Annotated in this window: 59 protein-coding genes, 1 tRNA gene and 1 riboswitch (1 of these 61 running past the window's edge); of the genes, 18 read left to right on the top strand and 42 right to left on the bottom strand. The window is 72.6% G+C overall.

All coding sequences use genetic code 11. The features are described 5' to 3' along the window. From ACZ4UB_RS35405 to ACZ4UB_RS35365, 9 genes are all read right to left on the bottom strand, one after another. A protein-coding gene (locus tag ACZ4UB_RS35405) for a 2-aminoethylphosphonate ABC transporter substrate-binding protein (protein WP_468076738.1) crosses the window boundary here: on the bottom strand, nt 1–227 show its 5' portion. Its footprint begins 841 nt before the window's first position; only the first 227 of its 1,068 coding nucleotides appear in the window; its start codon is at nt 225–227; its stop codon lies off the left edge, out of view. A 52-nt stretch (nt 228–279) separates the two neighbouring features. After that, complete coding sequence (locus ACZ4UB_RS35400) at nt 280–1,077, bottom strand: ABC transporter permease (RefSeq protein WP_468076724.1); 798 nt, start codon at nt 1,075–1,077, stop codon at nt 280–282. After that, entirely contained in the window at nt 1,064–1,993 is a 930-nt protein-coding gene (locus ACZ4UB_RS35395) for a 2-aminoethylphosphonate ABC transporter permease subunit (RefSeq protein ID WP_468076722.1), read from the bottom strand. The genes ACZ4UB_RS35400 and ACZ4UB_RS35395 overlap by 14 nt, the downstream gene beginning before the upstream one ends. Before the next feature lie 2 nt (nt 1,994–1,995). After that, a complete protein-coding gene (locus tag ACZ4UB_RS35390) occupies nt 1,996–3,036 on the bottom strand; it encodes an ABC transporter ATP-binding protein (protein WP_468076721.1) in 1,041 nt (346 codons plus the stop codon). Then, nucleotides 3,033–3,782, bottom strand: coding sequence for a phosphonatase-like hydrolase (locus ACZ4UB_RS35385; protein WP_468076719.1), 750 nt, complete (start codon nt 3,780–3,782; stop codon nt 3,033–3,035). Before ACZ4UB_RS35385 ends, ACZ4UB_RS35390 begins: the two co-directional genes overlap by 4 nt. A 5-nt stretch (nt 3,783–3,787) precedes the next feature. Beyond that, nucleotides 3,788–4,909: a TIGR03364 family FAD-dependent oxidoreductase gene (locus ACZ4UB_RS35380; RefSeq protein ID WP_468076717.1), complete on the bottom strand. Its 1,122-nt coding sequence runs from the start codon at nt 4,907–4,909 to the stop codon at nt 3,788–3,790. Nucleotides 4,910–5,057: 148 nt separating this feature from the next. After that, nucleotides 5,058–5,816, bottom strand: coding sequence for a GntR family transcriptional regulator (locus tag ACZ4UB_RS35375; protein ID WP_468076715.1), 759 nt, complete (start codon nt 5,814–5,816; stop codon nt 5,058–5,060). Nucleotides 5,817–5,845: 29 nt separating this feature from the next. Then, nucleotides 5,846–6,664, bottom strand: coding sequence for a hypothetical protein (locus tag ACZ4UB_RS35370; RefSeq protein WP_468076713.1), 819 nt, complete (start codon nt 6,662–6,664; stop codon nt 5,846–5,848). 143 nt (nt 6,665–6,807) lie between these two features. After that, the gene (locus ACZ4UB_RS35365; protein ID WP_468076711.1) at nt 6,808–7,953 is read right to left on the bottom strand and encodes an ROK family transcriptional regulator; all 1,146 of its coding nucleotides are present in this window, start codon (nt 7,951–7,953) and stop codon (nt 6,808–6,810) included. Nucleotides 7,954–8,009: 56 nt separating this feature from the next. Between ACZ4UB_RS35365 and ACZ4UB_RS35360 the strand changes: the two genes are divergently transcribed. Further along, nucleotides 8,010–9,149 (top strand): Gfo/Idh/MocA family oxidoreductase, encoded by a 1,140-nt coding sequence (locus ACZ4UB_RS35360; RefSeq protein ID WP_468076709.1) that lies wholly within the window; start codon nt 8,010–8,012, stop codon nt 9,147–9,149. Nucleotides 9,150–9,231: 82 nt separating this feature from the next. After that, a complete protein-coding gene (locus ACZ4UB_RS35355; protein WP_468076707.1) occupies nt 9,232–10,287 on the top strand; it encodes an ALF repeat-containing protein in 1,056 nt (351 codons plus the stop codon). A 94-nt stretch (nt 10,288–10,381) separates the two neighbouring features. Here the strand turns inward: ACZ4UB_RS35355 and ACZ4UB_RS35350 are convergent, their stop codons facing one another. The 6 genes from ACZ4UB_RS35350 to ACZ4UB_RS35325 all read right to left on the bottom strand — a co-directional run bounded on the left by ACZ4UB_RS35350 (nt 10,382) and on the right by ACZ4UB_RS35325 (nt 15,186). Continuing rightward, nucleotides 10,382–11,239, bottom strand: a complete 858-nt coding sequence (locus tag ACZ4UB_RS35350) for a fumarylacetoacetate hydrolase family protein (protein WP_468076705.1) — start codon at nt 11,237–11,239, stop codon at nt 10,382–10,384. A 122-nt stretch (nt 11,240–11,361) separates the two neighbouring features. After that, nucleotides 11,362–12,042: a YidC/Oxa1 family membrane protein insertase gene (locus ACZ4UB_RS35345; protein ID WP_468076703.1), complete on the bottom strand. Its 681-nt coding sequence runs from the start codon at nt 12,040–12,042 to the stop codon at nt 11,362–11,364. Between the two features lie 111 nt (nt 12,043–12,153). Further along, nucleotides 12,154–12,465 (bottom strand): DUF6412 domain-containing protein, encoded by a 312-nt coding sequence (locus ACZ4UB_RS35340; RefSeq protein WP_468076701.1) that lies wholly within the window; start codon nt 12,463–12,465, stop codon nt 12,154–12,156. 84 nt (nt 12,466–12,549) lie between these two features. Further along, complete coding sequence (locus tag ACZ4UB_RS35335) at nt 12,550–14,025, bottom strand: sodium:solute symporter family protein (protein ID WP_468076736.1); 1,476 nt, start codon at nt 14,023–14,025, stop codon at nt 12,550–12,552. A gap of 38 nt (nt 14,026–14,063) precedes the next feature. Continuing rightward, on the bottom strand, nt 14,064–14,249 hold the full coding sequence (locus tag ACZ4UB_RS35330) for a DUF3311 domain-containing protein (RefSeq protein ID WP_468076699.1): 186 nt from the start codon (nt 14,247–14,249) through the stop codon (nt 14,064–14,066). Nucleotides 14,250–14,313: 64 nt separating this feature from the next. Next, nucleotides 14,314–15,186, bottom strand: coding sequence for a class E sortase (locus ACZ4UB_RS35325; RefSeq protein WP_468076697.1), 873 nt, complete (start codon nt 15,184–15,186; stop codon nt 14,314–14,316). Between the two features lie 47 nt (nt 15,187–15,233). Here ACZ4UB_RS35325 and ACZ4UB_RS35320 point away from each other — a divergent pair, with 47 nt between their 5' ends. Continuing rightward, nucleotides 15,234–16,238: a tetratricopeptide repeat protein gene (locus ACZ4UB_RS35320; protein ID WP_354382535.1), complete on the top strand. Its 1,005-nt coding sequence runs from the start codon at nt 15,234–15,236 to the stop codon at nt 16,236–16,238. 28 nt (nt 16,239–16,266) lie between these two features. Here ACZ4UB_RS35320 and ACZ4UB_RS35315 read toward each other — a convergent pair whose 3' ends face one another. Together ACZ4UB_RS35315 and ACZ4UB_RS35310 are read right to left on the bottom strand one after the other, a co-directional pair. Next, on the bottom strand, nt 16,267–17,292 hold the full coding sequence (locus tag ACZ4UB_RS35315) for a hypothetical protein (protein WP_468076695.1): 1,026 nt from the start codon (nt 17,290–17,292) through the stop codon (nt 16,267–16,269). A 40-nt stretch (nt 17,293–17,332) separates the two neighbouring features. Then, nucleotides 17,333–17,890, bottom strand: coding sequence for a GNAT family N-acetyltransferase (locus ACZ4UB_RS35310; protein WP_468076693.1), 558 nt, complete (start codon nt 17,888–17,890; stop codon nt 17,333–17,335). 208 nt (nt 17,891–18,098) lie between these two features. Here ACZ4UB_RS35310 and ACZ4UB_RS35305 point away from each other — a divergent pair, with 208 nt between their 5' ends. Together ACZ4UB_RS35305 and ACZ4UB_RS35300 are read left to right on the top strand one after the other, a co-directional pair. Continuing rightward, nucleotides 18,099–18,263 (top strand): hypothetical protein, encoded by a 165-nt coding sequence (locus ACZ4UB_RS35305; protein ID WP_354382538.1) that lies wholly within the window; start codon nt 18,099–18,101, stop codon nt 18,261–18,263. A gap of 56 nt (nt 18,264–18,319) precedes the next feature. Then, on the top strand, nt 18,320–18,619 hold the full coding sequence (locus ACZ4UB_RS35300) for a hypothetical protein (RefSeq protein ID WP_468076690.1): 300 nt from the start codon (nt 18,320–18,322) through the stop codon (nt 18,617–18,619). 46 nt (nt 18,620–18,665) lie between these two features. Here the strand turns inward: ACZ4UB_RS35300 and ACZ4UB_RS35295 are convergent, their stop codons facing one another. The 5 genes from ACZ4UB_RS35295 to ACZ4UB_RS35275 all read right to left on the bottom strand — a co-directional run bounded on the left by ACZ4UB_RS35295 (nt 18,666) and on the right by ACZ4UB_RS35275 (nt 23,607). Continuing rightward, nucleotides 18,666–20,054 (bottom strand): DUF445 domain-containing protein, encoded by a 1,389-nt coding sequence (locus tag ACZ4UB_RS35295; RefSeq protein WP_468076688.1) that lies wholly within the window; start codon nt 20,052–20,054, stop codon nt 18,666–18,668. A 98-nt stretch (nt 20,055–20,152) separates the two neighbouring features. Continuing rightward, nucleotides 20,153–20,836 carry a DUF1707 SHOCT-like domain-containing protein gene (locus tag ACZ4UB_RS35290; RefSeq protein ID WP_468076686.1) on the bottom strand — a complete coding sequence of 228 codons (684 nt, stop codon included), beginning with the start codon at nt 20,834–20,836 and terminating at the stop codon, nt 20,153–20,155. 62 nt (nt 20,837–20,898) lie between these two features. Continuing rightward, nucleotides 20,899–21,906, bottom strand: a complete 1,008-nt coding sequence (locus tag ACZ4UB_RS35285; protein ID WP_468076684.1) for an ABC transporter ATP-binding protein — start codon at nt 21,904–21,906, stop codon at nt 20,899–20,901. Between the two features lie 38 nt (nt 21,907–21,944). Beyond that, nucleotides 21,945–22,709, bottom strand: coding sequence for an ABC transporter permease (locus ACZ4UB_RS35280; protein WP_354382556.1), 765 nt, complete (start codon nt 22,707–22,709; stop codon nt 21,945–21,947). Nucleotides 22,710–22,791: 82 nt separating this feature from the next. Then, nucleotides 22,792–23,607, bottom strand: a complete 816-nt coding sequence (locus ACZ4UB_RS35275) for an ABC transporter permease (RefSeq protein ID WP_468076682.1) — start codon at nt 23,605–23,607, stop codon at nt 22,792–22,794. A gap of 567 nt (nt 23,608–24,174) precedes the next feature. On the opposite strand from ACZ4UB_RS35275, the gene ACZ4UB_RS35270 reads away from it, so the two are divergent. Further along, nucleotides 24,175–26,403, top strand: a complete 2,229-nt coding sequence (locus ACZ4UB_RS35270; RefSeq protein ID WP_468076734.1) for a transglycosylase domain-containing protein — start codon at nt 24,175–24,177, stop codon at nt 26,401–26,403. Between the two features lie 8 nt (nt 26,404–26,411). On the opposite strand, the gene ACZ4UB_RS35265 is transcribed toward ACZ4UB_RS35270, so the two are convergent. The 3 genes from ACZ4UB_RS35265 to ACZ4UB_RS35255 form a co-directional block, all read right to left on the bottom strand. Continuing rightward, entirely contained in the window at nt 26,412–26,732 is a 321-nt protein-coding gene (locus tag ACZ4UB_RS35265) for a DMT family transporter (RefSeq protein WP_328298869.1), read from the bottom strand. A 31-nt stretch (nt 26,733–26,763) separates the two neighbouring features. After that, nucleotides 26,764–26,834: riboswitch (guanidine-III (ykkC-III) riboswitch) on the bottom strand. Nucleotides 26,835–26,910: 76 nt separating this feature from the next. After that, on the bottom strand, nt 26,911–27,255 hold the full coding sequence (locus ACZ4UB_RS35260) for a GroES family chaperonin (protein WP_354382545.1): 345 nt from the start codon (nt 27,253–27,255) through the stop codon (nt 26,911–26,913). Between the two features lie 22 nt (nt 27,256–27,277). Then, nucleotides 27,278–27,598, bottom strand: a complete 321-nt coding sequence (locus ACZ4UB_RS35255) for a DUF3618 domain-containing protein (protein ID WP_468076680.1) — start codon at nt 27,596–27,598, stop codon at nt 27,278–27,280. 112 nt (nt 27,599–27,710) lie between these two features. Here ACZ4UB_RS35255 and bcp point away from each other — a divergent pair, with 112 nt between their 5' ends. Next, nucleotides 27,711–28,178 carry a thioredoxin-dependent thiol peroxidase gene (gene bcp, locus ACZ4UB_RS35250; RefSeq protein ID WP_354382547.1) on the top strand — a complete coding sequence of 156 codons (468 nt, stop codon included), beginning with the start codon at nt 27,711–27,713 and terminating at the stop codon, nt 28,176–28,178. Nucleotides 28,179–28,329: 151 nt separating this feature from the next. After that, a tRNA-Leu gene (locus tag ACZ4UB_RS35245) sits at nt 28,330–28,413 on the top strand. A gap of 56 nt (nt 28,414–28,469) precedes the next feature. Here the strand turns inward: ACZ4UB_RS35245 and rdgB are convergent. The 4 genes from rdgB to ACZ4UB_RS35225 all read right to left on the bottom strand — a co-directional run bounded on the left by rdgB (nt 28,470) and on the right by ACZ4UB_RS35225 (nt 30,742). Beyond that, nucleotides 28,470–29,084, bottom strand: coding sequence for an RdgB/HAM1 family non-canonical purine NTP pyrophosphatase (rdgB, locus tag ACZ4UB_RS35240; protein WP_468076678.1), 615 nt, complete (start codon nt 29,082–29,084; stop codon nt 28,470–28,472). A 40-nt stretch (nt 29,085–29,124) separates the two neighbouring features. Beyond that, nucleotides 29,125–29,511 carry a hypothetical protein gene (locus ACZ4UB_RS35235; RefSeq protein WP_468076676.1) on the bottom strand — a complete coding sequence of 129 codons (387 nt, stop codon included), beginning with the start codon at nt 29,509–29,511 and terminating at the stop codon, nt 29,125–29,127. Between the two features lie 96 nt (nt 29,512–29,607). Next, nucleotides 29,608–30,333 carry a ribonuclease PH gene (gene rph / locus ACZ4UB_RS35230; protein ID WP_354384431.1) on the bottom strand — a complete coding sequence of 242 codons (726 nt, stop codon included), beginning with the start codon at nt 30,331–30,333 and terminating at the stop codon, nt 29,608–29,610. A gap of 130 nt (nt 30,334–30,463) precedes the next feature. After that, nucleotides 30,464–30,742 (bottom strand): PTS sugar transporter subunit IIB, encoded by a 279-nt coding sequence (locus tag ACZ4UB_RS35225; RefSeq protein ID WP_354384430.1) that lies wholly within the window; start codon nt 30,740–30,742, stop codon nt 30,464–30,466. A 198-nt stretch (nt 30,743–30,940) separates the two neighbouring features. Here ACZ4UB_RS35225 and ACZ4UB_RS35220 point away from each other — a divergent pair, with 198 nt between their 5' ends. From ACZ4UB_RS35220 to ACZ4UB_RS35210, 3 genes are all read left to right on the top strand, one after another. Further along, a complete protein-coding gene (locus ACZ4UB_RS35220; protein ID WP_354384429.1) occupies nt 30,941–32,239 on the top strand; it encodes a PTS transporter subunit EIIC in 1,299 nt (432 codons plus the stop codon). A gap of 306 nt (nt 32,240–32,545) precedes the next feature. Then, nucleotides 32,546–33,802 (top strand): PTS transporter subunit EIIC, encoded by a 1,257-nt coding sequence (locus ACZ4UB_RS35215; RefSeq protein WP_468076673.1) that lies wholly within the window; start codon nt 32,546–32,548, stop codon nt 33,800–33,802. A gap of 92 nt (nt 33,803–33,894) precedes the next feature. Then, on the top strand, nt 33,895–34,794 hold the full coding sequence (locus tag ACZ4UB_RS35210) for a DUF7916 family protein (protein WP_468076671.1): 900 nt from the start codon (nt 33,895–33,897) through the stop codon (nt 34,792–34,794). A 12-nt stretch (nt 34,795–34,806) separates the two neighbouring features. Here ACZ4UB_RS35210 and ACZ4UB_RS35205 read toward each other — a convergent pair whose 3' ends face one another. After that, entirely contained in the window at nt 34,807–35,559 is a 753-nt protein-coding gene (locus ACZ4UB_RS35205) for an MBL fold metallo-hydrolase (protein ID WP_468076669.1), read from the bottom strand. Nucleotides 35,560–35,807: 248 nt separating this feature from the next. Between ACZ4UB_RS35205 and ACZ4UB_RS35200 the strand changes: the two genes are divergently transcribed. Both ACZ4UB_RS35200 and ACZ4UB_RS35195 read left to right on the top strand, forming a co-directional pair. Beyond that, nucleotides 35,808–36,239, top strand: a complete 432-nt coding sequence (locus tag ACZ4UB_RS35200; protein WP_468076667.1) for a hypothetical protein — start codon at nt 35,808–35,810, stop codon at nt 36,237–36,239. After that, nucleotides 36,236–36,598, top strand: a complete 363-nt coding sequence (locus ACZ4UB_RS35195; RefSeq protein ID WP_468076666.1) for a DUF488 domain-containing protein — start codon at nt 36,236–36,238, stop codon at nt 36,596–36,598. The genes ACZ4UB_RS35200 and ACZ4UB_RS35195 overlap by 4 nt, the downstream gene beginning before the upstream one ends. 316 nt (nt 36,599–36,914) lie before the next feature. On the opposite strand, the gene ACZ4UB_RS35190 is transcribed toward ACZ4UB_RS35195, so the two are convergent. The 7 genes from ACZ4UB_RS35190 to clpS form a co-directional block, all read right to left on the bottom strand. Further along, nucleotides 36,915–37,865, bottom strand: coding sequence for a PLP-dependent cysteine synthase family protein (locus ACZ4UB_RS35190; protein WP_354384421.1), 951 nt, complete (start codon nt 37,863–37,865; stop codon nt 36,915–36,917). Beyond that, nucleotides 37,865–38,152 carry a MoaD/ThiS family protein gene (locus ACZ4UB_RS35185; RefSeq protein WP_354384420.1) on the bottom strand — a complete coding sequence of 96 codons (288 nt, stop codon included), beginning with the start codon at nt 38,150–38,152 and terminating at the stop codon, nt 37,865–37,867. The genes ACZ4UB_RS35190 and ACZ4UB_RS35185 overlap by 1 nt, the downstream gene beginning before the upstream one ends. A gap of 104 nt (nt 38,153–38,256) precedes the next feature. Further along, the gene (locus tag ACZ4UB_RS35180) at nt 38,257–38,367 is read right to left on the bottom strand and encodes a putative leader peptide (RefSeq protein ID WP_330330664.1); all 111 of its coding nucleotides are present in this window, start codon (nt 38,365–38,367) and stop codon (nt 38,257–38,259) included. An 88-nt stretch (nt 38,368–38,455) separates the two neighbouring features. Further along, nucleotides 38,456–38,878 carry a M67 family metallopeptidase gene (locus tag ACZ4UB_RS35175; RefSeq protein WP_354384419.1) on the bottom strand — a complete coding sequence of 141 codons (423 nt, stop codon included), beginning with the start codon at nt 38,876–38,878 and terminating at the stop codon, nt 38,456–38,458. 75 nt (nt 38,879–38,953) lie between these two features. Continuing rightward, on the bottom strand, nt 38,954–40,390 hold the full coding sequence (locus tag ACZ4UB_RS35170; protein ID WP_354384418.1) for an amino acid permease: 1,437 nt from the start codon (nt 40,388–40,390) through the stop codon (nt 38,954–38,956). A 351-nt stretch (nt 40,391–40,741) separates the two neighbouring features. Next, the gene (locus tag ACZ4UB_RS35165; RefSeq protein ID WP_468076663.1) at nt 40,742–41,377 is read right to left on the bottom strand and encodes a DUF2017 domain-containing protein; all 636 of its coding nucleotides are present in this window, start codon (nt 41,375–41,377) and stop codon (nt 40,742–40,744) included. Continuing rightward, nucleotides 41,377–41,691 (bottom strand): ATP-dependent Clp protease adapter ClpS, encoded by a 315-nt coding sequence (gene clpS / locus ACZ4UB_RS35160; RefSeq protein ID WP_354384416.1) that lies wholly within the window; start codon nt 41,689–41,691, stop codon nt 41,377–41,379. Before clpS ends, ACZ4UB_RS35165 begins: the two co-directional genes overlap by 1 nt. 80 nt (nt 41,692–41,771) lie before the next feature. Here clpS and ACZ4UB_RS35155 point away from each other — a divergent pair, with 80 nt between their 5' ends. Together ACZ4UB_RS35155 and ACZ4UB_RS35150 are read left to right on the top strand one after the other, a co-directional pair. Next, nucleotides 41,772–43,100 (top strand): nicotinate phosphoribosyltransferase, encoded by a 1,329-nt coding sequence (locus ACZ4UB_RS35155; RefSeq protein ID WP_354384415.1) that lies wholly within the window; start codon nt 41,772–41,774, stop codon nt 43,098–43,100. A gap of 548 nt (nt 43,101–43,648) precedes the next feature. Then, nucleotides 43,649–44,251, top strand: a complete 603-nt coding sequence (locus ACZ4UB_RS35150; protein WP_468076660.1) for a nicotinamidase — start codon at nt 43,649–43,651, stop codon at nt 44,249–44,251. 92 nt (nt 44,252–44,343) lie between these two features. Here ACZ4UB_RS35150 and ACZ4UB_RS35145 read toward each other — a convergent pair whose 3' ends face one another. Beyond that, nucleotides 44,344–44,649 carry a hypothetical protein gene (locus ACZ4UB_RS35145; RefSeq protein ID WP_354384413.1) on the bottom strand — a complete coding sequence of 102 codons (306 nt, stop codon included), beginning with the start codon at nt 44,647–44,649 and terminating at the stop codon, nt 44,344–44,346. Nucleotides 44,650–44,759: 110 nt separating this feature from the next. Next, nucleotides 44,760–47,120, bottom strand: coding sequence for an immune inhibitor A domain-containing protein (locus tag ACZ4UB_RS35140; RefSeq protein WP_468076732.1), 2,361 nt, complete (start codon nt 47,118–47,120; stop codon nt 44,760–44,762). A 436-nt stretch (nt 47,121–47,556) separates the two neighbouring features. On the opposite strand from ACZ4UB_RS35140, the gene ACZ4UB_RS35135 reads away from it, so the two are divergent. Further along, a complete protein-coding gene (locus ACZ4UB_RS35135; protein ID WP_468076658.1) occupies nt 47,557–47,826 on the top strand; it encodes a hypothetical protein in 270 nt (89 codons plus the stop codon). A gap of 13 nt (nt 47,827–47,839) precedes the next feature. Here ACZ4UB_RS35135 and ACZ4UB_RS35130 read toward each other — a convergent pair whose 3' ends face one another. Together ACZ4UB_RS35130 and ACZ4UB_RS35125 are read right to left on the bottom strand one after the other, a co-directional pair. Beyond that, complete coding sequence (locus ACZ4UB_RS35130; RefSeq protein WP_354384411.1) at nt 47,840–48,580, bottom strand: RDD family protein; 741 nt, start codon at nt 48,578–48,580, stop codon at nt 47,840–47,842. Nucleotides 48,581–48,659: 79 nt separating this feature from the next. Next, entirely contained in the window at nt 48,660–49,991 is a 1,332-nt protein-coding gene (locus tag ACZ4UB_RS35125; RefSeq protein WP_468076656.1) for an RDD family protein, read from the bottom strand. Between the two features lie 266 nt (nt 49,992–50,257). Here ACZ4UB_RS35125 and ACZ4UB_RS35120 point away from each other — a divergent pair, with 266 nt between their 5' ends. After that, nucleotides 50,258–50,737, top strand: coding sequence for an SsgA family sporulation/cell division regulator (locus ACZ4UB_RS35120; protein ID WP_468076654.1), 480 nt, complete (start codon nt 50,258–50,260; stop codon nt 50,735–50,737). A gap of 38 nt (nt 50,738–50,775) precedes the next feature. On the opposite strand, the gene ACZ4UB_RS35115 is transcribed toward ACZ4UB_RS35120, so the two are convergent. Then, nucleotides 50,776–52,143 carry an FAD-binding oxidoreductase gene (locus ACZ4UB_RS35115; protein ID WP_468076651.1) on the bottom strand — a complete coding sequence of 456 codons (1,368 nt, stop codon included), beginning with the start codon at nt 52,141–52,143 and terminating at the stop codon, nt 50,776–50,778. Between the two features lie 96 nt (nt 52,144–52,239). On the opposite strand from ACZ4UB_RS35115, the gene ACZ4UB_RS35110 reads away from it, so the two are divergent. Then, nucleotides 52,240–53,718, top strand: a complete 1,479-nt coding sequence (locus ACZ4UB_RS35110; RefSeq protein ID WP_468076649.1) for a tetratricopeptide repeat protein — start codon at nt 52,240–52,242, stop codon at nt 53,716–53,718. Nucleotides 53,719–53,831: the final 113 nt, after the last annotated feature.

Raw genomic sequence — 53,831 nt, 5'->3', positions numbered from 1 at the left:
CCCTCGACGTACTTCACGGTGATGCCGGTCTTCTTGGTGAAGTCGGCGAAGACCTTGTCGTACCAGCCGTCGCCCTTCTCGCCCTTGAGTCCGTCGGCGCTGTAGACGGTGACGACCTTCTCGCCGCCGGAGTCGGCGGAGGAGGAGCCGCCGCAGGCGGTGAGGGTGGCGCCGACGGCGAGGCAGCCGGTCAGGGCGACGAGCGGGCGCAGCAGGCTGTGGGGCATGCGGGACACGCGGGACATGGGCTTTCCTTCGGGGTTCGGGGAGGGATACCGCTCAGCGGTAGGAGGCTCTGGTGCGGATGCGGCCGACGGCCAGCAGCACCAGAAGGGTGGCGGCCATCAGCACCACGGCGAGGGCGGAGCCGCTGAAGAGCGAGCCGCGGTCGGTGGCGGTGAAGATCTGGACGGGCAGGGGCAGCCAGTCCGGCGGGTAGAGCATCATCGTGGCGCTCAACTCGCCCATGGACAGGGCGAAGCAGAGCCCGGCGGCCGCGGTGAGCGAGGGCAGCAGCAGGGGCAGCTTGACCCGCCACAGCACGTACGAGGGGCGGGCGCCGAGGCTGGCCGCCGCCTGCTCGTAGGCCGGATCCAGACGTACTATCGCGGCCGAGACCGACTGGTAGGCGAACGCCGTGACAAGAATCGTGTGCGCCAGGATGACGATGCCGCTCGTGCCGTTGAGCAGCACCGGCGGGCGGCTGAAGGCCACGAGTACGGCGAGGCCCACGACCACGGACGGAACGGCGACCGGCAGCACGAACAGGGCGTCCAGGGACCGCTTCCCGCGCTTCTTCAGCCCCGCGGCGGCCAGCGCGGCCCAGGTGCCGACGCTGAGCGCGAGCAGGCTGGCGATCAGGGCGGTGACCAGGCTGGTGGTGAGGGCCTGGAGGGATTCCCCGCGGACCGCGGCCGCGTAGTTCTCGGTGGTCGGGCCGGAGGGGAAGGCCCCGGACCAGTGGGTGGCGAAGGAGGCCGCCACCACCACGAGCAGGGGCAGGGCGAAGAGCGGCAGGAAGAGGACGGCGAATCCGGCCCAGACGGCCCAGCGGCCGGACTTGCTATGCACCAGCACGCTTGCTCACCACCCGGTAGAGGCCGTAGAGGCCGACGGAGATCGCGATGTTGACGACGGCGACCACGCAGGCGGCCGGGTAGTCGGATTCGAGGATGGCCTTGCCGTAGATCAGCATCGGCAGCGTGGTGACGCCCTTGGCCCCGGTGAACAGCACGATCCCGAATTCGTTGAGGCACATGACCAGCACCAGGCTGCCGCCCGCCCCGAGCGCGGGCAGGGCCTCGGGGAGGATCACCTTCCGGACGATCCGGCCGGGCTTCGCGCCGAGCGAGGAGGCCACCTCCAGCTGTGCGGTGTCCAGTTGCGAGAAGACGGCGAGCAGCGGACGCATCACGAAGGGCGTGAAGTAGGTGATCTCCGCGAGGAGGACGCCCCAGGGGGTGGTGAGGAAGTGGAAGGGTCCCTCCGCCGCGCCGGTGACGTCCGTCCAGACCCCGTTGGCCACGCCGACGGTGCCGTAGAGGAAGAGCAGCGCGAGGGTGATGAGGAAGGAGGGGAAGGAGAGGAAGACGTCGACGAAGCGGGCGACGGCCTTCGCCCCGGGGAAGGGCACGAAGGCGATGACCAGGGCGAGCGCGAAGCCGAGGACCAGGCAGCCGACGGTGGCGCCGACGGCCAGCCAGACGGTGGTGCCGAGGGCCTCGCGGAAGGCGGTGGAGGCGAAGACCTTCCCGTAGGCGTCGAAGGCGCCGCCCGTGTCGGGGGTGAAGGACTGCTGGACGACCAGCGCGAGCGGGTAGAGGAAGACCAGGGCGAGCACGACCACGGGCGGCAGGGCCCACACCCAGCGGGGCGGGGTCCGGCGCGCGGCCGCCGCGGACCGCGCCCGGCCCGCCGCGGGCGCGGGCTCCGGCGGGGGCGCGGGGGCGGTCGGCGGTGCGGAGGGGGGCGCGGGGGCGGTGGCCTCAGCCATCGTCAGACCCCCGCCGAGAGCAGGACCGCGTCGCGGGGTTCGAAGTGCAGGGTGACGTGGTCGCCGAGGGCCGGGGTCTCGCGCAGCTCCGGCAGGTCCGCCTTGATCCGGTGCCCGTCGACGTCGACGTACAGCCGGTGCGTCGAGCCCCGCCACTGCACCTCGGTGATCTTGCCGCTCAGGGCGTTGGGCCCCTCCCCCAGGGCCAGCAGGTGCGGGCGCACGCACAGGGTGGCGCTCGCGCCGGGGGCCGCCCGGCCCGGGTCGAGCTCCAGGCTCCGACCGGCGAAGAGCGCACCGCCGTCGGCGACGGTCACCGGGAGGAGGTTGGCGTTGCCGACGAAGGAGGCGGTGAACTCGGTGCGCGGGGTGCGGTACAGCTCCTGCGGGGTGCCGCAGTCCTGGAGCCGCGCCCGGTCCATGACCGCGATCCGGTCGGCGAGGGTGAGCGCCTCGACCTGGTCGTGGGTGACGTACAGGATGGACACGTCGGGCAGTTCGCGGTGCAGCCGGGCCAGTTCGGCGAGCATCCCGGAGCGCAGCTGCGCGTCGAGCGCCGAGAGCGGCTCGTCGAGCAGCAGCACCCCGGGGCGGATCGCCAGCGCGCGGGCGATGGCCACGCGCTGCTGCTGGCCGCCGGACAGCTCGCGCGGGTAGCGCTTGGCGTAGGCCGCCATGCCCGTCATCTCCAGGGCCTCGGCCACCCGCCCCGGGATCTCCGCCTTGGGCGCCTTCTGCGCCTTGAGGCCGAAGGCGACGTTGTCCGCGACGCGCATGTGCGGGAAGAGCGCGTACTGCTGGACGACCATGCCGATGCCGCGCCGGTGCGGCGGGAGGGCCGTGACGTCCCGGTCGCCGATGAACACCCGGCCCGAGCGGGGACGTACGAATCCCGCGACCGTCCGCAGCGCCGTGGTCTTGCCCGAGCCGGAGGGGCCGAGCAGCGCCATGACCTCGCCGGGCTCGACGCTCAGGTCGAGCGAGTCCAGGACGGTGGTGCCCGCGTAGGCGACCGAGACCGCGTCGAAGCGGATGCCGCTCACGCGACGGGCTCCGGGTCGAAGGGGCCGAGCAGGGCGGGAAGTTCGGCGATGGATCCGAGGACGTGGGTGGCGCCGTGCGCGGTGAGGGCCGCGCGGTCGTGCGCCCCGGTCAGCACGCCGGCCACGATCCCGGCGCCCGCCCGGCACCCGCTGAGCATGTCGTAGGCCGTGTCGCCGACGACGACCGCCTCGCGCACGTCGGCCACCGCGCCCGTGCGCAGGAAGGCGGCCAGCACCATGTCCGGGTACGGGCGCCCGCGCCCGCCCGCGTCGGCCGGGCACAGGGTGAGGTCGGCGAGGTCCTGCCAGCCGAGGGCGGCGAGGATGGCGTCCTGGGTGACGCGGGCGAAACCGGTGGTCAGGACGACGGTGCGGCCCTGGCCGCGGAGGGTGTCGATGGTCTCGCGGGCACCGGGGAGCGGGGCGACGAGGCCGCCGTCGACCAGGGCGCCGTAGCCCTCCTCGAAGGCGACGTTGGCGCGCTGGGCGAGCTCCTCCGAGCCGAAGAGGTGGCGGAAGACGGAGATCTTCGACTCGCCCATGGTGTCGCGGACGTACTGGAGCTTCTCGGCGTGGTCGGCGGAGCCGGGCTCGACGCCGAGGCGCTCGGCGGCGCGCTCGAAGGCGCGCTCGACGAGGCCGCCGTCGGCGACGGTGGTGCCGGCCATGTCGAGGACGACGAGGCCGTGGCGGAGGGGGGTGGTGTTGGTGGGGGTGTTGTTGGTGGGGGTGTTGTTGTCAGCCATGTCGGTTACCAGCCCAGTTCGTTCGCGGTGGTCTCGGCTATGGCGGGCGAGCAGGTCATGCCCCGGCCGCCGGGTCCGGTCACCAGCCACACGCCGTCCCGCACCTGCTCGCGGTGGACGACCCGGGTGGTGTCGGTGCACTGCGCGTACACGCCCGCCCAGCGGTGCCGGATCTTCGGCAGCGGGCGGCCCAGGAAGGACTCGACGACCCCGGTGAGGTGGTCGTAGGGCTCTTCGAGGGTGTCGAACGCGAAGGGGTGCTCGTACTCGTGGGTGTCGCCGATGGTCAGGCCGCCGTCGCGCCGCTGGACCATCAACAGCTGCATCTTGTGCGCGGCGGCCACGGGCGCCTGCGCCTGCTCGGCGTTGAGCGCGTCGAGGGCCTCGCTCCGGTACGCCGGGTAGTAGCGGAAGCTGTCGGCGTCGGCGACCGAGGTGGTCAGCGGCTCGCCGAGCGGCTCGGTCTGCATCATCTGGAGCCGGACCCGGCGCACGGGCAGGTCCGGGGCCAACTCGCGGACCAGGCCGGAGAGCCAGGCTCCGGTGGCCAGGACGACGACGTCGCCGCGGTGGACGTCACCGTGGTCGTCGCGGACGGCGCCCGGGCCGGTGACCTCGCGGACCTCGCGTCCGGGGAGGAAGGTGTAGCGGCCGGAGGCCTGGAGGGCCTCGCGGAGGTGGAGCTGCGCGGTGCGCGGCTCGACGGCCGCGTCCCGCTCGCACCACAGGGCCGCCTCGAAGGCGCCGCGCAGGGCCGGGTTGATCGCCCGCGCCTCGGCCGCGGTGACCAGCTGGTACCCGCGGGCGACGGCGTCCTCGCGGGCGACGGCCGCCTCGGCGACCGCGTGCTCACGGGCGTTGCGGACCGGGGTGAGGGATCCGATGGCGCGGAAGCCCAGGCCCGGGACCCGCTCCCCGATCCGCTCCCAGAGTTCGCGGGCCCGCAGCGCCGTGTCCAGCTCCGCACCGCCGGCCCGTCCACTGACCCAGATCTGTCCGAAATTGCGCAGTGACGCACCGCGCGCCTCGGCTTCGCGCTCGATCTGGACGACCTCGTGGCCGCGTTCGACTGCTTGCCAGGCGTGCATGGTGCCGACCACGCCGCCTCCGATGACTATGACTCTCACCCGGCCCACGGTGTCCGGGACCCATGGACCGGGAGGATCCATCAGGCGACGGATCGGTGAACAGCCCTCGACGCTTGGACCAGACCCGTTACTGTTCCGTGATCAGCATGTGCCCTGTTGGTCCAGTTTTCGGGTGGCTCGTCCTCGACTATTCGGGGCGCAGGTGCGTCGTGAAGCTGAACCGGTCGCCACGGTAGAGCGAACGCACCCGCTCCAGGGGACGCCCGTCCTGATCGCGCGAGAACCGGTGGATCAGCAGCATCGGCAGCGCGGGCGGCGTCCCGATGAGCAGCGCCTCGCGCGGGGTGGCCAGGACCGTCTCCAACTTCTCGTCGGCGTCGCCGAAGGCGATGCCGAGCCGCTCCCGGAGATATCCGTAGAAAGAGGAATCCGGCTGGAATTCGCCGTCCAGTCGGGGCGCGCGGGCCACCCGGACGTACGTGCTCTCCAGCCCCACCCGCTCGTCGTCGGCCAGCAGCACCCGCTCCAGGTGCCAGACGGGCTCGCCGGCCTCGGCGCCGATGCCGGGGGCGAGGTCGGGCGGGCAGGGGAACTGCTCCAAGCCGATGAGATTGCGCCCGGGGCGGCGCCCCTGGCGGCGGACCCCCTCGGTGTAACTGGCAAGGGACAGCGGCTGCTCCAGCTTCGGCCCGGCGACGACCGTGCCGCGCCCGGACCGGCGCAGCCTGCCTTCGAGGAGCAGCTCGCGCAGGGCCTGGCGGACGGTCTCGCGGGAGACCTCGTAGCGCTCGGCGAGGTCCCGCTCGGTGGGCAGCGTCCCGCCCTCGCCGAGCTCCTCGACGAGCTCGGCGAGGCGGGCCTTGACGGCGTAGTACTTGGGGATGCGCCCGTGCTCGGGAATGCCGGATCGGACCGGCGAGCCGGGGCGGTGCTTGGTCGGTTCCACTCTGGGACTGTACGGGGCGGGGCGGGGGCCTACGGCCCGGTGGTCGCCTCCCCGCGCAGGCGCCGGGCGGCCAACAGGAGGCCGCCGCCCGCCGCGAGGGCGCCGAGGGCGCCCCCTGCGGCCAGGTCCCGGGCGCGGGCGGCGGTGTCGGGGGCGCCGGTCTCGGCGAGGGCGTCGGCCCCGGACCACCCTCCGGACTCCGCCTCGGCCCCGGCCTCCGCCGGGGCCGGCTCCTGCGGGCCCTCGACCGAGAACCGGTAGCCGCCGCTGTCGCCGACCCAGTCGCCGTCGTCGCCCTTGCGCTGGACCAGGGCCGCGTCGGCGACCACCTCGCCGACGGGCGCCGTGGCGGCGAAGGCCAGCTGCACCTTGACCGTGGCCGAGCCGCCGGGCCCGACGGTGAAGCCGGGGAAGGCCTCCCCGCCGTCGAACACGGCGACGACCTCGTCCCGGTCGGTGCTCTCCAGGCTGACGGGGAAGGTGGCGCCCCGCGCCTCGAACTCCATCCGCAGGTGGGCGGGGCGCAGGGTGCGCGCCTTGTCGGTGAAGACGACCACGGGGTGGATGGCGGTGCACGCGGTGGCGGTGGTGTTGGTCAGGTCCAGGTACCAGGTCTGCGGTCCGGCGCCGGTGCGGTAGACGCTCGGTCCGCCGCGGATCCGGGCCCCGATGGGGAAGGCCGCGTTCTTGCCGTCCCCGCAGTTGGCCTTGGCGCGCGAGGGCAGCGCGGGTGCGGGGCGGGCGCCACCGCCGCCGGGGGGCGCGGGTGCGGCGACCGCGGGAAGGGCGACCGGTCCCGAGACGACGACGAGGACCGCGGAGAGGGCAAGGGCTTTGCGCAGTCGCATGGTGGGCCTTCGCTGGCTCGCCGGACGATGATCTGACGAAGCGACAATCACCCCGCCTTGGCCGCACCCTGCCATGCCCCTCCCCACCCCCCGCTGTCGCCGCGCCCCGGTCGGACCGGTTTACGCCCGATCGGCGCAGGGGGTCAAGCGCCGCCGAAGAGGGGGGACAGGACCAGTTCCGCCGCGCCCTCGGCCACTCCGCCCGGGGCCCGCTCCACCCGCACCGGTCCGCCGCCGAGGGCGCGGGCCGCCAGTACCGTACGGACCCCCTCGACGAACACCTCCGGCGCGGCCGCCACCACGCGCCCGCCCAGCAGCACCCGGTCCACGTCCAGCAGCGCCACCAGGTTCGCCGCCGCCTCCCCCAGCACCCGCGCGGCCCGGTCGAGGTCGCCCCGCGCCACCGCCTCCAGGCACAGCACCTCGGCGCAGCCGCGCGCCCCGCACCGGCACGGCGGCCCGTCCAGCAGCAGCACCTGGTGCCCGAACTCCCCCGCGCCCGAGCGGCTGCCCCGGTACACCTCGCCCCCGAGGCGCAGCCCCGCGCCCAGTCCGGTGCCCACGTGCAGGTATACGGAGCCGCCGGACCCCGACCCGGTGCCGGTGCCGGCCGCGCCCGCGTTGGTGTCCTTGTCCAGCACCACCGGCAGCCCGAGGCGCTCGGCCAGCGCCGCCCGCAGCGGATAGCCCTCCCAGCCCGGGAAGCCGGTCACCCGACCCAGCACCCCGGTCCGGTGGTCCAACGGCCCGGGCGCGGCCACGCCCACACCCAACGGCGCGCCCGAGCCCGAGCCCGCACCCACGCCCGCACCCGGCGGCCCGGCCGTGGCCGACCCGCCGGCGCATGCCCGTACGACCGCCTCCGCCACCGCCGCCACCACCGCGTCGGGCGCGGCCCCGAAGTCCAGGGGGCGGCGCGACTCGGCCACCACCCGCCCCAGCAGGTCCACGCGCACCACGCGCAGCTCGTCGCGGTCCAGGTGGGCGCCCACGGCGTACCGGGCCTCGGGCACCAGGCGCAGCAGGGTGCGCGGCTTGCCCCCGGTGGACGCGCCGCGGCCCGCCTCCGCGACCAGGCCCTCCGCCGTCAGCCGGGCCGTGATCTTGCTGACGGCCTGCGGGGTCAGTCCCGTACGGGCGGCCAGCTCGCCGCGGCCCGGCCCGGCCTCGCCGCGCAGCCCCGCCGCGCGCAGCAGGCCCAGGACCAGCGCGGCGTTGTGCCCGCGCAGCCCGGCCAGATTCGCTCCGCCGACCGCGTCGTCCCCACCACCACCGTTGCCTCTGATCACCCGCCCATTGTCTACCCTCCTTGCACTTAGGCAACAGTGTTGCCAAAGTGGACTCCATGGCTACCACCTCCCCCACCTCCCCCTCCGGCCCCACCACCCCCGCCGGCGCCCCGCTCCGCGTCGGCCTGATCGGCTACGGACTCGCCGGTTCCGTCTTCCACGCCCCGCTCGTGGCCGCGACCGAGGGGCTCGTCCTCGACACGGTCGTCACCTCCGACCCCGACCGCCGGGCCCAGGTGCACGCGCGATTCCCGGACGCACACGTCGTACCGTCGCCGGACGCGCTGTGGGAGCGGAGCGCGGAGCTGGACCTCGTGGTGATCGCCTCCCCCAACAAGACCCACGTCCCGCTCGCCACCACCGCCCTGGAGGCGGGCCTGGCCGTGGTGGTCGACAAGCCGCTCGCCGCCACCGCCGCGGAGGCCCGTGAACTGGCCGCGCTGGCCGACCGGACCGGGACCTTCCTGTCCGTCTTCCAGAACCGCCGCTGGGACAACGACTTCCTCACCGTGCGCCGCCTGATCGAAGAGGGGGAGCTCGGCGAGGTCCAGCGCTTCGAGTCCCGCTTCGAGCGCTGGCGCCCCCAGCTCAAGGGCGGCTGGCGCGAGTCCGGCGCCCCGGAGGAGATCGGCGGGCTGCTGTACGACTTGGGCAGCCACGTGGTGGACCAGGCCCTGGTGCTGTTCGGCCCGGCCGTCCGCGTCTACGCGGAGACGGACGTGCGCCGCCCCGGAGCCCGGGCGGACGACGACACCTTCATCGCGCTGACCCACGCGAACGGCGTCCGCTCCCACCTCTACGTCAGCGCGACCACGGCCCAGCTCGGCCCGCGCATGCGGGTGCTCGGTTCCTCCGCGGGCTACGTCAAGTACGGCCTGGACCCGCAGGAGGGCGCCCTGCGCGAGGGCAAGCGCCCGGGCGTGGACCTGCCGTGGGGCGAGGAGCCCGAGCACTGCCGGGGCCGGATCGGCTCCGGCGAGTCCCCGCTGACGGGTGGTGGGCGGCCCGTACCGACGGAGCCGGGCGACTACCCGGCCTACTACGCGGCGGTGGCCGCCGCGCTGCGCGACGGCGGCCCGGCTCCGGTCACCGCGCACGAGGCCGCGGACTGCCTGGAGGTCCTGGAGGCGGCCCGGCGCTCGTCCGAGGAGGGGTGTGCGGTGAACGTCTCACCGCGCGGGGCGGCTTCCGTCTGAAAATCGATCAAGCGATCAGCCCGGGCGCCCTAAGCTGTGAGAATCCTATGATCATCACAGTTGCGAAGAGTGGGTACTGCCAGTGAAGTTGTCCCGGATCGCCACGGCCGTCACCGTGGCCGCGATGGCTCCGGCCGTCCTGTTCGCCTCGCCGGCCTTCGCCGCCGACACCGGGACGGCGGCGGGCGCGACCTCCGCGTCGACCGCCCCGACCGTGCCGACGCCCGTGGACGCCAAGCCCGCTGACGCCAAGCCCGCTGACGGCAAGCCCGTCGACGGCAAGGACCAGGCAGCGGCCGACCGCGCCGCGATCGAGAAGATCCTGGCCGACCCGAAGAGCGGGCCCGGCGTGCGCGGGGCCGCGGCCAAGGCCCTCAAGGGCACGGACGCGGACCTGCGGCACTTCCTGACGGTCGAGCTGGCCGAGCAGCAGCTCGACGACGACCGGGTGCGGGTCTCGCAGCTCGTCCACGCCGGCGGCAAGGCCGTGCAGCGCGAGGGCAAGAAGGCCCTGCAGGTCGACACCCAGGCGGCGCTGACCGCGTTCCTGGAGACCGGGCAGCACGCGGCCCGGCTGGAGGACGACCGCGTCGAGCTGCTCAAGGCGCTCCAGGGCGCCGGTCCGGGCCTGACCGAAGGCATCCAGAAGATCCTTTCGAACGGCACCGCGGCCCAGGTCCGCGAGTTCGTCACGACCACGCAGCACCAGCTGCGCGACGACGACAACGCCGTCCTGATCTCGACCATGCTCGGCAAGAACCCGGGTCCCGAGCTGAAGAAGGCCGCGCAGGCCGCCCTCAAGGGCAGCGCGAAGGACCGCGCCGAATTCCTGAAGACCGGGCAGTTCACCGCCCGCGAGAAGGACAAGCGGGACGGGAACGGCAAGGCCGAGGAACCGGCCGGCGGCAAGAACGACGGCAAGGACAAGCCCAAGGACGAAGCCGGCAAGGTCGTCGTCACCCCGACCAACGGGTCCGGCGCCAACACCGCGGCCCCGGCCGGCGGCAAGGGCCCGCTCGCGTCCACCGGCAGCGGCGCCGAGACCCCGTGGATCGTCGGCGGCAGCGCCTTCGCCCTCGCGGCGGGCGCGGGCCTGGTGCTGACGGCGCGTCGGCGCGGCGCGGCGACCCGCGGCTGACGCTCCGCTTCGGGTTACCGGTACGAGTTCGCGGTACGAGAGGGGGCGGGCCCGCCATCACGGCGGCCCCGCCCCCTCTTCCGCGTCCGGCGCCTCAGGCGCTCTTGAACTCCTGGCGCTGGCGGCCGAGCTTCTCGATCTCCAGCTCCACGACGTCACCGGCCCGCAGGAACGGCTTCGGCTCCGGCTGCCCCATGGCCACGCCGGCCGGGGTGCCGGTGACGATGACGTCGCCCGGGTAGAGGGTCATGAACTGGCTCAGGTACCGCACGACCTCGCCGACCGGGAAGATCTGGTCCGAGGTGTTGCCGTCCTGCTTGAGCTCGCCGTTGACCCACAGCTTCACGTCCAGGACCTGCGGGTCCGGGATCTCGTCGGCGGTGACCAACCAGGGGCCGAGCGGGGTGAAGGTCTCGCAGTTCTTGCCCTTGTCCCAGGTGCCGCCGCGCTCGATCTGGAACTCGCGCTCCGATACGTCGTTCACGAGCAGGTAGCCGCCGACGTGCGCGAGGCCCTCCGCGGCCGAGCCGAGGTAGCGGGCGGTGCTGCCGATGACGACGCCCAGCTCCGCTTCCCAGTCGGTCTTCACGCTGCCGCGCGGGATCAGCACGGTGTCGTCGGGCCCGACGACCGTGTCCGGGGCCTTGAGGAAGAGGATCGGCTCCGCGGGGGCGTCGGCGCCGACCTCCGCCGCGTGACCGTGGTAGTTCAGCCCGATGCCCACGATCTTGCCGACCCGGCCGACGGGCGCGCCGACGCGCAGGCCCTCGGCGCCCAGCACCGGAAGATCCCCGGACCGCGCGGCTTCCCGGACGCGGGACAGTACGGAGTCGTCGGCGAGCAGCGCCCCGTCCACGTCCGTGATCAGGGCGGACAGGTCCCGCAGGGTCCCGTCCTGGTCGAGCAGCGCGGGGCGCTCGCCGCCCACCGGTCCGACGCGCAGCAGCTTCATGGGCATTCTCCCGTGGTCGTGGGTGGTCGGCCCGTGGGCGTGCCCCGGGCCGGCCGATGGGTTGCGGCCATCGGAGGATTGGTCGATCCTCCAAGATGTCCACCCAATCCGCAAGACCCTGTTCACAGACTGGAACGCTCACCTGCGAGCGCGATCCGCCCCGCGCGGTCCTTGCGGTGCTGGAGCCAGACCCGCTCCGCCACCGTCCACGCGGTCGTGGCCACCAGGTACAGGCCCGCCGCCAGCGGCACCACGGCCGCGGTGATCAGCGTGCCGAAGGAGAGCAGCGGCAGTACGCCGGACATCTTGCGCAGCATCTCCCGCTGCTCCGCGGGCACCGTGTCGGGCAGCTCGGGGCCGTTGCCCGAGCGTGCGGCCCGCCGCCCCCGTACGGCGCTCCACGCGGCGACGGCCGCGATGGCGGCGAACAGGCCCAGGAACACCAGCCCCGGCCCCCCGAAGAGGCCGCCGTCCCCCAGCGCGTCGGCCCACCGGTCCCCGAGCGGGGCGGCGAAGAGCCGCTCGCCCAGCAGCCCGCTGTCCACGGACGTGAACGCCCGGTACATGAAGAAGAAGACCGGCAGCTGCACGAGGACGGGCAGGCAGCCGGCCCGCGGGGTCGCGCCCCGGAAGGCCGCCCGGCTCAGCGGGTGCAGGGCGAGCCGCACCAGCACGGTGAACAGGACGATCGCGGCAGCGGTCGCGGCCGGGGCCGCCACCGGCTCCAGCAGCTCGGCGAGAGCGGCGACGGGCTGGGCGACGCCCTGGGTGAGGGCATGGGTGAGCGGGGTGAGAACGGACACGGGGTCCCTCCGGAAGGTCTCGTCGGACGTCGAAAGATGCGTCAGGTGCATTTCGGCGTGACGAGCCGTGCGGGGGCGCCGCGGGGGTCGCGATGGACCCGGGGAACGCCCCTACGCGGCCGTCAGGACGGACCGCCCGGGCGCCCTGGGCCGCGAGCGGCCGGAGGCGTCGGGATCGCGCTGCGGCAGGAAGGCCGTGCGCTGCTCGCGATCGCGGATCGCGGTGCGTATGCGGGTGCGGGGTACGGGTGGGGTGCACCGGGCGAGCAACGCCGCGCAACCCACCACCGCGGCGCCGACGGCGGCCGTGGCCGCGAAGGCGACGGCGGCGCCCAGCCCGCCCTCCCCGAGGGAGTGACCCAGGAGCAGCGTGAGGAGACCGGTGAGCAGGACGACGCTCAACAACCCACGGACACGCGCCACACGACCCACCCCCCTCCACCTAGCCACGGCTGGAGCCGACCAGGGACGACCGGCTCCGATGTCTTGACCCACTGCTCGACCAGCCTAACCCGCCCCGCTGACCATCGGGTCGGCGGCCAACACCTCCACGTCCGGCCGCCCGTCCCGCTCCCGCGGCCCGAGCCACGCCACCGCCAGCGCGACCGCCAGGTTCAGCGCGAGCGCGACCATCCCCGCGTTCACCCCCCACACCGGGTCGTGGCCCGTGAACACGAGCACGCAGACGGCCACGACCCCCACCACCAGCCCGCTCACCGCCGCGGTCAGGGTCAGGCGCCGCCACACCAGCCCCAGCAGCAGCATCGGCACCAACTGCGCCATCCCCTCGTAGGAGATGAGCGAGAGCCGCACCAAGGTGTTCGGCGCGGTGTACGTCATCACCAGGGCCAGCGTCCCGGCGATCACCACGACCACCTGCGAGGCCGGCTTCTGCCGCTCCGCCGCACTCCAGCGGGGCACCAACGACAGCACGCTGCGCCCCCACATCGTCCCGATCACCAGCATGAACACCGCCATCGGCACGATCGACGACAGCGCCGCCGCGACGCCGATCACCCCCACCGCCCACGCGGGCAAGGAGTCGACGACCAGCTCGAACAGCGCGAGGTTGGAGCCCGCACCGGTCAGCCCCGGCACCACGAACAGCGCGGCCATCCCCAGCAGCATCGGGACGAAGAGCAGCACGTTGTAGGCGGGCAACAGGATCGCGTTGCGCCGGAGCGCGTCCGCGTCACGCGCCCCCAGGTAGCCGGCCACGGTCGTCGGGAAGATCACCACGGTCAGCGCGTTGAGCACGGAGGTGGACACGAACCACCCCGTCCCGAGCCCGCTCCCGCCCCCACCGCCCCCGTGCCCGGGGAGGGTCAGCCACTCGGGCCGCTCCGCGACCAGCCGGTCGAAGAGCTCCCCGTACCCGCCGAAGTAGTGCACCGGCACGTACACCGCGAGGAAGCCCAGCGTCGCGATCACCAGCACGTCCTTGAGCACCGACACCCACGCGCTCCCGCGCAGCCCGCTGACCACCGCGAAGCCGGTGGTGACGGCGAACGCCACGAAGTAGGCCCACTCCAGCGGGACCGCCCCGTAGGTCACCGTGGAGACCACCACCCCCATCCCGGTGATCTGGAGCTGGATGTAGGGCAGCAGGAACACCGTCGCCAGCACCGCCACCAGCGCGCCGAGCCACGGGCGGCCGTACCGGTGCGCGACCATGTCCGAGATCCCGACCAGGCCGTGCCGGCGCGCGTAGTCCCACAGCAGGGGCCCGACGACGTACCCGACCGCGTACCCGCACGACATGTAGGCGACGACGTACATCACGGGCGCGCCGTAGTTGTAGCCCCAGCCCGCCGCGCCCAGGTAGCTGAAGCTGGTGTAGCCCTCGCCCGCCATCAGCACCCAGATGAAGACGGTGCCCAGCGACCGGCCGCCCACCGACCACTCGGCGAGCCCGCCGCCCCCGCCCCCGGCTCCCCCGCGGCCGCGCACCGCGTACAGGCCGAGCGCGACGGTCCCCACCATGAACACGGCGAAGACGGAGGTGGCCACCGCCGCCGCGCTCACCGGTGGTCACCCCGCCAGGCCAGCCAGACGGCGAGCGGGGTGACCAGCGTCGCCCCCACGCACCACACGAGCAGGAAGGGCACCCGCCCGAAGAGGAGCGGCTCCACCAGGTTGACCAGGGGGAGCGCCCCGAGGAAGAGCACGAAGGGCGTGGCGAGCCACACCAGCTGAGGACGTTTCACTCGTTTCGGACGCACCGCCCCACGGTAGGCGCACCGCACCGCGCCGGCGGCCCCGCCGCCGCGGTCAGCCCTTCAACTTCCCCCACACCACGAGCCGGTACTTGGAGGTGTACTCGGGCGTGCAGGTCGTCAGGGTGATGTACGCCCCCGGCTCGGCGTACCCGTAGTCGGGCTTCACCACGCTCCGCGGCACCGGCGCGATCACCCCCGAGTCCCGCTCGGTCGTCTCCGGGAGCACCTTGTCCACCACGTACGTGTACCGCCTGCCCTGCGTCTCGACCTGGATCTCGTCCCCGGCCCGCAGGCGGTTGACGTACCGGAAGGGCTCCCCGTGCGTGTTGCGGTGCCCCGCGAGCGCGAAGTTCCCCCGCGCCCCGGGCTGCGCGGTTTCCGGGTAGTGCCCGACGTACCCCTTGTCGAGCACCGCGGCCTTGGACACCCCCTGCGCGACGGGCACGGCCAGCCCCAGCCGCGGGATCCGCAGCACGGCGTACGCCTGCGACGCGGCCGGAGCCGCCGCGGCACCCGTCCGCCCCGGCTGCCCCGCGGCGGGCGGGCGTGCGGGGCGGGCGGCCGGGGTGCCGGGGCGGGCGGTCGGTGCGGCGGACCCCGCGCCCGCACCCGTACCGGGATCCACGTCCGCCCCGGCGTCGACCTCGCCCCCGGAGTCGCCCTCGCCCCCGCCTCCCGTAGCACCGGAATCGATCGGTCCGGACCCGTCCCAGGCCCGTTCCAGGGCCCGTACCCGGTCCCGCGCCGCCGCCACGGCCTCCCGGTTCGTCCACCACACCTGGTGCACCACCAGCAACAACACCACCAGGCCCACCGTCGTGGTCAGTTCGGCACAGGTCCACAGCACCCGCGCGATCCCCACGCGCCGTGCCCGCCGACCGTTCCCCTGCACCACCACAGGTATGTGATCCCGCACGGCCCGCACCTTAAGACCTGCCCCGCCAACTGACCAGCGGCAGTACGGTGTGAACCATGCGCCCCGACACGCCTGCCGAGCACATCGCCGAAGCCGAGCGCCTCATCCGCACGGCGAACCGCTACCCCGAGGACCAGGAGCCGCTGCTCCTGCAAGCCGCGGCCCACCTCGAACTGGCCGACGTACGCGAACGGGCGAGCGCGCTCTACGACCAACTGCTCTCCGGCACCCCGGTCAACACCCACCTGATCAAGGCCCTCCAGGCCGCGAACCTGTGGGAGTACGGGCACGAGGCCGAGGCCCGTGCCCTGATCTCCGGCATCCGCGCGGCCTCCCCCGACGACCCGGCGCCCTGGGAGGTCATCGCCGAGACCCTGGAGGCCCACGACGAACTCGACGCCTCCCACGACTGCTTCACCCAGGCCGCCCAGCTGCTCATCACGGACGAGGAACCCCTCACCACCTCCACCACGGCCCTCCTCACCGGCCGCCACCGCGTCCGCCGGCTCCTGGGGCTGGCCCACGACGACTGGGACATGGTCGCCGACACCCGCCACACCGGCCCGATCCCGCTCGACGAGCTCCACGACCCCAAGCGCATCTGGGCCCTGGGCTCCGACGACCCGGCCGAGCTGCGCGCCGAGATCGCCCGCCTGCGCGCCGAGCTCGGCGACCGCCGCGCCGCGCTCTCCCGGCCCTTCCCGGTGGCCCTGCTGCACTGGCCGCTCCAGGAGCTGACCGAGCTGCTCGCGTCCTACCCGACCCTGGCCAGCGAGTACCCCTCGCACGCCGCGCACCTGACGGACATCGAGACCTCGCTGCGCGCCCTGGCCGCTTCGGGCACCACGAACCTCGGCATCGTCACGGCGAGCGTCCCCTCCTTCGAGGCGTTCGCCGCCTCCGAGAAGACCTCCCCGGCCTCCCCCAGCCTGCTGGCCGAGTACGCCACCACCCTCGCCGCCCGCGGCAAGGCCACTCCCTGGCCCCCGTCCCCCACCACCCCCTGCTGGTGCGCCTCGACCAAGCCCTACGCCACCTGCCACGGCGGCCCACTGCTCTGACCCCCGTACCGGCCCGGTCCGGCCCCGTTCAGCCGAAGGGCAGCCGTAGCTGCTCGTGGCCGCGGGCCGTGGCCGTGGGCGGGGCGGGACGGTGGGCGGCGAGCCCGAGGAGGGCGCGCAGGGCCGCGACCACCTCTGCGGGGGCGTCGCGGACCATCGACGGGGTGGCGCTGACCACGAGGACGCCGTGCGCCTCCAACCGGAGCCGGCGCCGCAGGGTCGCGTGCCAGGAGTCCCGGGCGTAGTGGTACTCCGCCGAATCGATCTCCAGGGCCACGCCCTCGTCCGGCCAGTACGCGTCCGGGCTCGCCAGGAAGGTCCCGTCCGGGGTGTACAGCCGGGCGTTCCACAGCGGGGCCGGTAGGTCCGCGGCCGTCAGCGCGTCGCGGGCCCGGGCCTCGGCGATGGAGCGGACCCCGGCCACCAGCTCGGCGGCCGCGCCCCGCACCGCGGGTCGGGACAGGGCGCGCGCGGCGCGGAGTTCGCCGTGCAGGTCCTGCGGGTGGCACCAGCCGGCCTGGACCACGTTCGCCAGGACCGAGCGGACCAGGTCGGGGTCCTCGGCCAGGGCCGCGAAGTCGGCGGCGGCGCGCAACGGGCGCGCGCTCGGGATCCCGGACACCGTGATCGTGGCCGGCCAGCGCGCGGTGGTCAGCGGCCGGACCCCGGGGGCGGGCGCGACCGTGCGCGGGGCCCGGACCAGGACGTCCAGCGGGGTCGGCGGGGCGCCGCGTACGCCGATCAGCGCCAGGGCGGCTCCGCCGGTGAGCGCCGCCGCACCCCCGCCGAGGGGGTCACCGGCCGCGGGTCCGGCGGCGTACAGGACGGCGGAGAGGGCGCGTTGGCGCTCGTCCGGTGGCCCGGTCTGCAGGAGGTAGACGCGGGGCAGCAGCCGCTGCCAGGGGCCGCCGGGGCGGGTGCGGCCGGCGACCGTGGCGGACGGCACCCGGGCGGCCCTGAGCTGGTGGGCGGTCACGAGGTTCAGCTGACGGCGCGCGAGCGGGGCGACGGGCCGGGCGGGGGCGGGGACCGCGGGGGCAGGGTTCGTGATCATGCCCCCGGTATGCCCGTCGGGGCCGCGGGCAAGCCGGGCCTCAGGCCGCCGCCGAGGCCGTCGCCGCTTCCGGGTGGTCGGGGGAGAGGAAGACGATCACCGCGTTCTCCGTGCCGGGCAGCGGGGTGACCTCGTGCCAGCCGAGGCGGCGGTAGGTCGCGACGGTGTCGGTGGCGGCGCGGGCGGTGAGCAGCCAGGCGCGCCCCTCCGGGGCGTCGGCGGTGATCTCCGCGAGCAGGGCCCGGCCGGTGCCCTGGCCGCGGGCGTGGCGGCGTACGGCGAGCTCGTCCACCTCCAGGGCGTCGACCAGCAGCCGGCGCACGCGGGCGCGGCCGAGCTGGGCGCTGACCTGGGCGTAGCCGCGGTCGGCGGGGAAGGGGGCGCGGGTCAGCCAGGCGGTGGCGAAACCGTCGATGCCGTTCGGGGTCTGGGCGAAGGCGGTGCGGAAGCCGCGGCGGCGGGTGTCGGAATGGAGGCGGGACGCGAACTGGCGAATGGTTTCTTCACCTTCGTTCCACGGCGGGCCCGAGAAGACGTCGGCGTAGGTGTCGACCAGTTCGTCCGTCAGGTCGAGGACGGCCGGTCCGTAGCAGATCACGGTTGTCCGCTCCTGGGGTGGGTTGGGTGGTTTCTCTCCTGCGGAGAGCGAATCTACGCCCCCGCGGTTGCCTGGTGTGGCGCATGCCTCGATCGGGAGGTTCCCGGCAGATCCACCGTGCTGCCGTGTCACGGGCCGGTGTTGGGGCGTTGTTCCGGTGGCACGGCCCGTCCGGTGACCGTGACCGACGGTGGTGGTAGGGGTGTGGGTGGACGGATTCCTGCGTGGACTCGGCGCGTGTGCGCTGGCGTTCTTCCTGGTGCTGGGCGTGGTCGCCATGCTGCCGCCCGGCGTGCCGCACGGCGTCGTGGGCGGGGCCGTGCTGTTGCTCGGCGCCGTGGGTGCCCGCCGCTTCGCGCGGCGGTCGCGTTAGCCTCGTAGGAAGGATCGTTCGAAGCGTAGGACGTCCGTACGGCGGAGGGAATGCACATGGCACAGGTACCGACCTCGGTGGTGGCCGCGGCAGGGCTGGTCGGCGGCTACGCCGTCGCGCGGTGGACGCGCAAGCGGCCCCTGGGCGGGATCGTGCTCGGCGCGGCCGGAATCGCGGCCGGCCGGGAATGGCACCGGCGCGCGGGCGCCCCGGCCGCCGCCGGACTGGGCGCGCTGTACGTCGCCGGCTTCGCCGGATCGCACCCGCTGGCCAAGAAGATCGGCGCCTGGCCCGCGGTCTTCGGCGCGGCCGCCGTCGTGGCCGCCGCCTCCTGGGCCGTAGCCGACCGGACCTGAACCCGCCGGGGCCGCCGGGCCCCGGCGGCCCCGGTCGCCCTCCCCGCTACGCTCCCAGCGCCCGGCTGACCGTGTAGATCAGCAGGCCCGCCAGGGCTCCCACCACCGTGCCGTTGATCCGGATGAACTGCAGGTCGCGGCCGATGTGGGCCTCGATCTTGCGCGAGGTGTGCTCCGCGTCCCAGCCCGCCACCGTGTCCGTGATCAGCGAGGTGATCTCCGTCCGGTAGGTCGTCACGACGTACACCACCGCGCCCTCGATCCACCCCTCCACCTTCGCCTGCAGGCGGCCGTCCGTGGCCAGCCGCGAGCCGAGCGAGATCAGGGACGCCCGCACGCGCAGGCGCAGTTCGCTCTGCTCGTCCTGCGCCGCCGACAGGATCATCGTGCGCACCGCCGACCAGGCCGACGCGATGATGTCCTGGACCTCCCCGCGGGCCAGGACCTCGGACTTGAGCCGCTCCACCCGGGCTCGGGTGTCCGTGTCCGACTGGAGGTCGGCCGCGAAGTCGCTCAGGAACCGGTCCACCGCACCGCGCGCCGGGTGCTCCGGCATGTCGCGCATCTCCGTGACGAACCGCAGCAGTTCCTTGTAGACCCGGTCGCCGATCTTCCGGTCCACGAACCGCGGGGTCCAGCCCGGCGCCCCGCCCTGGACCGCGTCCATCACCGACTCGCCGTGCGTGACCAGCCAGTCGTGCGCCTTGACGCACACCAGGTCCACGGCCCGCCGGTGCCCGCCGTCCGCGACGATCCGCTCCAGGGTCTTGCCGAGGCCCGGCGCGATCTCGGCGTTCTCCGCCCGCCGCGTGATGGCCTCCCCGACGACCGCCTGCACGTCGGAGTCGCGCAGCACCGTCAGCGCACCGCGCAGCGCGGTCGCCAGCTCGTCGGTGACCCGGTCGGCGTGCGCGGGCTCGGCCAGCCAGACACCGAGCCGGCCGCCGATGCCGAGCGCGTGCAGCCGCGTACGCACGACGTCGGAGGAGAGGAAGTTCTCGCCGACGAACTCCCCCAGGGAGACGCCGAGCTGGTCCTTCTTCGTGGGGATGATCGCGGTGTGCGGAATGGGCAGGCCGAGCGGGCGCCGGAAGAGCGCGGTGACCGCGAACCAGTCCGCGAGCGCGCCCACCATGCCCGCCTCGGCGGCGGCCGCGACGTAGCCCGCCCAGCCGCCGTCACCGCCCCCGCCGCCCGCGTGCTGGGCCCACTTGGCCAGTACGTAGACCAGCGCGACCAGGATCAGCAGACCGGTCGCCGTCGTCTTCATCCGGCGGACGCCGCGCTGCCGCTCCTCGTCCGCCGCGTTGAAGACGAACTGACCGGATGCCGCTACGGGCGGCCGGGGCGCCGTCGGCGGCGCTCCGGTGCTCGTCCCTGTGTCGTTCACGGGTTCCTGCCTTCCCCCGGGGGCGCCGGTTCCTCTGCATAGCATCCGACTCCCGGGGCGGCCGCGGAGTTCCCGCCGCCACCCGGCGTGTCCCCGCGCTCACGGACCGCGGTCCACCCGGACCCGCGCCCCCGCAGGCCCCGCTACAGCTCCTTGCGCTTCGAGCGGCGCACCCCCGGGACCTTGCGGGCCTTCTGCTTCACGTCCACGCCGCCCCAGAAGGCCAACCCGTTCACGATCACCCGCGGAGCGCCCGGCTCCGGCGCGACGTCCATCTCCCGGTGGTCGAAGGCACCCATCACCCCGATGCCGTTCACCTCGACCTGCACCCCCGGCGGTACGACGATCTCGATCCCGCCCATGATCGCGACACAGGTGATCACCACCTCGCGCTCCTCGAAACGGGCCTCGCGCAGATCGATCTCGCCCCCGCCCCAGAACGCCACCGCCGAGAAGCGCGGGGGCATCGTCCACGCGCCCTTGCGCTGGAAGGCGGACATGATCGCCACGCCCCAGGACGACGTGCCCCGGCCGCCGATCCGCGCGGGCCAGGACTCCCGCGAGTCGGCGCCCGACAGCGGCGCGGGCGCCTTGCTGAAGGACACCGGCCCCCCGGAGACCTGCCCCGGCGCCGGAAGATCGCTGGTCAGGGGCTCCAGCTCGCCGTACGTGCGCGACGCGTAGGTCGCTTCCAGCCGCTCCTCGAACTCGTCCATGGCGAGCCGACCCTCGGCGACGGCGTCGCGCAGGCGCTCCACCACCCGCTCCCGGTCGGCATCGGACGCCCGCAGCTCCGGCAACGGCTTCTCCGGCCGCTCGTCACTCATACGGCACAGCCTATGCAGACGCCCGCCCGAACCGTAGGGGGCGAGGGGCCCGGCCCGGTCCCCTACTCCCGCCCCGCGTACATCCGCGCGATCACGTCCTCGATGTCCGGCTCCCGCACCGACAGGTCCACCAGCGGGTACCGCGCCGCCACCGCCGCCACCAGCGGGGCCGCCGAAGCCTCCGCCGGGAAGGCCAGCCACTGCCGCGGCCCCTCCACCTTCACCACGCGCGCACCCGCCACCGCGATCGGCGGCAGGTCCCGCTCCAGGTCGACCACCAGCGTCCGTTCGCCCCGCCCCCCGGGCCCCGCCGCGTGCAGTCCGTCGAGCGGGCCGTCGTACATCAACCGCCCGTGGTCGATCACCATCACCCGCTCGCACAGCTGCTCGATGTCCTGGAGGTCGTGCGTGGTCAGCAGCACCGTGGTGCCCGACTCCCCGTTCAGCTCGCGCAGGAACCCGCGCACCTTGGCCTTGCTCACCACGTCGAGCCCGATCGTCGGCTCGTCCAGGTACAGCACGTCCGGATCGTGCAGCAGCGCCGCCGCGATGTCCCCGCGCATCCGCTGCCCCAGCGACAACTGGCGCACCGGTACGTCGAGCAGCTCACCGAGGTCCAACCGCTCCACGCAGCGCTCCAGATTGCGGCGGAAGCGCTCGGGCGGGATCCGGTACATCCTGCGCACCAGGCCGTAGGAGTCCTTCAGCGGCAGGTCCCACCACAGGGTGGTCCGCTGCCCGAACACCACCCCGATCCGGTGCGCCAACCGCGTGCGCTCGCGCGCCGGATCGATGCCCGCGACCCGCAACCGGCCGTCGGTGGGCGTCAGGATGCCGGTCAGCATCTTGATCGTGGTGGACTTCCCGGCCCCGTTGGGCCCGATGTAGCCGACCATCTCGCCCCGCCCGACCCCGAAGCTGATCCCGTCCACGGCCTTGACCTGCCGCTTCTCCCGACGCAGCAGGCCGGTCCGGCGCCGCACGTCGAAGACCTTGCGTACGTCCACCAGCTCGATCAGCGGTTCCACCACTGCACTCCTCGCTCCCTCGTCCGCCTCCGGATCCCGCACGTCCCGCCCACCTCCCGCCCGCGTCCCGCCCCCACCCCTCAGCTCCCGGTGCTCCGGTAGGAGCGCAGCCCCGCCCGCCACGCCAGCGACGCCGGTACGAGGACCAGCCCCGCGACCAGCGGGCTCACGAACGCCAGCCACCCCGGCAGCCCCAGCGGGTCGGGCCGCCCCAGCACGTACAGGGCCGGCAGCCAGTTCACGAAGGCCAGCGGCACCACGAAGGTCACCCCGCGCAGCAGCTCCTTGCCGAAGACCGTCGGCGGGTACTGGAGCATCGTGTTGCCGCCGTAGGTGAAGGAGTTCTGCACCTCGGCCGCGTCACCGGCGACGAACTGGAACGCCGCCCCCGCCACCATCACCGCCCCGAAGATCGCGGCCCCCGCCAGCACCATCACCGGCAGCAGCAGCACCCGGCCCGGCGTCCAGTCCACGTCCAGCGCCGAGACCGACCAGCCCAGCACCCCCAGCCCCTGCACCACGCGCCCGAGCCGCCGCAGCGCGAACCGGTCCGCCGCGACCTGCGCCAACACCGGCACGGGGCGCACCAGCATCGTGTCGAGCGAGCCGTCGCGGATCCGGACCCCGATCCGGTCCGTATTGCCGAGCAGCAGGTCGGCGAGGCCCAGGGACGCCGAGCTGGACCCGTACAGCAGGGCGATCTCCGGCAGCGTGAAGCCGCCGAGGACGTGCACGTGCCGGAACATGATGAAGATCGCGACGAAGTCCAACAGGCTCCCGGCCGCGTTGCCGAAGAGGGCGATGAGGAAGGAGCTCCGGTAGGTCATGGTCGCGCGGATCCACATCGCCACGATCAGGCCGTAACCGCGCAGCCCCGTGCCCGCCTGTCGCCAGAAGCCGAGCCGCTCCCCCAGCACGTGCGCCGACTCAGCCACCCTGGACCACCACCTTGCGCGTCGCCGCCGACTGCACCAGCCGGCCCGCGCCCAGCAGCGCGCACGCCCACACCGCCTGGAAGCCGAGCGCCCGCGCCGCGCCCAGGGCCCCCACCTGCTTGCCCATCAGCACGTCCAGCGGCACCTGGAGCATCGCGCTCCAGGGCAGCATCCGGACCACCTCGCCGAAGCCGCCGGGGAAGACGGTCAGGGGCAGCAGCATCCCGGAGAAGAAGATCGAGACGAGGGTGGCCATCATGTTGATCCCCGACCCGTCCAACAGCCAGAAGGCGCACAGCCCCAGCAGGTAGCGCAGCGCGAAGCTCACCACCAGCCCGAGCAGTACGGACACCAGGAAGAGCAGCCAACGCCCGGGTGCCGTGGGCAGCGCGAGCCGGAAGGCGAGCGCCCCGGCGAGCAGCGGGGCCACCCCGCGCCCCAGCAGCTGGAAGGCGGCCCGCCCCATGTCGGCGGCCAACCACCACATCTGGAGGTCCGCGGGGCGGTAGAGGTCGACGGCGATGTCACCCGTTCGGATGCGCTCCTGCATCTCCTCCTGGAAGCCGCCGCCGATGAGCGCGCCCGCGGCGAGCAGGGACTGGCTGACCCAGACGAAGGTCAGGGCCTGCGCCTGGTCGTAGCCGCCGAGGCCCGGTCGTTGGTCCCACAGCGCGATGTAGGTGTACGCCACGATGAAGCCGAAGACGGTGTTGGTGAACACGCCCGCGGCGGTCGCCGTTCCGTAGGTGGCGTAGCGGCGGAAGCCGCCCGCCGCGATCGCCGCATAGAGGTACGCGGTCCGGTGCACCGATTCCTCCGTTTGCACGTTGTTCCTACGACGGCCAAAGCGCGCGAGCTTAGTGCGGTGGGGCGATCCACGCGAGGGATTTACCCCCGTCCGGCGCGGAATCATTGGTCATCGGGTAGACACCATTAGGTACAGACACGGATATTTCGTATGGCGCCGAGGAGCCCTGGAGACATGAGCGACCAGTCACCACCGCCGGGCTGGACCCCTCGGGACCCGGACACCCCCGCCGAACCACCGGCCGAACCGGACGCCGTACCCACCCCCGAGCCCGAGCCCGCCACCGAGCCGGCGCCCGAGCCCGAGGCCGCCACCGAGCCCGAGGCCGCCACCGAGCCGGCCGACGTCGAGCCCGAGCCCGAGCCCGCATCCGGGCCCGTCCCCGAGCCCAAGCCCGCCGCCGAGCCGGCGCCCGAGCCCGACCCGAAGCCCCCCACCCCCACAGCGGCGGCGGCGGCAGCGTCCCCGGCCCCGCCCCCCACCGCCCCCGGCCCGCCCACGGGCCCCCGGCCGCCCAAGGGCAAGCGCAAACGGACCGGTTGGCGCCGCGCGCTCCCCACCTGGCGGATGCTGCTCGGCGCGTTCCTGCTGCTGCTCCTCCTGATCAGCGGTGTCCTGATCGCGGGCTACCTCCTGGTCAAGATCCCGCCCGCCAACGCCGCGGCCACCGCCCAGTCCAACGTGTACCTGTACTCCGACGGCTCCCCGCTCGCCCGCGACGGCGAGGTCAACCGCGTCAACGTCTCGCTCTCCGAGATCCCCCGGACCGTCCAGGAGGCCGTACTCGCCGCCGAGGACCGGGACTTCTACTCCGAACGGGCGGTCGACCCCAAGGCGATGCTGCGCGCCGCCTGGAACACGGCGACCGGCAAGGGCACCCAGTCCGGCTCCACCATCACCCAGCAGTACGTCAAGAACTACTACCTGGGCCAGGAACAGACCGTGGAGCGCAAGGCCAAGGAGTTCTTCATCGCGATCAAGCTCGGCCGGGAGAAGTCCAAGGACTACATCCTGGAGGGCTACCTGAACACCAGCTACTTCGGCCGCAACGCCTACGGCATCCAGGCCGCCGCCCAGGCCTACTACGGCAAGGACGTCAGCAAGCTGACCACCGCCGAAGGCGCCTACCTGGCCACCCTGCTCAACTCCCCCAGCGCCTTCGACGTCGTCGCCCACCCCCAGGGCCGCCCCCGCGCGCTCGCCCGCTGGAACTACGTGCTCGACGGCATGGTGAAGAAGGGCTGGATGCCCGAGGCCGAACGGGCCGCCACCGCCTTCCCCGAGCCCGGCAAGGTCCGTCCGGCGGCCGGCCTCTCCGGCCAGCGCGGCTACCTGGTCGAGGCGATCAAGGAGTACATCGTCGACCGCAAGATCCTCGACGACAAGACCTTCTCCGAAGGCGGCTACCGCATCACCACCACCATCGACAAGCGCCGCCAGAACGCCTTCGTCGACTCCGTGCAGAAGCAGATGCTGAGCAAGCTCGACCCGGAAGCCCGCAAGGCGGACCGGGTCGTCCGCGCGGGCGGCGCCTCCATCGACCCGGCCACCGGCAAGGTCGTCGCGCTCTACGGCGGCATCGACTACACCAAGCAGTACGTCAACAACGCCACCCGGCACGACTTCCAAGTGGCCTCCACCTTCAAGCCGTTCGTCTTCACCTCCGCCGTCGAGAACGACGCGCGCACCCAGGACGGCCGCACGATCACCCCGAACACCGTCTACAGCGGGGCCAACAAGCGCCCGGTGGTCGGCAGCCGGATCCCCTTCGCCCCCTCCAACGAGGACGACGCCTCCTACGGGAACATCACCGTCCGCACCGCCACCGACCTCTCCGTGAACGCCGTGTACGCGCAGATGGCGGTCGACGTCGGCACCGACAAGGTCAAGAAGACCGCCGTCGACCTCGGCATCCCCGAGAACACCCCCAACTTCGACGCGGGCCCGGCCATCGCGCTCGGCACCGTGCAGGCCAGCGTCCTCGACATGACCCAGGCGTACGCGACCCTCGCCGACCACGGCCGCTACACCCCCTACACCTTCGTCGAGAAGATCTCCAAGGGCGACGACACGGTCCCCCTCCCGGACCGCTCCGGGCGCCAGGCCGTCACCCGCGAAGCCGCCGACACCACCACGTCGATGCTGGTCAGCGTGGTCGACAACGGAACGGGCACGGCCGCCCTCGCCGCCGGACACCCCGCGGCGGGCAAGACCGGCACCGCCGAGCAGGACCGGGCCGCCTGGTTCGCGGCGTACACCCCGGACCTGGTCACGGTCGTCTCGATCATGGGTCAGGACCCGGACAAGGGCACCACCGAACCCCTCTACAACGCCCTGGGCGAGCCGCGCATCAGCGGCGGCGGCTACCCGGCCCGGATCTGGGCGGCGTACACCAAGGCGGCGCTCGCCGGCAGCGACCCGCAGGACTTCGACCTGGACCTCCAGCCCGGTGGCGGCCTGCCGCCCCCGCCGCCGGTCACTCCGGACTCCCCGTTCACCCGCCCCCCGGCCACCGACAACGGCGGCACCACCGGGACCCCCGGCACGGGAGGCACCACCGGCACCCCCAGCAACGGCGGCACCACGGGCACCCCGAGCAACGGAGGCACGACCACCACCGGCACCCCGAGCAACGGCGGCACCACCTCCGGGAACCGCGGCGGCACCACCCAGGGAGACCAGGGCGGCACCACCGCGGGCAACCAGGGCGGCACCACGGCGGGCGATCAGGGCGGTACGACGACCCAGGGCGACCGCGGCGGCACGACGCTGGGACCGGACCTGTTCGGTCAGTGACCGCCCGGTCAGTGACCGGAGGTCGCCTTGAGCCCCACGACGGCGACCAGCAGCAGACAGATGAAGAAGATCCGGGCGGCGGTCACGGGCTCACCGAGGACCGCCATTCCCAGCACCGCCGCCCCGGCCGCGCCGATGCCGACCCACACGCCGTACGCCGTACCGATCGGCAGCGTCTTCGCGGCGTAGGACAGCAACACCATGCTCGCGACGATCCCGGCGCCGGTGAACACACTGGGCCACAGCCGGGTGAAACCCTCGGTGAACTTCATGCCGATCGACCAGCCGACTTCGAGCAGACCGGCGAGCAGAAGCAGGATCCATGCCATGACGGGCACCTCCGGACGAGAACGGACATCAGGTGCGTCGTCTTGTCGGACCCGGTACGGCGCGTCTCGTCGGGAATCCCCTCCACCGTAGCAAAGGCCGCGGGAGGAGCGGCCGAAGGGCCGGTGACCTCGGTCACCGGCCCTTCTTCACGTTCCTGCCTTCACGTTCCTGACGGACTCAGAGGTAGAGACCGGTCGAATCCTCGGCGCCTTCCAGCCGCTCCGCGGCCACGGCGTGCAGGTCCCGCTCGCGCATCAGGATGTAGGTCGCCCCGCGCACCTCGACCTCGGCCCGGTCCTCCGGGTCGTACAGCACCCGGTCGCCGGGCTCCACGCTGCGCACGTTCTGCCCGACCGCCACCACGGCGGCCCAGGCGAGCCGCTTGCCCACGGCGGCCGTCGCCGGGATCAGGATCCCGCCGCCCGAGCGGCGCTCGCCCTCGGGCGTGTCGGACCGTACGAGCACGCGGTCGTGCAGCATGCGGATGGGCAGCTTGTCGTCGTGGGTGCTGTTCTCGCTCACGCCCCGAACCTACCCGTCCGCGTCAGGCGCGCTTGCGGCGGGCGCCCAGCGCCAGCAGCCCCACGAGGGCCACCGCCACCAGCGCGACGGGCACGATCCGCTCGATGCGCGGGGCCCCGTCGTCGTCGCGCAGGCCGCCCTTCACATCGGTGACGAGCCGGTTGACGGCGACGAAGGCGCGGCCCGCGGTGTGGTCCACGGCTCCGGCGACCTTGGCCTTGGCGTCCCCGACAATCGTCTTCGGGTGCATGCGCACGCCGATCTCGTCGAGCGTCTCGGCGAGCTGCTCGCGCCTGCGGACGATGTCCGCCTCGATCTGCTCGGGGGTCCTGGCTTCCGGCACCGCGCTGCCTCCGTCGTCGTGGTCCTGGTCGTAAGGGGCGTAGTCCGCCGTGAACAGTCTGTCAGCTTAGTCTCGTCCCGTACCGATCCCCTCCCGAGGAGACTGCTGAGACATGAGCGAGCGACTGCAGCCCGGCGACACCGCGCCCGCCTTCACCCTGCCCGACGCGGACGGCAACGAGGTCTCGCTCGCCGACCACAAGGGCCGCAAGGTCATCGTCTACTTCTACCCGGCGGCCCTCACCCCGGGCTGCACGAAGCAGGCCTGCGACTTCACCGACAACCTCGCCCTGCTGGCCACGGCCGGCTACGACGTCATCGGCGTCTCCCCCGACAAGACGGAGAAGCTGGCGAAGTTCCGCGAGAAGGAGCACCTGAAGGTCACCCTGGTCGGCGACCCCGAGAAGGAGGTCCTGACGGCGTACGGCGCCTACGGCGAGAAGAAGCTGTACGGCAAGACCGTCACCGGCGTCATCCGCTCCACGGTGGTCGTGGACGAGGAGGGCAAGGTCGAGCACGCCTTCTACAACGTCAAGGCCACCGGCCACGTAGCCAAGATCATCAAGGACCTGGGCATCTGACCCCGGTCCGGGGCCGGATCCGCCCCGATCGCCGCGCCCTCGCACAGGGATGGCGCGGCGATCGGTGGCACAACTCCGCACGAGCCGGCCCCCGGCAGCCTTAGACTGACCGCAGCGCACCGGGGGATGTCCATATCGACCTGGTATGCATGCGGTTGTGGTGGAATTGGCAGTCACGCTAGGTTTAGGTCCTAGTGGGGTAACACCCGTGGGGGTTCGAGTCCCCCCAACCGCACGTCAACGCCGAGGGCCCGGTACGCAGCCGCGTACCGGGCCCTCGGCGTACCGGTGTCAGCCCAACAGCTCCCGGACCACCGGGGCCAGGGCGCGGAAGGCCTGGCCGCGGTGGGAGATGGCGTTCTTCTCCGCCGCGGTGAGTTCCGCGCAGGTGCGGGTCTCGCCCAGCGGCTGGAGGATCGGGTCGTAGCCGAAGCCGCCGGCGCCGGCGGGGGCGTGGCGCAGGGTGCCCAGGAGGCGGCCCTCGACGACGCGTTCGGTGCCGTCCGGGAGGGCGAGGGCGGCGGCGCAGGCGAAGTGGGCCGCGCGGTGCTCGTCGCCGATGTCGCCGAGCTGGGCCAGCAGCAGGTCCAGGTTGGCCTGGTCGTCGCCGTGGGCGCCGGCCCAGCGGGCCGAGAAGATGCCGGGGGCGCCGTTCAGCACGTCCACGCAGAGCCCGGAGTCGTCGGCGACGGCCGGGAGCCCGGTGGCCTGGGCCAGGGCGTGGGCCTTGAGCAGGGCGTTCTCGGCGAAGGTGACGCCGGTTTCCTTGACGTCGGGGATCTCCGGGTAGGCGTCCGCGCCGACCAGCTCGTGCGGCAGGCCGGCGTCGGACAGGATCGCGCGGAGTTCGGTGACCTTGCCCGCGTTGCGGGTGGCCAGGATCAGGCGGGGGGTCGTCGAGGTCATGCGGCCATTATCCCGTGGGCGCACGGCGGCTCGCGGCCGGTCAGCCCGGGGTGCAGACCTTGGAGATCTCCTTGGCCGCGTCGGCCACCGGGGTGATGTCCGGGGTCTTGTTGCCGCTCTCGATGGAGGTGCGGACGTTCTGGACGGCCTTGGTCATGGAGTCGACGGCCTTGCCGAGGTCGGCGTTGTCGGTCTGCTTGCCGACCTTCTTCAGGTTCTGCTCGATCTGATCGAGCGCGTTCTGGGCGTCCTGGGGGCTGTTGCCGGCCTGGGAGACGGCCTGCTGGAGGTCGTTGGCGCCGTCCGTGATGGCCACCGCCGTGTTCGCGCAGTCCATCGCCGTGGAGATCGCGTCGCAGGAGGTCAGGGCGGGCACGGCGAGCGCGGCCGCCAGCAGGACGGCGGACAGGCGACGGTACTGGGACATGCGGGCTCCCCCGGGTGGCCGGATACGTGGACGGGCGCACGGCTTCGACACCGTGCGCCCGTACCCGTCATGACGCGCGACCGCGCCCGGCGGTTGCTACAGCTCCAGGGCGCCGCGCTGGATGGCCTCCAGGTCGGCGCAGCCGCCCGCGGCGAGGTCGAGCAGGGCGTTGAGTTCCTTGCGGTCGAAGGGCTCGCCCTCGGCGGTGCCCTGGACCTCGACGAAGCGGCCGTCGCCGGTGCAGACGACGTTCATGTCGGTCTCGGCGCGGACGTCTTCCTCGTAGCAGAGGTCGAGCAGCGGCTCGCCGTCGACGATGCCGACGCTGACGGCGGCGACGGTGCCGGTGAGCGGCTTGCGGCCGGCCTTGATCAGCTTCTTCTGCTGGCCCCAGGCGACGGCGTCGGCGAGGGCGACGTAGGCACCGGTGATGGCCGCGGTGCGGGTGCCGCCGTCGGCCTGGAGGACGTCGCAGTCCAGGACGATGGTGTTCTCGCCGAGGGCCTTGTAGTCGATGACGGCGCGCAGCGAGCGGCCGATGAGGCGGGAGATCTCGTGGGTGCGGCCGCCGATCTTGCCGCGTACGGACTCGCGGTCGCCGCGGGTGTTGGTCGAGCGGGGCAGCATCGAGTACTCGGAGGTGACCCAGCCTTCGCCGCTGCCCTTGCGCCAGCGCGGGACGCCTTCACTGAAGGAGGCGGTGCAGAAGACCTTGGTGTCGCCGTAGGAGATGAGGACGGAGCCCTCGGCGTGCTTGCTCCATCCGCGTTCGATGGTGACCGGGCGGAGCTGTTCGGGCGTACGGCCGTCGATGCGAGACATGGCTCCGAGCCTAGCCGGTGCGCGCCCGCCCCACGGCGTCGCGCGAAAGACCCCGCCCGGTGCGCCCGGACGGGGTCTTTCGTGTGCGGCCGCCGGGGCGGCCGGGGTGTGCGAGCCGGGTGGGCTCAGCTCACATCATGTCTTCGATGTCGGCGGCGATCGGGTCGGCGTCGGTGCCGATGACGACCTGGATCGCGGTGCCCATCTTGACGACGCCGTGGGCGCCGGCGGCCTTGAGCGCGGCCTCGTCGACCTTGCTCGGGTCGATGACCTCGGTGCGCAGGCGCGTGATGCAGCCCTCGACCTCTTCGATGTTCTCGATACCGCCGAGCCCGGCGACGATCTTCTCAGCCTTGGTGGCCATCTGTTTCTCCCTGAGTTCTACGAAGAACGAGTCTCGGCGGCGCATACTCCGCGTGAGCGTCCGCTCTGTCACGGTAGCCCACGGTTGGCCCACTTACATGGGCACATGTCCGGTATATGGCGAATCATAACGATCAGCATCAGCCTGGACGCGACCGCGCCGGAAGTGGTCTACACCAGTGTGCCGCAAGTGTCGCAACTGCCAAAAACGGGCCGCTCCGACGGCCGGCCAGGGAGGACGCCGATGAGCGCGAGCAGCGCCGCAGCAGTGCCGCAGCAGAAGTGGTGGAACGGCATTTTCCAAGGGCTCCAGAAGATGGGCCGGAGCCTCCAGCTCCCGATCGCCGTCCTCCCCGCGGCCGGCATCCTCAACCGCCTCGGCCAGGACGACGTCTTCGGCAAGGACGGGTTGGGCTGGACGGACGTCGCCAAGGTGATGGCGAACGCGGGCGGCTCGCTGCTCAACGCCGACCTGGGCCTGCCCCTCCTCTTCTGCATCGGCGTGGCCATCGGCATGGCCAAGAAGGCCGACGGATCGACCGCCCTCGCCGCGGTCGTCGGCTTCCTCGTCTACCGCGGCGTCCTGCACGCCTTCCCCAAGGCGTGCCCGGAGGGCACCAAGGACATCAAGGGCGGCTGCCTGGGGCAGGGCGACGCCTTCGCCGAGTACACCTTCCAGAACCCGGGGGTCTTCGGCGGCATCATCATGGGCCTGCTGGCCGCGTGGTTCTGGCAGCGCTACCACCGGGTGAAGCTGGTCGACTGGCTCGGCTTCTTCAACGGCCGTCGGCTCGTCCCGATCATCATGGCCTTCGTCGCGATCGCGTTCGCCGTCATCTGCCTGGGCATCTGGCCGGCGATCGGCGACGCGCTGCAGAGCTTCTCGGACTGGCTGGTGGGGCTCGGCTCGTGGGGCGCCGGGATCTTCGGCGTGGCGAACCGCGCGCTGCTGGTGATCGGCCTGCACCAGTTCCTGAACGTGCCGGTGTGGTTCCAGTTCGGCAGCTTCACCAAGCCGGACGGTCAGGTGGTCCACGGTGACATCGCGATGTTCCTGGCGGGCGACCCGAAGGCGGGACAGTTCCTGTCCGGCTTCTTCCCCATCATGATGTTCGCGCTGCCCGCGGCGGCGCTGGCGATCACGCACTGCGCGAAGCCCGCCCGGCGCAAGCAGGTGGGCGGCCTGATGCTGTCCGTGGGCCTGACGTCCTTCGTCACCGGCATCACGGAGCCGCTGGAGTACTCCTTCCTGTTCATCGCGCCGGTGCTGTACGCGATCCACGCGGTGCTGACGGGCGTGTCGATGGCGGTCACCTGGGCGCTGGGGGTGCACGACGGCTTCAGCTTCTCGGCCGGCCTGATCGACTACGTCATCAACTGGGGGTTGGCGACGAAGCCCTGGATGATCATCCCGATCGGCCTGGCCTTCGCGGTGGTCTACTACGTCGTCTTCCGCTTCGCCATCACGAAGTTCGACCTCGCGACACCGGGGCGGGAGTCGGACGAGGAGATCGCGCAGATGGAGCTGGACAACATCAAGTAGCCCGGCGCCGCCGCGGAGCGCGAGCCGCCGCGCGACATAGAGCGCCAAACGGGACGGAAGGCCATCCGTCCCGGGCGAGAAGGCCCTCGGACCCCTCGGGTCCGGGGGCTTTTGTCGTTCATGTCCAGATGTGTCCGCCGCCACGGAATTGGTGGGTTCCTTACGCAGACCTCACCGTGCTACAACTGGTCTACACCACTTAGTGGTGTAGACCACGTGGGCACGACCCCGAGGTCCCCCCCCTTTCTGAGACGCCGCCGTCCCCCAGTCTGTCCTCTGGCGGCGCCTGCCCACTGGAGGAAGTTGATGTCCACAGCCACCGCTGCGGAAAAGAAGAAGGGCGCGGGCGTGATGGCCGTCATGCAGCGCATCGGCCGGAGCCTCATGCTCCCCGTTGCGGTGCTGCCTGCCGGAGCGCTGCTCATCCGCCTCGGCCAGGACGACATGCTGGGCAAGGCTTCGCTGCCCGACTTCGTCAACAAGATCGCCACGTACATGGCGGCCGGCGGCGACGCGATCATCGGCAACATGGCGCTGCTCTTCGCCGTCGGCATCGCCATCGGCTTCGCCAAGAAGTCGGACGGCTCGACGGCCCTCGCCGCCGTCACCGGCTACCTCGTCTTCGCCAAGGTCCTGGGGACCTTCACCGACTCCAGCCTCCCGCAGATCGAGAAGGTCGTCGACCACAAGGTCGTCCTCGTGGACGCGCCCGTCGACGCCAAGGTCCTCGGCGGCGTCGTGATGGGCATAGTCGTCGCCCTGCTCTACCAGAAGTTCTACCGGACCAAGCTGCCCGACTGGGCGGGCTTCTTCGGTGGCCGCCGTCTGGTCCCGATCCTCTCCGCCTTCGCGGGTCTGGTCATCGGCATCCTCTTCGGCCTGATCTGGCCGGTGCTCGGCACGGGCCTGCACAACTTCGGTGAGTGGCTCGTCGGTTCGGGTGCGGTCGGCGCCGGCATCTTCGGTGTCGCCAACCGTGCGCTGATCCCCGTCGGCATGCACCACCTGCTGAACTCCTTCCCCTGGTTCCAGGCCGGCGAGTACAACGGCAAGAGCGGCGACATCGCCCGGTTCCTCGCGGGTGACCCGAGCGCCGGACAGTTCATGACCGGCTTCTTCCCGATCATGATGTTCGCCCTCCCGGCGGCCTGCCTCGCGATCGTCCACTGCGCCCGCCCCGAGCGTCGCAAGGTCGTCGGCGGCATGATGTTCTCCCTCGCGCTCACCGCGTTCGTCACGGGTGTGACCGAGCCGATCGAGTTCACGTTCATGTTCATCGCCCCGGCTCTGTACGCGGTCCACGCGCTGCTGACCGGTGTCTCCATGGCACTCACCTGGGCCCTCGGCATGAAGGACGGGTTCGGCTTCTCCGCCGGCGCCATCGACTTCTTCCTGAACCTCGGCATCGCGACCAAGCCGTGGATGCTCGTCCTGGTCGGCCTCTGCTTCGCGGCGCTCTACTACGCGATCTTCCGGTTCGCCATCGTCAAGTTCAACCTTCCGACGCCGGGCCGCGAGTCCGACGAGGAGCTGGCCGAGCTGGCCAAGGCCGAGGCGAAGTAGCCCTCAGCCACACCTGTTCAAGGTCCGAAGCCCCTGTCATTCCTTCCGAATGACAGGGGCTTCGGCCGTGGTGCGTTGCCTAGCCTGGAACCATGACAGAACAGCGCATTCTCGACCTTGACCGCGAACAGCTCGCCGCCCTGCGCGGGCGGGCCCTGACCCGGGCCGTGGCCGCCGCCGAGGGGCGGACCATGGTCGCCGAGGTCTTCGGCGAGCGCGCCGCGCTGTCCCCGCACCCGGACGGCCGGGGGGTGCACAACGCCGAGCTGGTCGCCGCCTTCGGCGCGGACGTCGTCGTGCTGAACCTCATCGAGCGCGCCTGGGACGGGGAGCGGCTGCGGCTGCCGGGGCTGGGCGAGTTCACGTCGTTCACGGAGCTGGCCCAGGTGATCGGCCGCCCGATCGGCGTGAACCTGGAGCCCGGCGACGTACCGGAGATCCGCCGGGCGAAGCCGGAGTACGCCAAGCGGCTGATCGACATGGGCGCGGCGATGCTGTGCATCACCGCGAACCCCGGTACGGGCGGCTCGTACGACGCGATGGCCCGGGTGACCGAGGAGCTGCGCCGCGGGCTGGGCGCCGACGCGGCCCTGTGGTCGGGCAAGATGCACCACGCCGGGCACCCGGAGCGGGTGACCACGGCCCGGCTCACCGCGCTGGTCGACGCGGGCGCCGACGGGGTCGTCATGCCGCTGCCCGGCACGCTGCCCGGGGTGACGCGGGAGCTGGCGGCCGAGGCGGTGGCGGCGGTGCAGGACGCGGGCGCGATCGTGATGGGCGCCATCGGGACGAGCCAGGAGGGCAGCCACGCGAACGTGGTCCCGCAGCTCGCCCTGAACGCGAAGGAGGCGGGCTTCGACGCCCACCACTTCGGCGACTCCTACCTCCCGGGGATGTGCGACCCCGAGGTCATGTACGCGTACTCGGTGGCCATCCGCGGCCGGCGCCACACCTGGAACCGGATGGCCCTCTCCGGCCGCCGCGCCCGTTAGGCACCCCGGGGATCAGACCTCGTAGACCTCGCCCGCCCGGGCGAGGTCCACGCGGCCCCCGTACACGGCGCGGGCGTCGGCGAGGTTGCGCCCGGCGTCGGTCCACGGCGGGATGTGGGTCAGGACGAGCCGCCCGACCCGGCCGTCACGGGCGAACTCCCCCGCCTCGCGGCCGTTGAGGTGGAGGTCGGGGATGTCCTCCTTGCCGTGCGTGAACGACGCCTCGCAGAGGAAGAGGTCGGCGTCCTCGGCCAGCAGGCCGAGTTCGGCGCAGACGCCGGTGTCGCCGGAGTACGTCAGGGAGCGCCCGCCGTGTTCGAGGCGGATGGCGTAGGACTCGATGGGGTGGGCGACGCGCTCGGTGCGGACCTGGAAGGGGCCGATCTCGAAGGTCCCGGACTTCAGGGTGCGGAAGTCGAAGACCTCGCTCATGGAGCGCTCGTCCGGGACGTCCTCGTAGGCCGTGGTCAGGCGCTTCTCGGTGCCTTCGGGGCCGTAGACGGGGATGGTCCCGCAGCGGCCGCCCTCGTGGCGGTAGTAGCGGGCGACGAAGTAGCCGCACATGTCGATGCAGTGGTCCGCGTGCAGGTGGCTGAGGAAGACGGCGTCGAGGTCGTACAGACCGCAGTGTCGCTGCAGCTCACCGAGGGCGCCGTTGCCCATGTCGAGGAGCAGCCGGAAGCCGTCGGCCTCGACGAGGTAGCTCGAGCAGGCCGATTCCGCGGAGGGGAACGAGCCGGAGCAGCCGACGACGGTGAGCTTCATGGAGACGGGAACCTCCGTGGACGGTCCGTGGACGTTACACGGATACGGGGAGGGCGACGGGGGCGTGCGTGGAGTCGAGCGTAAAGCGCGAATCGTCCCGTCGCTCCTCCGCGGCGGGCCGTTGTGGGGCAACTCACCTGCGGTGTCACCCGGTGGAGCGACGGCCCGTACACGGGTTGCCGCGTGCGGGCCGGGTACGGGCCGGCGCGGGCCGTGCGGTCGGGTGGGGACGCGGTTACGGTCGATGCATGGACACGTCCTGGTGGCCCGGGGTGGCGGCGGTGGTGGCCGTGGCCCTCGTGCTGCTGGTGGCGGGGCGGCGGATGGCGGCGGTGCGGCCGGGGCGGGCCGGGGCGGCCGCGCACGGCCCGGGGCCGGCGCCGCGGCCGGTGGCGCGCGAGTTGTGGTGCCTGGCGGACGGGCGTTCCTATCTGGTCCTGGCGGTACGGGGGCCGCGTGCGCGGGTCGCACCGGTGACCGGGAAGTACCGGGACGCCCGGCCGGGAGTGATCGCGCTGCCGCCGGGGGTGCTCGGGGCGGCGCACGGCCGGGCCGCGTTCGTGGAGGCGGACCGGGCGCGGGAGGTCTCGGTGTGGGAGCTGCGCCGGCGGGTCGGTTCCGTGGATCCCGCGGTGTGGGACCAGGTGAAGGGGCTCGGACTCGGAGGTGAGGGCCGGTGACTCGGCGGGCGGTGCGGTTGCGGCGCGTCTACGATGCCCCGGACCCGGCGGCGGACGGTGTCCGCGTGCTGGTGGACCGGCTGTGGCCGCGGGGGCTGGCGAAGGCGGTGGCCGCGGTGGACGAGTGGCCCAAGGAGCTCACCCCGTCGGCGGAGCTGCGCCGGTGGTTCCACGGTGGGGGCGGGGACTTCGAGGAGTTCCGCGAGCGGTACGAGGCGGAGCTGGCCGGGGCCGGGGCGGTGGCCGCGCTGGAGCGGCTGCGGGCCCTGGCGGAGGCCGGCCCCCTGACCCTCCTGACCGCGGTCAAGGACCCGAAGACCAGCCACGCCGCGATCCTGGCAGCCCACCTAACCCCCTGACCCTGCGCCCAGCGTTCGAGCGCCACCCCGGCAAACCGCCCGGCGTTCGAGGGCCAGCCCGGAAACCCAGCCCGCCCGGCGTTTGAGGGCCCGCCGGAGGCACGTGGGGCCTCCGGCGGCGCCTCAAACTCCCCCAGCTACCGCTGGGAGGTGCCCCCGGGCGAGGCTGGATCGGGCGGGGCCGGATTCGGCAGCGCCAGCCCGGCAAACCCAGCCCGCCCGGCGCTTGAGGGCCAGCCCGGCAAACCCAGCCTGCCCGGCGATTGAGGGCCCGCCGGAGGCATGGGGGCCTTCGGCGGGGCCCGGTCGGGTGGGGCTAGGCCCAGAGTTGGCCCTGGAGGACTTCGATGGCTTCTTCGGTCGTGGCCGCCGTGTAGACGCCCGTCGAGAGGTACTTCCAGCCGCCGTCGGCGACGACGAAGACGATGTCCGCGGACTCGCCGGCGGCCACCGCCTTGCGGCCCACCCCGATCGCCGCGTGCAACGCCGCGCCCGTGGAGACGCCGGCGAAGATGCCCTCCTGCTGGAGCAGCTCCCGGGTCCGGGTCACCGCGTCCGCGGAACCCACCGAGAAGCGGGTGGTCAGCACGGAGGCGTCGTACAGCTCCGGGACGAAGCCCTCGTCCAGGTTGCGCAGCCCGTAGACGAGGTCGTCGTAGCGCGGCTCGGCCGCGACGATCCGGACCCCCTCGACGTGTTCGCGCAGGTAGCGGCCGACGCCCATGAGCGTCCCGGTGGTACCGAGGCCCGCCACGAAGTGGGTGATGGACGGGAGGTCGGCGAGGATCTCCGGGCCGGTCGTGGCGTAGTGGGCGCCCGCGTTGTCCGGGTTGCCGTACTGGTAGAGCATCACCCAGTCCGGGTGCTCCGCCGCCAGCTCCTTGGCGACGCGGACCGCCGTGTTGGAGCCGCCCGCGGCGGGCGACGGGATGATCTCGGCTCCCCACATGGCCAGGAGGTCACGGCGCTCCTGGCTGGTGTTCTCCGGCATGACGCACACGATCCGGTAGCCCTTGAGCTTCGCCGCCATGGCGAGCGAGATGCCCGTGTTGCCGGAGGTGGGCTCCAGGATCGTGCAGCCGGGGTAGAGGCGGCCCGACTTCTCGGCCTGCTCGACCATGTGGAGCGCGGGGCGGTCCTTGATCGAGCCGGTCGGATTGCGGTCCTCCAGCTTGGCCCAGATCCGGACGTCCTCCGAGGGGGACAACCGGGGAAGCCGGACCAGCGGGGTGTTGCCGACCGCCGCCAGCGGGGAGTCGTAGCGCATTACTTCGATCCGCCGGCCACGGCCGGGAGGATGGTGACGCTGTCGCCGTCGTTCAGCTCGGTGGAGATGCCGGCGAGGAAGCGGACGTCCTCGTCGTTCAGGTACACGTTCACGAAGCGGCGCAGCTCGCCGCCCTTGGCCGCGTCGATGATGCGCTCCTGGATGCCCTTGTGCCGGGTCTCCAGGTCGGCGAAGAGGTCGCCGAGGGTGGCGCCCTCACCGGAGACGGCCTTCTCGCCGTCGGTGTAGGTGCGGAGGATGGTCGGGATGCGGACCTCGATGGCCATGGCTGGCTCCAGTCGTGAAGGAAGCGGGAAGGGCGGCGGGAAGGGCGGAGCGGGGTAGCGGTGCGGCGCGCGACGACCGCGGGCATCGCGCGGCACTGCGGTACTCAGGCAGCGGCAGGACAGATGGCACTGGCGAGGCGGCACAGGTCGACGTGCAGCCGCGCCACGAGCAGCAGCCTGCCGGGCGTCTCGATGCTCACGTCGTGGGGAACCATGCGGTCATGTTAACGATTCCCGGTCCGGCGTTTGGAGTGTGATTCCGCATCATGGACGCCATCGGCTCACATACTGGGCAGTAACCCCTCAGTAACCGGCCACGACCTGCACTTCTTCCTCCGTGATCACTCCGTCGACGATCCGGTACGACCGGAACTGGAACTCCCCGAGGCCGTCCGCGTCCGCCGTGGAGACCAGGACGTAGTGCGCGCCGGGCTCGTTCGCGTAGGTCACGTCCGTGCGCGAGGGGTAGGCCTCGGTCGCGGTGTGCGAGTGGTAGACGATCACGGGCTCCTCGTCCCGGTCGTCCAGCTCGCGGTAGAGCTTCAGCAGGTCCTTGGAGTCGAACTCGTAGAACGTGGGCGACCGCGCGGCGTTCAGCATCGGGACGAACCGCTCGGGGCGGCCGGTGCCCGCCGGACCGGCGACGATCCCGCAGGCCTCGTCCGGGTGGTCCTTGCGGGCGTGCTCGACGATCCGGTCGTACAGGTCCTGGGTGAGGGTCAGCATGAGCGAAAGGATAAACAGACGGGCCCTCCCGTACCGAGGAGTGGTACGGAAGGGCCCGGATGCTGGACAGGAGCCTTACGAGGCCTTGACGAAGGCGTCCGCGTTCGGGTTGCGGCTCTTCATCACCAGGTAGGAGACGCCGAGGATCAGACCCCACAGCGGGGCGCAGTACAGCGAGACGCGGGCGTCCTTGTCGATGCCCATCATCACGATGACCATGGCGATGAAGGCGAGCGCGAACCAGCTCGTGTACGGGGCTCCGGGCGCCCGGAAGGGGGACGCGGGCAGCTCGCCGCGGTCGGACTTGGCGCGGTAGCGGATCTGGCAGACCAGGATCATGATCCAGGCCCACATGCCGGAGATGGTGGCGAAGGAGACGACGTACTCGAAGGCCTTGCCCGGGGCGACGTAGTTGATCCAGACGCCCACCAGCATCAGCGCGGCGGAGAAGGTGGTGCCGAGGAGCGGGGTGCCGCTCTTGGTCAGCTTGGTGAAGACCTTCGGGCCCTGGCCGTTCTGCGCGAGGTCGCGCAGCATGCGGCCGGTGGAGTACATGCCCGAGTTGCAGGAGGACAGGGCGGCGGTCAGCACCACGAAGTTGACGACGGCCGCGCCGATGCCGAGGCCCATCTTCTCGAAGGCCAGCACGAAGGGGCTCTCGCCCGCCTTGAACTGGTGCCACGGGATGACCGACAGGATCATGATCAGGGCGCCGACGTAGAAGACGGCGATCCGCCACGGCACGGTGTTGATGGCCTTGGGGAGGGTCTTCTCCGGGTCCTTGGACTCACCGGCGGTGACGCCGACGAGCTCGACCGCGAGGAAGGCGAACATCACGATCTGCAGGGTCATCAGCGTCTCGCCGATGCCGTTGGGGAAGAAGCCCCGGTCGTTCCACAGGTTCGAGACGCTCGCCGTGTCGGCCGCGTCGGAGAAGCCGATGGTCAGGATGCCGGCGCAGATCAGGATCATGCCGACGATGGCGGTGACCTTGACCATCGAGAACCAGAACTCCAGCTCGCCGAAGAGCTTCACGGAGATCAGGTTGGCGCCGTAGAGGATGAGCGTGAAGATCAGCGCGAAGCCCCACTGCGGGAAGCTGCCGTCCGTCCAGAACGCCATGTACTTCGCGGCGGCGGTGACCTCGACGATGCCGGTGACCACCCAGAAGAGCCAGTAGGTCCAGCCCGTCACGTACCCCCAGAAGGGGCCCAGGAACTCCCGGGCGTAGTCCGAGAAGGAGCCCGAGACCGGGCGGTACATGAGCAGCTCGCCCAGGGCCCGCATGATGAAGAAGATGACCAGGCCGGCGATGGCGTAGGCCAGGATCAGGCTCGGGCCCGCCTTGGAGATCGCCTTTCCGGCGCCCAGGAAGAGGCCGGTGCCGATGGCTCCGCCGATGGCGATCATCTGGATCTGCCGCGCGCCGAGCGTGCGGTGGTAACCCTCGCCCGCCTCGGCTTCGCCGCCGGCCGGCTTCGTGTCGTCGTGCTCGACCTGCACAGAGGTCATGTCTTGGTGCGCCTTTCTCCACGCCGACCCGCGCCTGAGAGTGGCTGCGGACCGGATCCTCGATCCCCCCGGATACGGATGGAGTTGCACCCGGCGGTCAGCCGGTTCGAGCGAGCCGGGGAACAGGGGTGGCGTCCCGTCGGCAGTCGTGAAGATTTATCACGGCCTTACGGGCGATCGAGGCGCGAAAAGGTGACCTGCGACACGAAAAAATGCGGACAAACTCCCTGAACGCGATCAGACCACCACATGGTGGTGATCTGATCGTTATCCGGATTTGAGCGTCCGCTGAGCGAACGGAGCGCCTCGGGAGCGTGACGGGAGTACGTCGCGCGCGTGACGCGAACTCCCTCAGAGGGTCTCGATCAGCGTCTCCTGGAGGCCGCCGAGCCACAGGTACGCCATCACCATCGGCTTGCGCGGGTCGTCGTCCGGCAGCTGGAAGAGGACCGCGCTCTCGTCGTCCTCGGTGATCTCCAGCCGCGCCGCGATGGTGAGCCGCAGGTCGTTGAGCGAGCCGAGCCAGCGCAGCGGCAGCTCCCCGGTCAGCTCCAACACCGCGCCGCCGCCGGCGTCGGCGGGCTCCTCGTCCAGGCCGTCGTCGAGCGTCAGCGCGTCGAGGCTGCGTACGACGGCCAGCGCGTCCTCGCGCTTGCGGGTGCGCAGGTCGTTCTCGGTGAAGCGGCGGAACTCGGCCGCGTGGGCGCGGACTTCCTCCGGGTCGGCCCCTTCGTCGCCGCCGGGACCGCCGTAGGCGTCCGGGAAGAGCCGGGCCAACGCCGGGTCGGAGGGCGGCTCGGTGGGGCCGTCGGCGGCGAACAGGACCGCCAGCGGGTCGGCGTCCTCGGCCGGTTCGGCCGCGCCGGGGCCGATCAGCTCCAGCAGCTGGACGGCCAGCGAGCGCAGGATCTGGATCTCGATCTCGTCGAGGGCGACGGCCGCGCCGCCGCCGTCGAGCGGCACGAAGGTGCCCGTCTCGCGCTCCATCAGTTGCGGTCCTGGGAGAGGGTCGCCCACAGGCCGTAGCCGTGCATGGCCTGCACGTCGCGTTCCATCTCCTCGCGGCTGCCGCTGGAGACGACCGCCCGCCCCTTGTGGTGGACGTCGAGCATCAGTTTGTTCGCCTTGTCCTTGGAGTAGCCGAAGTACGCCTGGAACACGTACGCGACGTAGCTCATGAGATTGACGGGGTCGTTGTGCACCAGCGTCACCCAGGGGACGTCGGGCTCGGGGACCGCGAAGGTCTCCTCGGCGGATTCGGTGCGTTCGATCTCAATGGGGGCGACACTCACTCGTCCCATGCTGCCACTGCGACGGGCCCGTCGCACAAACGGGGCCTACATCTCGTCACTTTGACGAGATGTGCGCTAGCATCCGTGCCATGAACCCTGCGGACCTGGGCCTGCCGGTGGACGTGCCGTCGACAGCGCTCTTCACGGACCATTACGAGCTGACGATGCTGCAGGCCGCCCTGGCCAACGGCACCGCCGACCGGCGCTCGGTCTTCGAGGTCTTCACCCGGCGGCTGCCGGAAGGCCGGCGCTACGGAGTGTTGGCCGGAACGGGCCGGGTGCTGGACGCGGTGGAGAACTTCCGCTTCGACGCCGCCGTGCTGGAATTCCTGCGCGAGCGGGCCGTCGTCGACATGCGGACCCTGGACTGGCTGGCCTCGTACCGCTTCTCCGGCGACATCTGGGGCTACCCGGAGGGCGAGGTCTACTTCCCCGGCTCCCCGGTGCTGCGCGTCGAGGGCAGCTTCGCCGAGTGCGTGCTGCTGGAGACCGTGATCCTCTCGATCCTCAACCACGACTCGGCGATCGCCGCCGCCGCCTCCCGGATGTCCTCGGCGGCGGGCGGGCGGCCGCTGATCGAGATGGGCGCGCGGCGCACCCACGAGCTGGCCGCGGTGGCCGCGGCGCGGGCCGCGTACGTCGGCGGCTTCGCCTCCACCTCGGACCTGGCGGCGGGCTTCCGGTACGGGATCCCCACGGTGGGCACCAGCGCGCACGCCTTCACCCTGGTGCACGACAGCGAGCGGGACGCCTTCGAGGCCCAGGTGGCCTCGCTGGGCGGATCCACCACGCTGCTGGTGGACACGTACGACGTCGCCGAGGCGGTGCGGACGGCCGTCGAGGTGGCGGGGACCGGGCTCGGCGCGGTCCGCATCGACTCCGGTGACCTGCTGCTCGTCGCGCACCGGGTGCGCCAGCAGCTGGACGAGCTGGGGGCCACCGACACGCGCATCGTGGTCACCTCCGACCTGGACGAGTACGCGATCGCCTCGCTGGCCGCGGCGCCGGTGGACGCGTACGGGGTGGGGACGCAGCTGGTCACCGGCAGCGGGCACCCGACGTGCTCGATGGTCTACAAGCTGGTCGCCCGGGCCACCTCCGCCGACCCGAAGGCGGTCCTGCACCCGGTGGCGAAGAAGTCCTCCGGCGGCAAGACCTCGGTGGGCGGCCGCAAGTGGGCGGCCCGGCGGCGGGACGCCGACGGGGTGGCCGAGGCGGAGGTCGTGGGTACCGGGGCCGTGCCGTCCGCTCTGGCCGGGGAGCAGTTGCTGGTGCAGCTGGTCAAGGGCGGCGAGGTGGTCGCCCGCGAGCCGCTGGAGGCGGCGCGCGACCGCCACCGCGCGGCGCTGGCGGCCCTTCCCCTCTCCGCGACCCAGCTCTCCCGCGGCGAGGCCGTGATCCCGACCGAGTACGCCTGACCCTCCCGGGGGGGCGGCCCGGGGACGCCTCAAACGCCGGCGGGGCTGGGATGGGCCACACCCGCCCCGCCGGCGCGGCCGAGCGGGCCGAAGCGGGCCGAGGCGGGCCGAGGCGGGCCGAACCAGCCTCGCCGGCGTTTGAGGCGCCGCCGGAGGCACAGCGCGCACGCGAACCCGACCACCGGACCCCGACCGTCCCGCCCTCCGGGGGCGCCTCAAACGCCGGCAGGGCTGGGATGGGCCCAGGCCCGGGGCGCCTCAAACGCCGGCGGGGCTGGGGTGGGCCACACCAGCCTCGCCGCCGGCGCCGAAGCGGGCCGAAGCAGCCTCGCCGGCGTTTGAGGCGCCGCCGGAGGCACAGCGCGCACGCGGACCCGACCCCCGGACCCCGGCCACCGGCCGTACCGCCCTCCGGGGGCGCCTCAAACGCCGGCGAGGCTGGGATGGCCCTCGGGTTCGGGGGGCGGGGAGTGGGGAAGGGGGGCAGCGGAGGGACGGGCGGGCGGAGGCAGGGTAGAGATGTCACACCGAGCGAAGGACACCCGAACATGCACCGCGCACTGATCGTCGTCGACGTACAGAACGACTTCTGCGAGGGCGGCAGCCTCGCGGTCACCGGGGGCGCCGACGTGGCCGCCTCCATCACGGAGCTGATCGGCCAGGCCACCCCCGGCTACCGGCACGTCGTCGCCACCCGCGACCACCACATCGACCCCGGCGCGCACTTCGCCCACCCCCCGGCCGAGCCGGACTACGAGACCTCCTGGCCGGTGCACTGCGTGGCCGGGACCGAGGGCGTCGGGTTCCACCCGAACTTCGCCCCCGCCGTCGCCTCGGGCGCCGTCGCGGCCGTCTTCGACAAGGGCGCCTACGACGCCGCGTACAGCGGTTTCGAGGGCGCCGACGAGAACGGCGTCACCCTCGCGGACTGGCTGCGCGCCCGCGAGGTCACCGAGGTCGACGTGGTCGGCATCGCCACGGACCACTGCGTACGGGCGACCGCCCTGGACGCCGTCCGCGCCGGCTTCGACACCCGCGTGCTGCTCGACCTCACGGCGGGAGTGGCCCCGCACAGCACGGAGCGGGCCCTGGAGGAGCTCAGGACGGCCGGGGTGAAGCTCTCCGGCTCCCCGCACGTGACCGGCCCGTAGGACGCCCCGCAGGCCCCGCGGGGCCCGTACGCCCCACAGGGCCCACGCACAGCGGGCGCACAGGTTTTGCCCAGGCTTTGCCCAGGCCGGCCTCAGGCGCCCGGCAGCAGGGCCCTGATCGGGTGCCACAGCTCCGCGACCCGGTCGGGGGCGGCGCGCCACAGCAGGCCGTCCGGATGGTGCAGGACCGCCGTCACCTCGTCGGGCGTCGGCGGCTGCGCGTTCCCGCGCAGGTACACCGCCCGCATCCCGAGGTTCCGCAGCCTGGTCAGGGCGCGGGCCCGGTTCACGGCGTGCACCAGCACGCGGACATTTCCGCCCTCACCGGACGGTCTGGGCAGCGTGAGCGCGACCACCACGCTGCCGCCGGGCAATCGGACGAAACCTCCACCGGGCATGCTTGTCATCTCCCCCGTCAATAAGAAACTCGCACGGGCATCTAAACGCGAACGGCCGCCGCCCGCTAGAGGGCGACGGCCGATCATGCTCTGACCTGCGGTGATGCGTGTTACTTGCCGGCGGGGCCGACCGAGACCGTCATCTGGAGACCGTCGTAGGACTCCTTCTCGATCTTGATCTTGGTGTTGGTGTCAGTGACCTTCACGCTGCCGGTCGGGTTCTCGTCGTAGTAGTACTTGCCCTTGTGGTCGTCGAAGACGCCGTTACCGGCCGACGGCTTGATCCGCTGCGCGACACCGTCCTTGTGGAGGGTGATGTCGTCCGTGGAGTACCAGCTGAACGGGGCGTCGAACGGCTGGATCTTGTTGCGCATCAGGCTGCCGTCCGCCCACTTCAGCGGCTTGGCCTTCGAGTCGATCGGAAGGATCAGACCCGAACCCGGGTGCTGGCTGGTGTTGTTGTCCTTCTGGGAGGTGTCCCAGAGCCAGATCAGCAGGCCGTCCTGGTAGGCGTAGTGCTCGACCCACTGCGGACGGTCGGAGTTGGCGAAGCCGAAGTTGTACGGGCCCACCTTGAGGGTGGAGTCGTACGAGACGTAGCGGCGGTTCTCGGCCAGGTAGTACTGCGCGTACTCCTTGGTGAAGCCGGCGCCGATGCGGGAGAAGCCCTTGCCCGTCCAGCCGTTGTCGCCGTTCTCGGCGCCGTCGGTGAAGAGGGCCTGGCCGTCCGCGGTCACGGTGATGGCGTCGGCGGTGAAGCCCTTGCCGCCCGCGCCGCCGTCCGTCTGGTAGCGGAAGCGGAGGTCGATCTTCTTGCCCGCGTAGCCGTCGAGCGGGTACTTCAGGTCCTGCCAGGCGCCGGAGACGTCCGTCAGGGCCGGGTTGCCGCCCGCGTCGAGCGGGATGGCCTTGCCGTTCGCGGTGCCGGCGAGGGCGGTCCAGGTGGCGCCGCCGTCGGTGGAAGCCTCCGCGTAGAGGAAGTCGTAGTCCTTCTCGATGTCCCACCAGCCCTTGAGGGACAGGGCCGCGGAGGACTTGCCGGTCAGGTCGACCGGGCGCGAGAGGGTGTTCTTGAGGTCGTCACCCATGTTGCTCCACCACTGGCTGGCGCCTTCGGCGGGAGCGACGATGTCCGTCTTGACCTGCTTCGCGGGCAGGTCGACGATCAGGGCCTGCTTGTCCTTGGTGTTGTACTCCGACACACCCAGCTTGTGGGTGGACTTCGTCGCCGCCTTGGCCCGGTCGTAGTTCAGCCAGCCGAGCTGGTACTTGTCCCAGGCCGTCATGTCGCCCGGGAGGTCGCCTATGGAGTCCTTGCCCTGGCCGAGCCAGGAGCCCGCCGACATCAGGGACCAGAAGCCGACCGAGTTCTCGCCGCCGCCGGAGGTGTCGTACAGGTCCGGGAGGCCGAGGTCGTGGCCGTACTCGTGCGCGAAGACGCCGAGGCCGCCGTTCTCGGGCTGCATCGTGTAGTCGCCGACCCAGATGCCGGTGTTGCCGATCTGGGTGCCGCCGGCCTTGTTGTTCGCCGGGCCGGTCTTGCCCGCGTCGGTGCCGTAGGCGTACCAACGGTGCGCCCACAGGGCGTTGGTGCCCTGCACGCCGCCGCCGGCCGACTCGTCCTCGCCCGCGTGGACGATCTGGAAGTGGTCGATGTAGCCGTCGGGCTCGTTGAAGTTGCCGTCGCCGTCGAAGTCGTTGCGGTCCCACTGGTCGTACTGCGCCAGCTGGGCCTTGATCTCGGCGTCGGTCTTGCCGGCCTTCTTCTGGGCGTCGGCCCAGGCGGTGACGCCGTCGCGGACGGTGTCCCAGACGTTGGAGCAGTTGGTCTGACCGCAGTAGTTCGAGCCGTAACGGGCCTCGTTGTACGGGATCTTGACCCAGTCCTGGACCTGGCCCTCGACCGAGTAGCGACCCGAGGAGGTCTTCTCGTAGTAGGTCTTCAGCGAGTTCTTGCCCTGGCCCGTACCGAAGTACAGGTCCTGGAAGTAGTCGCGGCTGAAGTCCTTGCGCCAGGCGGTGCTGTTGTTCTTCGCGCGGTCGGGCTGCGCGATCTGGTTGTGCGCCGGGCCGGGGTTGCCGCCGTACTTCTGCACGGGGGGCTTCGGGCCGTCGGCGCCGTCCGGGTCGAACATGGTGGTGCTGTCCACCTGGTCGCCGAAGTCGACGAGGATCGTGAAGATCTTGTCGGTCTTCTCGCGGCCCAGCTCGACGTACTTCTTGTCGTCGAGCTTGACGACCTTCGACGCGCCACGCTGCTCGACGTTGGTCTTGCCCGACAGCACCTGCTCCAGGGCGGCCTTGCGGGCCTGCTCCTGCTGCTTGCTGAACGGACCGTCGAGGTTGTGGTTGACCGAGTTGGCCGGAGCCGTCGGGTCCTGATGAACGGCCGCCGCGACGGGCGCGGGGGCCACGGGGCCCGACGCGGTCGCAGTGGTGAAGGCTGCGCCGCTGGCGGCGCACGCGGCGATGGTCACGGCGACAGCCGTGGCGCGCAGCGCCCGCCTTCTGGCGGAGTCTGAGTTGCTGGTCACTTGATGTCGTTCCCCTCCCGCGGCCGCCAGGACGTTCGGAACGTCTCCATCGGAGCGGGGGGTTCCGCGCGGCACGCGTCTCAAGTGACGACATTTGACCGGAGTAACGCGAGAAAAGACAGACCTTGACTTGTTCCCTACAACTGCACTATGCGGTCAGGGAGTTCCGTTATTCGGACGTTCCCCTGCCATACCGGACGAACGGTGCTTCCCGCCCGCGCCCGCGCCCCCTCATCTCGGGCCAACGCATGACTCCGTGCGCCCCCCGTGCTCCGGGAGACCGGTGCCAAGGGGTTAGGACACGCTTACCGTTGGTCAGGCTCGGGCATCCCCCGTCGTAGAGTTCCCTCCCTCCTTGAGGACGGATACCGCCATGCCGCGACCGACCGCCGTTCAGCTCACTTCCGGTTCCGTCACCGTCGTCGTGTCGACGATCGCCATGCTGCTGCTCTCGCAGACGAGCACGGGCCTCGGCGTCGCGGTCATCTCCGCCGCGGCCCTCGCCCTCGGCCTGCTCGTCGCCCTCACCGTGCCCATGCCGAAGCGGCGGCGCCGTGGATCCGACACCGCCGTGGACGCGCCGACGGCCGCCCGGGTCCCCTCACCCCGGACGGCCGCCGCCGAACATTCCGTGCACCACTAGGGCCTGTTGACGCCTACCCGGCCGAGCTGACCACCACGGTCTTGGCGACCTTGTCGTGCCACGCCTGCTTGTACGGCTTGTCGATGAGCATCGAGATGACGAGCGCGATCGGCCACAGGCAGAAGCAGCAGAGCAGCGTCGGCAGCCAGAGCACGGCGGCGCGGGACAGCGCGGCGTTGGACGGCGGGACGCTGCCGTCGTTCAGCATGGCCACGCGCACGCTCATCATCCTCTTGCCGATGGTCTGACCGTTCTTCTTGGTCATGAACCAGTCGTAGCCGACGTAGGCGAGGATCCCGATCAGCGTCCAGATCAGACCGCTGCCGCTGTAGGACCTGACGACGACGTCGCTGATGTCGTCGCCCTTGCTGGTGTCGACGACGTAGCGCTTGCTGCTGAAGATCCACTGCAAGAGGTACAGCGGCACGCTGATGATCAGCAGGTCGATGACGCGGGCCGCGAGCCGCTTGCCGAAGTCCGCGAGCGGAGGCATCCCGGCGAGCGGGTCGGGCATGCCGTAGCCGCCCCCGCCGTACGGCCCGCCGCCGCCGTAGGGCGGCGGGGGCGGGGGCGGATATCCGCCTCCACCGGGCGGGCTCCCGCCGTAGGGTCCGCCGCCCTGCGGCGGGGTGGGCCCGCCGGGCGGCGGTGAGCCGTACGGCGAGCCGCCCGACGGCGGCGTCGGCTGCTGGGGCTTCTTGAGGAACGGGTCGTCCTCGGGCGACGGGCCCGGCGGCGGCTGGTCGGTGCTCATGGCCCGAGTCGAACCCGGCCGCGCACCCCCCGCAATGCGACCGCGTCCGTTCGGGCGAGACGCCCGGCCGAACGGGCCCTCAGCGGACCACGTACGTCCCCGCCGCCCGGTCGTGCCAGCCCTGCCGGCGCGCCCGGTCGCCCAGGCACCGCAGCGAGCCGGGCAGGCCCAGCAGCGCGAACACCAGCCACCGGCGCAGCGCCGCGGCGAAGGACGGCGGGCGCCGGGTCGCGACCGAGAGCACCCTGACCCCGAACAGCTTCTTGCCCAACGTGCGCCCCCACCGCGCGGTCGGCAGCACCTCGCAGAAGACGCCGAAGAGCAGTACGGCACCGAGTACGACGCCCAGGTAGCCGGCGGTGGTCCCGTCGAGCAGCCACACCGTGACGGTGCGCCCGCTCCCCCGGGCCGCCTCCACCTTGGCGTCCAGGTGCGCGGTGACGGCCGGCACGAGGGGCTGGGCCACGGCCACCGCGACGGCGCCCAGCACCACCGAGTCCACGGCCCGCGCGAGCAGTCGGCGGACCGGACCGGCGGGGCGCGCGGCCCGCTCGGCCATCCGCTCGAAGACGGCGTGATCGGTGCGCCGGGGGGCACGGACCGCGTCCTCGGCCGGCGCCGGCGCCGGCGCAGCGGCGGCGGTCGCGGGAACGGGCGCGGCGGCCGCGGGCGCTGGCGCGGGCGCGGCGACGGGCTCGGGGGCCGGGTCGGGAGCGGGCGCCACGGCGGTGCGGGCGGGGGCCGGCGGGGCCGCGGGGGCGCCGCGACTGCCCTGCGGTTCGGGCCAGTCGGGGACCGGGGCGGCGGGCGCCGCGGGCGCGGTGGGCGCGGCCGGCGCCACCGGTGACCTCGCCGAGAGGATGCCGACGCCGTCGAAGGTCCCGACCGGGGCGGCGGGCGGCGCGGGGGCGCGGCCGATCCGGACCCCGGAGGCGGAGGCGCGGACGGCCGCCGGTTCGCGCACCGACTCCCAGCGCGGCTCCGGGAACGGCTCCGGGTGGGATTCCGGTTGTGCCTCGATGAGCGGCTCGGGGCGGCTCCGGCCGAGCGAGACACCACCCGGACGGGATGCGGCGTGCGCGTGCTCGGACTCTCCCTGGCCCCAGGAAACCATCTGGTCACGGGGGCCGCCGAAGCCCGCCTGGTGGACCGGGTCGGCCTGCCAGCGCACCGGATCGGGCTCTGGCGCCCGTACCGGATCCGGCTGCGCGGTGGATTCCGGTTCGCGACAGGCGGCGGTCAGGGAGGTCTCGTCGAGGAAGACCGGGCCGGTCTCCTCCGCGGGCGCGGGGCGGCTCGTACCGGGAACCCAGGACCCGCCGTTCCAGTACCGGACGTACCCGGGGATGGACGGGTCGGGGTAGTACCCCTCGCGGGCCGCGTGCCCGCCGTCTCCAGGGGAGGCCGTCAATGTCCCCAACTCCGTTCGTGGCGCGAGGCATGTGCAGGGGAGGACCATAGCCAAGAACCGCGGTGCCGCAGGGCGGGTAACGCAAGAGTGCAGCCCTTCGGGCGAACCTCGTCCCATGCGCCTGCTTTCGGTCAACCGATGGTTTTCGGCCATCCTTCGGAACGTTCGCGGAAGTCGCGTCATCGTCGCGTGCCGGCGCGCTCTCTCCGGGTGCGGGGTCGGACACCGGCCCCGCACGAGGCGAAGCGAAGCGAAGTGAGGCTGCCATGCACTACCCCGTCATCGAGCGCGAGCTGGAACTGCGACTGGTCCTGTCCCCCGAGCGCGGCATCTGCGTGCCCGCCAAGCTGTCCTACCGCGCGGCCGACCCGTACGCGGTCCACATCACCTTCCACACCGGCACCAGCGCGCCGGTCAACTGGACCTTCGCCCGGGAGCTGCTCGTGGAGGGCGTCTTCCGCCCCAGCGGCCACGGCGACGTCCGGATCTGGCCCACCAAGATCGAGGGGCGCAGCGTGCTCTGCATGGCGCTCAGCTCCCCGGACGGGGACGCCCTGCTGGAGGCGCCGTCCGGGGCGGTGTCGGCCTGGCTGGAGCGCACCTTGCGGATGGTGCCGCCCGGCACCGAGGCCGAACGCCTGGGCCTGGACGACGCGTTGGCCGCGCTGCTCGCGCCGACCCCGGCCGATGACCTGTGGATGCGCGACCCCTGGCCCTCCGACGAGTCCGCGGACGGCGACGTGTGAGCGGGGCCGCCGAGCGGCGGCGGGGGCCCGCTCCCGCCTCAGAACAGCTTGCCGGGGTTGAGCAGGCCCAGCGGGTCGAAGGCCCGCTTGACCGCGCGCTGCACCTCCATGCCGACCGGCCCCAACTCGCGGGCCAGCCACTCCTTCTTCAGCACGCCGACCCCGTGTTCGCCGGTGATCGTGCCGCCCAGCGCCAGGCCCAGCGCCATGATCTCGTCGAAGGACCGGCGGGCCCGGGCGGTCTCGTCGGCGTCCGCCGGGTCGAAGCAGACCACGGGGTGCGTGTTGCCGTCGCCCGCGTGCGCGCACACCCCGATGGTGAGGTCGTGCGCCCGGGCGATCTCCGCGGTGCCGTCCAGCATCTCGGCGAGGCGCGAGCGGGGCACGCACACGTCGTCGATCATCGTGGCCGGGCGCAGGGTGTCGAGCGCGGTCAGGGCCATCCTGCGGGCCTGCAGCAGCAGTTCGGACTCGGCCTCGTCGTCGGCCGGTACGACGGCGCTCGCGCCGGCCGCCGTGCACAGCGCGCCGACGGCCGCGAGGTCGGCGGGCGCGTCGGGGGTGTCGAAGGCCGCGAGGAGCAGCGCCTCGGTGGTCTCGGGCAGGCCCATCGTGCCGAGCGCGTTGACGGCGCGGACCGTCGTGCGGTCCATCAGTTCCAGCAGCGAGGGCGTCAGCCCGGCCTCCATGACCGCGCAGACGGCCGCGCAGGCCGCGGCGGCCGAGGGGAACTCGGCGGCGAGCGCGAGCTGGCGCGGCGGCGCGGGGCGCAGCGCGAGGACGGCCTGCACGACGACGCCCAGGGTGCCCTCGGAGCCGACGAAGAGCCGGGTCAGGTCGTAACCGGCGACGCCCTTGGCGGTACGCCGTCCCGTGCGCAGCAGCCGCCCGTCGGCCAGGACCACGTCCAGCCCGAGCACGTACTCGGCGGTGACCCCGTACTTGACGCAGCACAGGCCGCCCGAGGCGGTGCCGATGTTGCCGCCGATCGTGCACTGTTCCCAGCTGGAGGGGTCGGGCGGGTAGTACAGGCCGCGCTCCGCGACGGCGCGCGAGAGCACGGCGTTGACCACGCCCGGTTCCACGACGGCGAGCCGGTCGACCGCGTCGATCTCCAGGATCCGGTCCATGGCGGTCAGCGAGAGCACGATGCAGCCGTCGGAGGCGTTGGCCGCGCCCGACAGGCCCGTGCGGGCGCCCTGCGGGACGACGGGGACCCGTAGCTCCGTCGCGGTGCGCATCACGTGCTGGACCTGTTCGACCGTGCGGGGCAGGACCACGGCGGCCGGGGTGCCGGCCGCGCAGAAGCCCGCCATGTCGGTCGCGTACCCGGAGGTCACCTCGGGGTCGGTGATCAGGGCCGCGGCCGGCAGCCCCGCGTGCAGGCGTGCCAAGAGATCGTCCATGGGGCCAGCGTGGCACCCGCCGCCATCGGTGTGAACCCGGGCGCGACCCTCTTCGGACACCTCCGCGCGCTCTTCATATTGACGCACAGTGACCCCATGGACGAGGAATCGCGCCCCGCGCCACCCGTGACCTTCACCGGCCGCAAGACGCTCGTGCCGGCCGTCGTCGCCGTGGTCCTGATCGTCGGGGCCCTGGTGATCCGGCCGGTCGAGAACGGCGACGACGCCCGACCGCCCGGGCCCAGCGAGCGGGCCGCCTCCGCGGTCGGCATGGGCGCGCCCGCCTCCGCGGTCGACCTGAGCGCGCTGATCGCCGACCGGGAGAAGTGGGTGGCCGCGCACGCCGACGACGACGGCTCGTGGGCGGTGCTGGGGGCGGCGTACCTGGAGCAGGCGCGGCGCACCGGCGACACGCTGTGGTGTCCCAAGGCGGAGCGGGCGCTGAAGCGTTCGCTGGAGCTGCGGCCCGCGGAGAAGGGCAACTTCGACGCGATGACGGGCATGGGCGCCCTGGCGGTGGCCCGGCGGGACTACGGGACCGCGAAGAAGTGGGGCGAGCTGGTGCGGGCGCAGTCGCCCAAGCGCTGGACGGCGTACCCGGTGCTCGTGGACGCCTACAGCGGGCTGGGCGACTACAAGGCCGCCGAGAAGGCGATGAACGAGCTGCTGGAGCTGCGGCCGGGACTGGCGGCCTTCACCCGGGCCGCGCAGGTCTACCGGGACCACGGCTGGCGCGAGGACGCGGTGGCCGCGATGGCGAACGCGTCGGGCGCGGCGAAGGCGCCGGTGGAGAAGGCGTACGTGCTGGACCGGATGGGCGACCTGTCCTGGGAGCGCGGCGACGCGGGCGAGGCACTGCGGATGTTCGAGGGCGCGCTGCGCACCGATCCGGGGCAGGCGGAGGCGCTGGGCGGGCGGGCGCGGGCGCTGGCCTCGCTGGGGCGTGCGGGCGAGGCGGTGCGGGACTACCGGATGGCGCTGGGCCGGGCGCCGGTGCCGCGCCTCGCGCTGGAGCTGGGCGAGCTGCTGGAGTCGCTCGGCCGGACGGAGGAGGCGCGCACGCCGTACGAGCTGCTGGGCTCGCTGGCTTCGAGGGGCGTGGCGAACGGGGTCTCGGACGAGGTGACGCTCGGCCTGTACGAGGCGGACCACGGCGATCCGGCGGCGGCGGTGCGGCGGCTGACGGCCGAGTGGAGCCGGCACAAGAACCTGCAGGTGGCGGACGCCCTGGGGTGGGCGCTGCACCGGACCGGGGACGACGCGGCGGCGCTGGAGTACGCGAAGAAGGCGACCGAGCTGGGGCTGCGGAGCGCGGACTTCTCCTACCACCGGGGACAGATCGAGCGGGGCCTGGGCGACGTGGCGGCGGCCCGCCGTCACTTCCAGGACGCGCTGCGGACCAACCCGCGGTTCTCGCCGCTGCGGGGGCCGCAGGCGAAGGAGGCGCTGGACGCGGTGGGCCAGCCCGCGGCCGGCGGGCCGGAGAACATGCAGCCGAAGGGGCCGTGGGTGGCTCCGGTGATGCCGAAGCCGTCGGCGAAGGCCTCCCCGTCGCCTTCGCCGTCGGCCCGCTGACCCCTCCGACGCACGCGCGGCGGGGGGGGGGGGGGGGGGGGGGGGGGGGGGGGGGGGGGGGGGGGGGGGGGGGGGGGGGGGGGGGGGGGGGGGGGTGGGGGGGGGGGGGGGGG

Source organism: Streptomyces sp. NPDC028419, from assembly GCF_055565515.1.
Note: the sequence above shows the minus strand (reverse complement) of the source record. Positions and strands in the feature narration are given on the sequence as shown.

Bases quoted from the DNA above. Each gene is read 5' to 3' on its own strand.
- ACZ4UB_RS35395 (WP_468076722.1), bottom strand. From the start codon at position 1,993: ATGGCTGAGGCCACCGCCCCCGCGCCCCCCTCCGCACCGCCGACCGCC.
- ACZ4UB_RS35385 (WP_468076719.1), bottom strand. From the start codon at position 3,782: ATGGCTGACAACAACACCCCCACCAACAACACCCCCACCAACACCACC.
- ACZ4UB_RS35370 (WP_468076713.1), bottom strand. From the start codon at position 6,664: ATGCGACTGCGCAAAGCCCTTGCCCTCTCCGCGGTCCTCGTCGTCGTC.
- ACZ4UB_RS35360 (WP_468076709.1), top strand. From the start codon at position 8,010: ATGGCTACCACCTCCCCCACCTCCCCCTCCGGCCCCACCACCCCCGCC.
- ACZ4UB_RS35350 (WP_468076705.1), bottom strand. From the start codon at position 11,239: ATGAAGCTGCTGCGCGTCGGACCGGTGGGCGGCGAGCGCCCCGCGCTG.
- ACZ4UB_RS35335 (WP_468076736.1), bottom strand. From the start codon at position 14,025: ATGGTGGGGACCGTCGCGCTCGGCCTGTACGCGGTGCGCGGCCGCGGG.
- ACZ4UB_RS35320 (WP_354382535.1), top strand. From the start codon at position 15,234: ATGCGCCCCGACACGCCTGCCGAGCACATCGCCGAAGCCGAGCGCCTC.
- ACZ4UB_RS35315 (WP_468076695.1), bottom strand. From the start codon at position 17,292: ATGATCACGAACCCTGCCCCCGCGGTCCCCGCCCCCGCCCGGCCCGTC.
- ACZ4UB_RS35300 (WP_468076690.1), top strand. From the start codon at position 18,320: ATGGCACAGGTACCGACCTCGGTGGTGGCCGCGGCAGGGCTGGTCGGC.
- ACZ4UB_RS35295 (WP_468076688.1), bottom strand. From the start codon at position 20,054: ATGCTATGCAGAGGAACCGGCGCCCCCGGGGGAAGGCAGGAACCCGTG.
- ACZ4UB_RS35290 (WP_468076686.1), bottom strand. From the start codon at position 20,836: ATGAGTGACGAGCGGCCGGAGAAGCCGTTGCCGGAGCTGCGGGCGTCC.
- ACZ4UB_RS35280 (WP_354382556.1), bottom strand. From the start codon at position 22,709: ATGTGGATCCGCGCGACCATGACCTACCGGAGCTCCTTCCTCATCGCC.
- ACZ4UB_RS35270 (WP_468076734.1), top strand. From the start codon at position 24,175: ATGCTGCTCGGCGCGTTCCTGCTGCTGCTCCTCCTGATCAGCGGTGTC.
- ACZ4UB_RS35265 (WP_328298869.1), bottom strand. From the start codon at position 26,732: ATGGCATGGATCCTGCTTCTGCTCGCCGGTCTGCTCGAAGTCGGCTGG.
- bcp (WP_354382547.1), top strand. From the start codon at position 27,711: ATGAGCGAGCGACTGCAGCCCGGCGACACCGCGCCCGCCTTCACCCTG.
- rdgB (WP_468076678.1), bottom strand. From the start codon at position 29,084: ATGACCTCGACGACCCCCCGCCTGATCCTGGCCACCCGCAACGCGGGC.
- ACZ4UB_RS35235 (WP_468076676.1), bottom strand. From the start codon at position 29,511: ATGTCCCAGTACCGTCGCCTGTCCGCCGTCCTGCTGGCGGCCGCGCTC.
- rph (WP_354384431.1), bottom strand. From the start codon at position 30,333: ATGTCTCGCATCGACGGCCGTACGCCCGAACAGCTCCGCCCGGTCACC.
- ACZ4UB_RS35225 (WP_354384430.1), bottom strand. From the start codon at position 30,742: ATGCGCCGCCGAGACTCGTTCTTCGTAGAACTCAGGGAGAAACAGATG.
- ACZ4UB_RS35220 (WP_354384429.1), top strand. From the start codon at position 30,941: ATGAGCGCGAGCAGCGCCGCAGCAGTGCCGCAGCAGAAGTGGTGGAAC.
- ACZ4UB_RS35215 (WP_468076673.1), top strand. From the start codon at position 32,546: ATGTCCACAGCCACCGCTGCGGAAAAGAAGAAGGGCGCGGGCGTGATG.
- ACZ4UB_RS35210 (WP_468076671.1), top strand. From the start codon at position 33,895: ATGACAGAACAGCGCATTCTCGACCTTGACCGCGAACAGCTCGCCGCC.
- ACZ4UB_RS35205 (WP_468076669.1), bottom strand. From the start codon at position 35,559: ATGAAGCTCACCGTCGTCGGCTGCTCCGGCTCGTTCCCCTCCGCGGAA.
- ACZ4UB_RS35200 (WP_468076667.1), top strand. From the start codon at position 35,808: ATGGACACGTCCTGGTGGCCCGGGGTGGCGGCGGTGGTGGCCGTGGCC.
- ACZ4UB_RS35190 (WP_354384421.1), bottom strand. From the start codon at position 37,865: ATGCGCTACGACTCCCCGCTGGCGGCGGTCGGCAACACCCCGCTGGTC.
- ACZ4UB_RS35185 (WP_354384420.1), bottom strand. From the start codon at position 38,152: ATGGCCATCGAGGTCCGCATCCCGACCATCCTCCGCACCTACACCGAC.
- ACZ4UB_RS35180 (WP_330330664.1), bottom strand. From the start codon at position 38,367: ATGGTTCCCCACGACGTGAGCATCGAGACGCCCGGCAGGCTGCTGCTC.
- ACZ4UB_RS35175 (WP_354384419.1), bottom strand. From the start codon at position 38,878: ATGCTGACCCTCACCCAGGACCTGTACGACCGGATCGTCGAGCACGCC.
- ACZ4UB_RS35170 (WP_354384418.1), bottom strand. From the start codon at position 40,390: ATGACCTCTGTGCAGGTCGAGCACGACGACACGAAGCCGGCCGGCGGC.
- ACZ4UB_RS35165 (WP_468076663.1), bottom strand. From the start codon at position 41,377: ATGGAGCGCGAGACGGGCACCTTCGTGCCGCTCGACGGCGGCGGCGCG.
- clpS (WP_354384416.1), bottom strand. From the start codon at position 41,691: ATGGGACGAGTGAGTGTCGCCCCCATTGAGATCGAACGCACCGAATCC.
- ACZ4UB_RS35155 (WP_354384415.1), top strand. From the start codon at position 41,772: ATGAACCCTGCGGACCTGGGCCTGCCGGTGGACGTGCCGTCGACAGCG.
- ACZ4UB_RS35150 (WP_468076660.1), top strand. From the start codon at position 43,649: ATGCACCGCGCACTGATCGTCGTCGACGTACAGAACGACTTCTGCGAG.
- ACZ4UB_RS35145 (WP_354384413.1), bottom strand. From the start codon at position 44,649: ATGCCCGGTGGAGGTTTCGTCCGATTGCCCGGCGGCAGCGTGGTGGTC.
- ACZ4UB_RS35135 (WP_468076658.1), top strand. From the start codon at position 47,557: ATGCCGCGACCGACCGCCGTTCAGCTCACTTCCGGTTCCGTCACCGTC.
- ACZ4UB_RS35130 (WP_354384411.1), bottom strand. From the start codon at position 48,580: ATGAGCACCGACCAGCCGCCGCCGGGCCCGTCGCCCGAGGACGACCCG.
- ACZ4UB_RS35120 (WP_468076654.1), top strand. From the start codon at position 50,258: ATGCACTACCCCGTCATCGAGCGCGAGCTGGAACTGCGACTGGTCCTG.
- ACZ4UB_RS35115 (WP_468076651.1), bottom strand. From the start codon at position 52,143: ATGGACGATCTCTTGGCACGCCTGCACGCGGGGCTGCCGGCCGCGGCC.
- ACZ4UB_RS35110 (WP_468076649.1), top strand. From the start codon at position 52,240: ATGGACGAGGAATCGCGCCCCGCGCCACCCGTGACCTTCACCGGCCGC.